The organism is Nonomuraea sp. H19, from assembly GCF_052068215.1.
GTDB lineage: Bacteria > Actinomycetota > Actinomycetes > Streptosporangiales > Streptosporangiaceae > Nonomuraea.
In genome coordinates this window covers 54,093-111,645 of sequence record NZ_JBQHCV010000031.1, presented here as the reverse complement: position 1 = coordinate 111,645, position 57,553 = coordinate 54,093, and the positions used below count along the sequence as shown (strand labels likewise).

Genomic DNA, 57,553 nt, shown 5'->3' with positions numbered 1-57,553 from the left:
ACCCCCAAAACACCGAGCCCCGCACGGAACGAATTCCGTGCGGGGCTCGGCAGAAGAGCGGCAGACTCAGTCCAGGTAGTCCCGCAGCACCTGCGAGCGGGACGGGTGACGCAGCTTGGACATGGTCTTGGACTCGATCTGGCGAATGCGCTCCCGGGTCACCCCGTAAACCTTGCCGATCTCGTCCAGCGTCTTCGGCTGACCGTCGGTGAGCCCGAAGCGCATCGAGACGACGCCCGCCTCTCGCTCCGACAACGTGTCGAGAACGGAGTGCAGCTGCTCCTGCAGCAGCGTGAAGCTGACGGCGTCGGCCGGCACGATGGCCTCGGAGTCCTCGATGAGGTCACCGAACTCGCTGTCACCCTCCTCGCCCAGCGGCGTGTGGAGGGAGATGGGCTCGCGCCCGTATTTCTGGACCTCGACGACCTTCTCGGGCGTCATGTCCAGCTCGCGGGCCAGCTCTTCCGGCGTGGGCTCGCGGCCCAGGTCCTGCAGCATCTGCCGCTGGACACGGGCCAGCTTGTTGATCACTTCGACCATGTGGACCGGGATGCGGATGGTCCGCGCCTGGTCGGCCATGGCACGCGTGATCGCCTGCCGGATCCACCACGTGGCGTAGGTGGAGAACTTGTAGCCCTTGGTGTAGTCGAACTTCTCGACAGCCCTGATCAGGCCCAGGTTGCCTTCCTGGATCAGGTCGAGGAACAGCATGCCGCGGCCGGTGTAGCGCTTGGCCAGCGAGACCACGAGCCGGAGGTTGGCCTCCAGCAGGTGATTCTTCGCCCGGCGGCCGTCCTCGGCGATCCATTCCAGCTCGGCCCTGACGTCGACCGGCAGCCCTTCGGCCTCGGGCGCGCCCAGCTGCTCCTCGGCGAACAGGCCCGCCTCGATGCGCTTGGCCAGCTCGACCTCCTGCTCGGCATTGAGCAGGGGGACCTTGCCGATCTGCTTGAGGTAGTCCTTGACCGGGTCGGCGGTGGCGCCGGCGGCGGCGACCTGCGCGACCGGGGCGTCATCGTCGTCGTCGGACAGGATGAGGACCTCGTCCTCGGTCTTGTCCGCCACCACGACCTCGGAGGGCTTGGGCTCCTCCTCGGAGTCGTCATCGGTGTCGGAGTCACCCTCGGACTCGGAGTCGGCCTCGGCGACGATCACCTCGTCGTCGACGTCGATGTCCTCGAGGTCCTCCAGCACGACGTCGCCGTCGAGCTCGATGTCCTCGTCGTCGTCCGTATCGGCCCGCGGGGCCTCGGGTGCCTTCGGCTTGGTCTCTGCAGGCCCAGCGTTCTTCGGCTCGGCCTTCTTGGCGGCGGCCGGAGCCGCGGCCTTCTTGGCCGCCGGGGCGGCCTTCTTGGCAGGGGCCGCCTTCTTGGCGGCCGGCTCGGCTTCAGCTGCGCCCACGACCGCGGTCACGGTCTCGGGCTGCTGCTCTTTGGCGGCCGCCGCCGTCTTGGTCTTGACGGGGGCGGCAGTGCGGCGCTTTGCTGGACGAGACTTCTTCGGCGCAGCCGAATCCGCGGCGGTCACCACCACGGTCACGCCCTCTTTGCTGAGGTTCCGCAAGAACGCGGCGGCGTGCGACATGGGGATGTCCGCCTCCTCGAAGGCCTGACGGACATCCTCAGACTCGAGGAAACCCTGCGAGCGCCCACGCTCGAGCAGTCGCTGAATGACGGGCTCGTTCAGCTCTTGTGGCTTCGAGCGAGTCGAACTTGCAGGCGACACGAACACCTCTCGAACGAACGCGTGGCGACAATGGACCCAAAAACCCGCTGGGGGGCTGTTGCCTCTCTCGGAGATCGGTGAGGCCGTGCGGACCGCGACGGACCTGCACAGCATTGTGGCACGACCCCGCACTCCATACGGCCACCTCCCGGCGGTTGACCTCCACCCTAGGCCGACCGAGACAGTAGTGCGTACGTAAGCGCGCCACCGATACCCGAAAGCAACCGTTATGACTGTTTCATTCAGTCACTCTTCGTAGCTGGCGGAACGTGAATAGCGAGCGCGGTAACGTCATCATCCTGTTCATATCCAGACAGCATCCGGTCAACCAAGAAGTCCAGCAACATGTGCGGACTGCTCACGACCTCAGGCGGCGCTTCGTTCACGACATTGCAAATCTCGGCGAGTCCGGCATCCAGCCCGCGCTTCCGGTTTTCGACGAGTCCGTCGGAGTAGAGCACGGCGGTATGGCCGGGCGGCACCACGAACCGGAACTGCCTGCGGCTGGTCGGCCAGCCTAGCGGAGTCCCCGGCTGTGCGTCACACAGGATCGCCGTGCCCTGAGGCGAGACCAGCACGGGTGGCGGGTGGCCGGCCAGGGCCAGCGTGCCCTCACCGGTGACGGGCTCGACGACCATGTAGGCCAGGGTCGTGACCTGCTCTTCCTCTTCGGTGGCCTCGAAGACCCGGTCCAGCCCGGTGAGCACGGCCGCGGGCGGCGGGTTGGTCAGCGCCAGCGCCCGCATGGCGTTGCGGATGCGGCCCATGCCCGCCGCGGCCTTGACGCCCTTGCCCATGACGTCGCCGACGACGGCCGCGACCCGCCCGTCCTGCAGCACGAACGCGTCGTACCAGTCGCCGCCGACCTGCACGTGGCGGCTGCCCGAACGGAAGCGCTGGGCCAGCACCAGCCCCTTGACCACGGGCAGGCGGTCGGGCAGCAGGCTGCGCTGCAGCGTCTCGGCGGTGCGGTGCTCACGCTCGAACAGCGTGGCCCGCTCGACCGCCAGCGCGCACTGGCCGGCCAGCGCTTCCAGGAAGACGCCGTCCTCCTGGGAGATCTTCTGCGGCCTGGTGAAGGAGAACCGGAGCGCGCCCAGCGCCCGCCCTGCGGCCAGCAGCGGCAGCCCCACCCAGGCCCGTTCGTCGCTGTTGGCGAGGTAGTTGGCCAGGACCTCCTCGTCGCCGCCCGCGTCGAGCAGCTGCGCCTTCAGGCTCTCCGGCGACTCGGCGAACACGGGCCTGCGGCTGTTGACGGCCATGGTCATCACGCTGGAGCTGGACAGCGGGATCTCCTCGCCGAAGGCGCCGGACGCCTCGGGGATGCCCTCGCCGTTGATCAGCTTGAGCGCCGCGCGATCGGTGTCGAGCAGCGCCACCGCCGAGCGGTCCGCGGCCAGGGCGGTGCGGCCCACGTCGATGATGACCTGCACCACCTGCTCGACCGTCAGAGCCTCGGCCAGTATGGCGGTGGCGCCCTGCAGCCTGGCGGTGCGCAGAGCGGCGGCGCCGAGCTGGTCGGTCAGCCTGCCGCGCATCTCCTCGGCCTCGCGCTGCGGGGTCACGTCGGTGTTGGCGCCGACCCACTCGACCACCCTGCCGTGCCTGATGATCGGCACGGCCCGCACCTCGAAGTGGCGGTAGCCGCTGGCCCGGGTGCGCACCCGGTAGTTCCACTCGAACATGGTCCGCCCGCGCAGCGCCTCCCGCCAGGCCTCCTCGGTCTGCTGGCGCTCATCGGGGTGGACGACCTCCAGCCAGCCGCTGGCCAGGTATTCCTCCAGGCCCTGCCCGGTGATGGCGCGCCACTGCGGGGCGTCCTCGACCACGGCGCCGGTCGGCGAGGTGATCCAGACGAGCTGCGACTGCGCCTCGACGAGCGAACGGTAGCGCTCCTCGCTGCGGCGCAGCGCCTCCTCGGTCTGGCGGCTCTCGGTCACGTCGAGCCCGACCAGCGCGATCGCCCGCAGCTCCCCGGAGTCGTCGTGGATCGGCGAGAACGACAGCGACCAGTGCCTGGTGTCGCCCTCAGGAGACCGCACGCGCACGCGGCTCTCGGTGACCGGCGCGTCGGTCTCCGAGACGGCCTGGACGGCGTGGGTCATCATCTGGCTCAGATCGGGGGCGAGCACCTCGACGGGCTGCCTGCCGATCATGCGGTCCGCGGGCACGCCGACGACGTCGCAGAACACGTCGTTGACCCGCTGGAGGCGGCCATCGCCGTCGAAGAACGCGAAGGCGAACTCGGCCTCCGACAGCATGCCCTGGAAGAGGGCGGAGTCTGAGATGTCCACATCCGACTCCCGGGGACGGGGAACGGAGGTCTCGGCGCTCATGGTCGGCACCTCCGTCGCGTGCCAGGGTCTCCCACGCGGCACATCTCCATAACTGTGTATCGTCGTAGCGCAGCTCCGGGCGACCGGATCCTGCAGTACATCATCGGCGATGGGCATGTGCGGACGGAAGCCCCTGCCGCCGCCCTGTCGCCTCTAAGGTCAACGCATCCTGTCAAAATCGCTCCACGTCGCGCAGCAAGATCAGGTTATAGCGCAGCTATTGAGCCTTCGCCGCGCGCTTGGCCTCCTGCTTGGCGGCACGCACCCGGACCAGGCTTTCGGCGTCGACCACGTCGGCGACCGACCGGTGTGACCCCTCCTCACCGTAGGGTCCCGCTGCCTCACGCCAGCCTGAAGGCTGGGCCCCCAACTGTTTCCCCAGCAATGCCAAAAAAATCTGGGCCTTCTGCTTGCCGTATCCCGGAAGGGCCATGAGTCGTTTCAACACCTCTTTGCCGTCCGCGGCCTCTGCCCAGATCTTTTCGGGCCGCCCGTCGTAGTGCTCGACGAGGTAGGCCGCGAGCTGCTGGACCCTTGCCGCCATAGACTTGGGGTAGCGGTGCACGGCCGGCTTCTCGGCGAGCAGCGCGGCGAACGCCTCAGGATCATACGAGGCGATCTCCTCCGCGGTCAGGTCATGGCCGAGCCGCTGCGAGATGGTGTAAGGCCCCGTGAACGCCCATTCCAGGGGGATCTGCTGGTCGAGCAGCATGCCGACGAGCAGGGCGAGCGGGCTGCGGCCGAGGAGCTCGTCTGCCTCGCTCCGCTGGGCGAGCTGGATGCGCATGGAGACAGCTTCGCATGAATGGGCACCGGGTGAAGTGAACACAGTCGCCGTGGAGGCTTGACACGAGCCGGAGAAAAGGTGAAATGAGAGCGCAAGTCGCCCTGCAGACATTCCTAGGGGTTTGCCCCTCGGTCTCCAGAGGAATCTGACATCTATGCTCGCTCTGGCCACACGGTTCCTGCGGGAGCCGGTCAGTCTCAGGCTGGCCGAAGAGTTCCTGACTGTACCCGTGGACACGATCGACCGCTGCGTGGCCGACGTGTGCGCGTGTGCACAGCATCTGGGCATCTCAGCGACGCCCGAGATCGTGGAACGCATCGCACGCGAGCGCCTGCTCGCGATCGTGAATTCCGCGCCGCCGCCGCGAAATCCCCGCTGAGCCGGGGTCTCCGCGGCGAAATCACCGATAACATCGGGGTTACCAGGCCCAGTTCTCGCACCGTTTGCGCCTGGAATACGAGAGAGTGAGGGTGTGCGCCGACACCGACGAGATCCCCGGGAGAGCACCCCGCCAGACGACGTGTTCAAGGAGATGGTGCAGGCGGCTCGCGAGCTGCTGGCCGTACGCAGCCCTCTCGACGCGGAGCTGATGGTCTCCGACATGATCGGCGCCTGGTGGGGCAGGCGGGTCAGGGGCGGCGACGTGGAGCAGGTGCTCGGGGAGGGGCTGGTCGACTACGCCGCCAAGGCCGGCACCCCGGCATCGCTCACGTTGCTGATCTGCCTGGCCTATCTCGGCACGGCCCGCCAGGGCGCCAAGGCCGAGGGCGCGGCGCTGGCGATGATGGAGTCGGGGGTGGCCAGGCCCGGATGGGCCGACAAGGTCGGCGCCGTCAAGCCCACCGGCTGCTACGTCTCCCGGGACGCCTACGGCGACCAGGACACGGTGATCTGCACCTTCGACTACCGCTGGAACGAGACATCCCAGCCGCGGGAGCGGCACGCGCTGGTCATGGTCGTCGACTACAACATGACCGGCATGGCGCGCGACGCCTGGGTGTCCTCGCAGGTCGACAAGCTGCTGGAGCAGGCCAGGGCCGAGGCGGCGGGCAACCCGATGCTGCTGTTCGAGGAGATCCAGCCCGAGCAGGCCAGAGCGCTGCTGGACTCGGCCATGAAGGCCACCATGGAGCCGAAGACGCCGCCCCCGGTGAGCGACAGCTACAGCGCCTACCACGCCTTCGCCCGTGCCCGCCTCAAGGCGTTGCCGCCGGGCCGCAAGCGTCCCGCCCCGCTGCACATCGAGGCCCCCTACAGCCGCGAGCGGCGGGCCATGCTGGCGGCGGAGTTCCTGGCGTCGGACGCGGCCGAGCACCTGTCGGATCCGTCGGCGGCCTCGCGGTGCGCCGATCACATCATCGACTACGGCTGCGAGCAGGACTTCAACCGGCCGATGCGGGTCAGCCCGACCAAGTGCGAGACGTTCCTGCTCGACTGGCTGCCGCGCAAGGTGATGCTGAGCGTGGCCGAGCAGGAGGCGATGCCGCACGTGCTGTCGGCGTGGGTGCGCTTCGCCGCCCGGCGCACGGGGCTGCCCGAGCAGGGGCTCAAGGCGACGCTGGACGCGGTGTGGGAGGCCACGGGCAAGTTCCCCGAGGCCTACCGGGATCCGACGTCGTTCGGCCTGGACCGGCCGCTGCTGGAGCGGCTGCTGCCGGACGGCGACCTGTCGGCGCTGGCCAGGAGGGTCTTCGCCTTCCCCTACCTGCAGGGCACGCACAACGGCATCGAGCTGGACCGGCTCAACCCGGCCGACGAGGCCGACCGGCGTACGCTGCTCGAGATCGACCACGGCGGCGCGATCGACCAGGAGCACCTGGCCTGGCACGAGGAGATCGCCACCCGGCTGTGGGAGGGCGACCCGCCGCAGCTGTGGGAGGCCGCGCAGCGGCTGCTCGACCTCGGCCACGACCGGCACGACGTGCTGCACGTGCTGATCGAGATCGCCGAGCGGATCGGCGGCGACCCGGACGAGCTGGCCGCGGCCCTGGACGACATCGCCGACATCCCCGACGAGATCTAGCCTCACGCGCGCGCCCCGCCAGAACGCGGCCCACCCTAGAATTTAGTTCTATGTCGATGTACGCCCGCCTGGCCGAGGGCCGCTATCTGGCGTCGGAGCACACGCAGGGTCCCTGGGATCCGGGGACCCAGCACATGGGTCCGGTCACCGCGCTGATCGTCCACGAGCTGGCCAGGACCGCCCCGCGGCCGGGGCTGGAGCTGTCCAGGCTCGCGGTGGACGTGTTCGCGCCGGTGCCGGTGGCCGAGCTGGAGATCGAGACCGACGTGACCCGCGACGGCAAGCGGGTGCAGTGCCTGTCGGCGAGCGTCACCTCCGGCGGCCGCGAATACGCCAGGGCGAGCGCCTGGCGCATCCGCGAGGCCGGCACGCCCGCCACTCCCGTCCCGGGGCCGCCCGCCCCCGTCCCGCGGCGTACGGAGGAGCACGCGAGCTCGTGGCTGGGCTCCGGATTCGGGTACGGCAAGGCGCTCGACTGGCGTTTCGTCACCGGCGGACCCATGGAGATCGGCCCGGCCACGGTGTGGGGCAGGCTGACGATCCCCTTGGTCGAAGGCGAGGAGATGACCCCGCTCGAGCGGGTGGCGGTGTTCGCCGACAGCGGCAACGGCGTCAGCTTCGCCGTCGACTTCGCCACGCACGTGTTCGTGAACGTGGACCTGACGATCTCGCTGTTCCGCGCCCCCGAGGGCGAGTGGGTCTGCATGGACGCCGCCACCGTCATCGGCCCGTCCGGCAGGGGCCTGACCCGCTCCACCCTGTACGACGAGAAGGGCGAGGTCGGCACGGCGACGCAGACGCTGTTCGTCGCGCCGAGATAACCTCTACAGCCATGGTGATCGACCTCAACGCGGACCTGGGTGAGGGCTTCGGCATCTGGCGTCTCGGCGACGACCTGGCGCTGCTCGACATCGTCACGAGCGCCAACGTGGCCTGCGGGTTCCACGCGGGCGACCCCGTGACGATCAGGCGCACGTGCGCCGCGGCCGTCGACCGGGGCGTGGCGATCGGCGCGCAGGTGTCCTACCGCGACCTGGCGCACTTCGGGCGCCGGGAGATGGAGGCCGAGCCGGAGGAGCTGTGCGCCGAGGTCCTCTACCAGCTCGCGGCCGTGGACGGGATCGCCAGGGCGATGGGCGGCCGGGTCTCCTACGTCAAGCCGCACGGCGCGCTCTACAACCGGATCTGCCGCGACGAGGTCCAGGCGGCGGCGGTGATCGACGCGGTGGCCGACTACGACCCCTCGCTGCCGGTGCTCACGCTGCCGGGCTCCGTCGTGCACCGGGTGGCGGCGGCCGAGGGCGTGCCGACGGTGAGCGAGGCGTTCGCGGACCGGGCCTATACGCCCGCCGGGACGCTCCTCTCGCGCCGGGAGCCCGGCGCCGTGATCCATGACGTGGCGGTGGTGACCGCCCGTGCCCGCCAGATGGCCGTCGAAGGCTCTGTGACGGCCGTGGACGGCAGTTCCGTCCCCGTTTCCGCCCGTTCCATCTGCGTCCACGGAGACACGCCTGACGCCGTCCGGCTGGCGCAGGGGGTGCGGGACGCGTTGCTGGCGGCCGGAGTGGTCCTGCAGGCGTTCACGTGATCCGGATGGCCGGGGAGCACGGGCTGCTCGTGGAGACGGGCTCGCTGGCGCTGTCCCACCGGCTGGACGCGGTGCTGCGGGAGGACTGGCCCGCGGGGGTCGAGGAGATCGTGCCGGGGCCCGAGACCGTTCTCGTGGTGGCCCCTGGAGCGGACCGGGCGCGGCTGCGGGCGCGGCTGGCGGAGATCGTCGCCAGGGAGCGGGGCGGGGACGGCGCCCGCGAGCCGGCCGAGGACGCGGTCGTGACGATTCCCGTGGTCTATGACGGCGCGGATCTCGATTCCGTGGCGGCACTGGCGGGGATCCCGGCGGACGAGGTGATCGCCCGGCACACCGGGCGGGAGCTGGTGGTGGGCTGGCTGGGGTTCGCGCCGGGGTTCGCCTATCTCACCGGGCTCGATCCGGTGCTGGAGACCCCCAGGCTGGACACGCCGCGCACGTCGGTGCCCGCAGGATCGGTGGCGATCGCGGGACCGTACTCGGCGGTTTATCCGACGGCCTCGCCGGGCGGGTGGCGGCTGCTCGGGCGCACGTCGGTGCGGGTGTGGGACGTGGCCGCCGACCCGCCGTCACTGTTCCGTCCCGGCATGCGCGTGCGGTTCGAGCCCGCCGGACGGAGTGAGGCCATGGACACGTGATGATCGAGGTGCTCGCGCCCGGCCCGTACGCCACCGTCCAGGACCTGGGGCGGCCGGGCTACGCCCACCTGGGGGTGCCCCGCTCGGGCGCGGCGGACGCCGGGAGCCTGCGGCTGGCCAACCGGCTCGTGGGCAACGCCGAAGGGCTGGCGGGGATCGAGCTGACCTTCGGCCTGGCGCGGCTGCGGTTCCTGAACGCGGCGTGGGCGGCGCTGGCGGGCGCGCCACTGGCGGCGAAGGCCGTCACACCCCCGGAGGCCGGCGCGACTCCGCAGGCGCGGCCCGGGATGGGGATGCCGTTCTGGGTGCCCGCGGGGACGGAGCTGCGGTTCGGCGCGCCCTCCCGAGGGCTGCGCACCTATCTGGCCGTGCGCGGCGGGATCGCGGTCGAGCCGGTGCTCGGCAGCCGGTCCACCGACTCGCTGTCCGGGCTGGGGCCCGAGCCGCTGCGCGCGGGCACGCTGCTGCCCGTCGGCCCGCCCGAGGGCGTCATCTCGGTGGACCTCGCGCCCCTGCCCGAGCCTGGGCCGGCCGTGCTGCGGGTGCTGCCGGGACCGCGCGACGACTGGTTCGTACCGGACGCGCTGGCGACGCTGTGCGCGGGGCCGTACGAGGTGAGCCAGGACAGCAACCGCGTGGGCGTCCGGCTGCGGGGCCGTGAGCTGACGCGGGCCAAGGAGGGCGAGCTCCCGAGCGAGGGCATGGTCGAAGGGGCGATCCAGGTGCCGCCGAGCGGCCAGCCGATCGTCTTCCTGGCCGATCATCCGCCCACCGGGGGCTACCCGGTCATCGCCGTGGTGCGCACCGCCGACCTGCCCGCCGCCGCCCAGCTCCGCCCGGGCGACCAGGTGCGCTTCCTCACCCATCGACGCGCTGGGGCCTGAGCCGGGCCGCGCGTGCGGCCGGATGACGGCTCAGAGTTCGGCCTGGCCGGTGACGCAGGTGACGACCGAGCCGCCCACCCAGACGTTCTCCTCGGCGTCGGTGGAGATGTGGATCCGTCCCGCGCGCCCCATCGCCGTGCCCTGGCTCGCCACGTAGGGGGCCGTGGCCCGGCCTGTGCGCAGCAGCCACTGGGCCAGGGAGGCGTTCAGGCTGCCCGTCACGGGGTCCTCCACGGTGGCGCCTTGGCGGGGGAGGAACGCCCGCACCTCGAAGGCGTACGGCGCCCCGGCCGGGTACGGCCCCGCCACGCCGATCTGGTGCGGCACCGCGCCGGGCCGCAGCGCGAGCACCGACTCCGCGTCCGCGAGCAGCACCGCCACCCAGCCGGGACCGTTGTCCGCCCATTGGGCGTCCACGATGTCGCCGCGCTCGATCCCGAACCCGGCGGCGACCTGCTCCACGAGCGGCTCGTCCACCGGCCCGGACCGCACCAGCGGCGGCGCCTGGAACGCCAGCCCTTCATCGGTCCTGCGCACGCGTACCAGTCCGGCGCCGCACTCCTGGACGATCTCGCCGTCCCGGCGCGGCGCTCCCCCGGCCTCCAGCCAGGCGTGGCACGAGCCGAGCGTCGGGTGCCCGGCGAAGGGCAACTCGGTCTCCGTCGTGAAGATCCGCACCCGGTAGTCGGCCTCCGCCGTGGCCGGCGGCAGCAGGAAGGTGGTCTCGGCCAGGTTCGTCCACGTGGCGAACCGCTGCATCTCCTCCGTGCTCAGCCCTTCGCCGTCGAGCACGACGGCGAGGGCGTTGCCGTGGTACGGCGTGGCGGTGAAGACATCGACTTGGGCAAAGGCGCGCAACATGTATCGGAGTCTCCCAGACAGGTCTTTCCCTGGTGACATACCGCCCCCAGACTGGACGGTGTGGCGGAATTTGATGTTGTGGTCCTGGGTTCCGGACCTGGTGGGCAGAAGGCCGCGATCGCGGCGGCGAAACTCGGCAAGCGCGTCGCGATAGTCGAGAAACGGCACATGATCGGCGGCGTGTGCATCAACACGGGCACGATCCCCTCGAAAACCCTGCGCGAAGCGGTCCTCTACCTCACCGGACTCAACCAGCGAGAGCTGTACGGCGCCAGCTACCGCGTCAAGGAGGAGATCACGGTCGCCGACCTCGGCATGCGCACGCAGCACGTCATCGGCCGGGAGATCCAAGTGATCCGCAGCCAGCTGGCCCGCAACCACGTGACGGTGCTGCACGGCACCGGCCGGTTCCTGGACCCGCACACGATCGGCATCGCCGGCGACGACGAGCACGCGGAGAAGAAGATCACCGCCGAGAAGGTCGTGATCGCCACCGGCACCTCCCCCGCCCGCCCGTCGAGCGTCGAGTTCGACGGCACGACGGTCATCGACTCCGACGCGATCCTGCACCTCGAAAAGGTCCCGGAGACCCTTGTCGTGGTCGGGGCCGGGGTCATCGGCATCGAGTACGCCTCCATGTTCGCCGCGCTCGGCACCAAGGTCACCGTGGTCGAGCGGCGCGAGCGCATGCTGGAGTTCTGCGACCTGGAGATCGTCGAGGCGCTGAAATACCACCTGCGCGACCTGGCCGTGACCTTCAGGTTCGGGGAGAACGTCGCCGCCGTCGAACGCCGCCCCGGTGGCGCGCTGACCCTGCTGGAGAGCGGCAAGAAGATCCCCGCCGACTGCGTCATGTATTCGGCGGGCCGCCAGGGCAAGACCGCCGAGCTACACCTGGAGGCCGCGGGCCTGGCCGCGGACGCGCGCGGCCGGATCGCGGTGGACGACAACTACGCCACGGCCGTCCCCCACATCTACGCCGTCGGGGACGTGATCGGCTTCCCGGCGCTGGCGGCGACGTCGATGGAGCAGGGCCGGCTGGCCGCCCAGCACGCGTGCGGCGAGCCGGTCGAGGAGGTGGCCGACCTGCCGCCCATCGGGATCTACACGATTCCCGAGATCAGCTTCGTCGGGAAGTCGGAGGACGAGCTGACCCGGGACAAGATCCCGTTCGAGGTGGGCATCTCGCGCTACCGCGAGCTGGCCAGGGGACAGATCATCGGGGACTCGTACGGCATGCTCAAGCTGCTCGTCTCCGCCGAGGACCGGCGGCTGCTCGGCGTCCACGTGTTCGGCACGGGCGCGACGGAGCTGGTGCACATCGGGCAGACGGTCATGGGGTGCGGCGGGACCGTCGACTACCTGGTCAACGCGGTGTTCAACTATCCGACGCTGGCGGAGTCGTACAAGGTGGCGGCGCTGGACGCGATGAACAAGATGCGGGTGGTCGCCCGGCTCACCGCAGGCATGTGAGCCAGGTTCGCTTTCCACTACGCTCCTCGATGGTTCATCGACGGGGAGGCGTACGTGCGGAGCAAAACCATGGGGACATGGCTGCCGGGGTTCCTGGTGCTGGCGGCCATCTGGGGCAACAGTTTCTTCTTCATCAAGGTCGCGGTCGGGTCGCTGCATCCGTTACAGGTGTCTTTCGGGCGGATGGCCATCGGGGCCTCCATCCTGCTCCTCGCGCTCGTGATCTCCCGGCGGGCGCTCCCCCGCGACCCCCGCCTCTGGGGACACTTCCTCATCGCGTCCGTGGTGCTCACCACGCTTCCCTTCACCCTCTTCGCGTACGGCGAGCAGTACGTCTCGTCCGTCGTGGCCTCGATCTGGAACGCCACGACGCCGCTCTGCACGCTGGCCTTCACGCTCATGCTGCGTGCCGAGCGGGCGACCTCCGGGCGGGTGGCGGGGCTCGGGCTGGGGTTCGCCGGGGTCATGGTGGTGCTGGGGGTGTGGCAGCCGATGGACGGCGGGCAACTGGGCGGCAGCCTGGCCTGCTTCGGGGCGGCTATGTGTTACGGGGTCGGCGGCGCGTACATGGGGCGGTTCATCACCGGACGCCGTCCCGAGCCGGCCGTGGTGCTGGCCGCCGGGCAACTGGTGACCGGAACCGTCCAGCTCGCCGTGATCACGTTGGTGGCCGGGGTGCCGCTGGTGGACTTCGGGGCGCCCGCCGAGGTGTGGTGGAGCCTGGCGGCGCTCGGGGGGCTGGGGACAGGGCTGGCATATCTGCTGCTGTACTGGGTGCAGGTGCGGGCCGGGGTGACGACCACGTCGACGGTGACGTACCTGCTGCCGGTGTTCGCGGCGGCGTCCGGCGTAGTGGTGCTGGGCGAGACGATCAGCTGGAACCAGCCGGTGGGCGCGCTCGTCATCCTCGCCGCCATCGCCCTCACCCAGGGCACCCTGACCCGCCTCCGCAAACGCACCGCGGTCCCGACCGTGTGAGCCGGACGCCGGTCATCATGCCGGCGGCCGCGCCACGTCAGGCGGGTGTTCAGCCGGCCGGCCGGAGAGGTGGTCAGTCGGTGGTCGGGCGGCGGCTGCGGGCAGGGGGCTTCTTGCGGCCCGCCACCAGCGTGTCACCGGGTACGGGCGCCGGGGCGGGGTCGTCGCCCGGTGGAGTGACCCGTGGCTTCTCGCCGGCCCGCGCGCGCGGCCGCGGATGCGGCGCCGTGTCCTCCGTCGCCGATACCTCCGGAGCGGGCTCGCCCTCCTGAGCCGCGGGCGTGTCGGGCGCGCGTAGCGAGGCGATGACCCGGTCCGCCTCGGTGTCGGCGGCGAACTCGCTCGCCGCCTCCGATTCCCTGCGCCGGATCACCACCATGTGGTCCACCGACACCCGGCCGGCGCCGACGACGGCGAGCAGGAGGGAGGCGGCTCCGAGGAGGATCAGCTCGTTCAGGCTGATGGGGTTGAGCGGCGGCGCCACCAGGAACACCGCCAGAGCCTCGGCGAACAGGATCAGCCCGGTCGTGGAGACCGCCAGCCCGGCGATCAGCAGCGCGCCGCCGATGAGCTCGGCGAGCATGGTGACCGTGGCCCAGGCGCCGGGTGCGGGCGCGCCCTGCTCGAGAAACTTCGCCCCGGTGATCTTCAGGCCGTCTTCCAGCTTGGCCCAGCCATTGGCGAAGAAGATACCGCCCACGCCGACGCGGGCGACTAAAGCAGCAAGATCACGGAGGGCCTGTTTCACGGTAGTTGTCTGCCCTGATAGGGACATGGCACACCTCAATCACGGCTGAGCAGCATGGCCACCGCGACGGCGGTCAGGCTGAGCAGGACGACGCTCACGACCACTGTCGTGTGCAGGGCGTTGACGAAGGCCCACCGGGCGGCGTCGAGCAGCGCGCCGCCCGCGCTGCCGCCGACCTCGTGGGCGACGTGCGCGGCGGCGGCGAGGGACTGCCTGGCCTTGTCCATGCCGCCCGCGGACACGCCCGGCACGGCGGGCAGCCCGGGGGCGTAGACGATCGTGGTGATCGTCCCGAGCACGGCCACGCCGAGGCCCGCGCCGAGTTCGTACGCGGTCTCCTCGATGGCCGCGGCCCCGCCCGCCTGGGTCTCCGACGCCGAGCTCATGATCGTGTCGGAGGCGGCGAGCAGCGCCACCTGCACCCCGAACCCGATGCCGATGAAGGAGATCGCCAGCATCACGGGGTGGCCCTCGACGCCCCAGCCCAGGGTGGGAGTGAGGGCCAGCGCGACGAGCCCGAGCCCGCCGCTCATCGTGGCCCGCATGCCGATCCTGGGCAGGATGTGGGCCGCGGCGAGCCCGCCGATGATGGCCGAGAGCACCAGTGGCAGCATCCGGATCGCGGCCCGCAAAGGGGCGTCGCCGAGCACGAGCTGCAGGTATTGGGCGAGCATGAGCTGCAGCCCCACCAGCGCGAACACGCCGAGCAGCACCCCCGCCACGCCGGTGGTGAACTCGCGCCGCCGGAACAGCCCGACCTCGAGCAGCGGCACGCGCAGCCGCGTCTGCCGCCGTACGAACACGACCAGCAGGCCCAGCCCGGCCAGGAACACCAGAACGGAGGCCCACAGCGGCATGAGGCTGCCCGCGCCCGCCTCCTTGAGCCCGAACGCCAGCGCCAGGATCCCGAGCACCGACAGCACCGCGCTGGTGGCGTCCCATGGCCGCTCCTTGCGCACGGGCGACTCGGGCAGCAGCCGGACGGCGGCGGGCAGCAACACGATCAGGATCGGCACGTTGATCAGGAAGACGGCGCCCCACCAGACGCCGACGAGCACGCCGCCGATGAGCGGCCCCACGGCCGCGCCGGCCGCCGCGACCGCGCTCCAGACGCCCAGCGCGATGGCCCGCTCGCGCCGGTCGGTGAACACCTGGCGGATGAGCGACAGCGTGGCCGGCATGATCATCGCGCCGCCGACGCCGAGCAGCGCCCTGGCCAGGATGAGCGTCAGGGGCGTCGGGGCGAACGCCGCCGCCGCCGAGGCCACGCCGAACAGCACGAAGCCACACAGGACCAGTCGTTTGCGGCCGTATCTGTCGCCGAGCGTGCCGAACATGATCAGCAGCGGAGCGACGACCAGCGAGTAGATGTCGATGATCCACAGCAGCTGCACCGCGGACGGCTCCAGCGCGGCAGTGAGCGCGGGCACCGCGATGTGCAGGACGGTGGCGTCGACCGTGATCAGCAGCAAACTCAGGCAGAGCAGCACGAGGATGGACCAGCGGTGGTCCCTGCGCCCGCGGTCGGCAGTCCGTACGAGGGGTGCGGCCTGTGTGACGGTCATGGCCCTCCTTGCAGGCCGATCCGTTGACAGGGCCCGCACGTGCTGATGGTCGGCCGCTTGCGAGCCGCGGCTCGACGCTCGCTCCTTTCGAGCTCTGGCGCCCCCGGCTCACGCGCTCCGGCTTGCGTGGCAGCTTAGGGTATGCGATGCGCTCGTGATAGCGGTATCGCCCGATCCGGGACCGCCCGTACCTCTCTAGAGAGATACAGCCATATGTCGGTACCTATCCAACATTGACGCATCAGCCGATCATGGATCACGTGGGGACCGACAAAAGTGACAGAAAAGACAACTATCCCGATAGGTCCTCACGTGAGTGGTGTGCCGAGGCCCTGACCAGGCTGAACGCCGGCCGTCCCGAGTCGGCGCTGGACGCCGCGCGCCGGGCGGCCGACCTGGATCCGGGCGCGGAATGGGCGTACCGGCTCATCAGTCTCGCCCACGAGCGGCTGGGCCGCGACGCCGACGCGGTGCCCGCGGCGGAGCGGGCGGTGGCGCTGGCGCGCGGTTCCTGGCAGGCCCGGCTGCGCCTGGCCGCGATCCTGCGCCGGATGCCGGGCCGCTGGCAGGAGGCGGTCGAGCAGGCCACGCTGGCCAGGAAGTTCGCCCCTGAGGAGGCCGATCCCGAGGTCATGCTCGGCGATCTGGCCCTGCTGCGCGGCGACCACGCCGACGCCGCGCGGTCCTACCGGGCCGCGCTGGCCGCCGACCCCGGCCACCCGCAGGCCCGGGTGAACCTGGCGCTGGCGCTGCTGCGCTGGGACCGGCCCCGCCCGCACCACGATCCGGCCTGGCCGGTGGATCCCCGTGAGACGGGCCGGGCCAGGCGGGCGCTGGAAGTGTGGTCGCGGCAGTCCCGGCTGCTGGTCGCGGTGGCCACGGCCGCCATCGGGGCGGCCGCGCTCTTCTTCGACCGGGGCGCCCAGGCGCAGCTCGGCGGCTTCGCGGTGCTCGTCCTGCTGGTGCCGCTCGCGGTCAGGCAGGCGCGGCGGGTCGGCGTCTGGCCGTACGTGCCCGCCATGCTCGGCAGGGACCCCTGGCTGGGCGCGGCCGTCGTGTCCGCCGGAATGTCGGTGCTCGCGTTCGCCGCGTGGCTGCTGCTCCCGGCGATGCCGGCGCTGCCGTCGGCGTTCGATCCGGTGTGGGCGGGGCTGGCGGGCATCGGCGTGCTGGGATGGCCTGCGCTGGCGGGCGTGCGCGCGCTGGCGGAGGCCTGGCGCGGCCGGCCGCTGCCGGCGCTGGAGCAACTGGCCCGGGACGAGCGCACCGCGAGGAGGAACGCCGGCGTCACGCTCTGGATCGTGCTCGGCAGGACCTGGTCGGTGCTGCTGCCCCTGGTGGTCGGGGCGCTCGCGGTGGAGCCCAAGGCCGCCGTGGTGGCGATGGCGGTGCCGTACCCGATGGTGCGCGGCTATCTGCGCACCCGGCAGCGCGCCGACAAGTGGCTGCTGACCGCGACAGGGCTGCTCGTGCTGACCGCCGCCGGGTGCGCGGCGGGCGGGGCGCTCGGCTCGGCGTGGGCCTGGCGGATCGGGCTCGGCGCGCTGGGCGCCGCGGTGATCGTGTTCGTGGCGCGGGCGCTGCGGGCCTGGTGGCGGGGCGGTCCAGGGCCGTGGCGGACCTCGCTGATCATGTGCGACCTGCCCATGGGCGCCGCGCCGTCCGTCGCGCTGGCTCCGGAGGTACGTCAGACCTTCTCCTACGCCCGCAGCATCGTCCTGTCCTACGGCGACTCCCTCGGCCCCAGGGTCGTGGGCGCGGCCGCGTCCGTCACGTCCTCGGGCGAGCTGCGGCTGATCGCGGAGACCGAGGCGTGGGAGGCGATCGAGGCGGATCCGCGGGTGGCGGTGTTCGCCGCCGACCCGCTGCAGCGCCGCTTCTGGGTCGAGGTACGGGGCATCGCCCAGGCCGACTCGGACGTCCTGCGCGTCACACCCAAACAGGTGCTCCTCGGCGAATTCCCTGGGCGGCACCAGCGCCGCTGACTAGAGTTTTGTTCTATGGAACTCCTCCGCACGCCCGACGATCGGTTCGCGGACCTGCCCGGATTCCCCTTCGAGCCACGGTACGCCGACGTGGCCGACGGGCTGCGCATGGCGTACGTGGAGGCGGGGCCGGCCGGCGGCGAGCCGGTCGTGCTGCTGCACGGCGAGCCGAGCTGGTCGTTCCTCTACCGGCACGTCATGACCGAGCTGGCCGCGGCCGGGCTGCGCGCGATCGCCGTCGATTTCGTCGGGTTCGGCCGTTCGGACAAGCCCGCCGAGATCGCCGACCACACCTACACCGGCCACGTCGAGTGGACCCGCGCCCTGCTCTTCGACGCTCTCGGCCTCAGCGGCGTCACCATCGTCGGCCAGGACTGGGGCGGGCTGATCGGGCTGCGGATCGCCGCCGAGCACCCCGAGCGGATCGCCAGGATCGTGGCGGCCAACACGGGCTTGCCCACGGGTGACATTCCCATGCCCGAGGTCTGGCATCGGTTCAAGGAAGCGGTGCTCAAGGCTCCGGTGCTGGACATCGCCAGGCTCGTCCAGGCGGGCTGCAAGAGTGAGCTGCCGCCGGAGGTCCGGGCGGCGTACGACGCGCCGTTCCCGGACGAGTCATACAAAGCGGGGCCGCGCGCCATGCCGGGCCTCGTCCCGATCACTCCGGACGATCCCGCCGCGCCCGCCAACCGCGCTGCCTGGCAAATCCTCACGACGCTCGACCGGCCTTTCCTGGTGGCGTTCTCCGACGGCGATCCGATCACCAGCGACATGGCGCCCATTCTGGTCAAATCGATCTCGGGGGCGTCCGGCTTGGTGCACCCTGTGATCAAGGGCGCCGGGCACTTCCTCCAAGAGGACGCGGGCGGGGAGCTCGGCCGTCAGATAGCCGGTTTCGTGACCTCCACCTAGCGTGTCAGGACCGCCCAATAGTCGGCCCGGTGCGGTATAACCGGGGGCGGACCGGGGAGGCGTGATGCGTGAGTCCGGCAGGGCCCAGGCCGCGGGGCGGGCCGCAGCGCGGGATCTGTTCGAGCAGGTGCGAGAGCGTTATTTCCAGATTCCGCCGGCCGTGCGCCGGGTGCTCTACGTGGTCGCGCTGGTCGCCGCCATGGGAGTGGGCGCGGCGCTGGGCTGGGACCTGCTGAACACCTTCCCCCTCGTGCTCCTGGCGCTCGCCTTCATCGCGCTGACCATGCGCTTCCCCCGCGCCGCCGCCACCTCGCTGGTGGTCGCGGGCTGGGTGGTCGTGGCGCTGTGGCTGTTCTCCGCGCTCTATCCGCCCGGCGCCATGGCGGTGCATCTCATGGTCGGGCTGGCCGTCCTCGTCGCCGCCACCGCGCACCTCATCCGCTGGGTCACGCCGTGGGTGACCACGCTGGCGGCGCTCGTCCCCGCGGGCATGCTCGCCGCCGCGCTGTCCCCGCTGTCCCCCACCGTCTCGGTCTGGGTGGGATACGCCGCCGCGCTGGCCGTGCTCGTCCACCGCTTCCTGCTGGCGCGCCGGGCCAAGGCGGCGAGCGCCGCGGTCGAGGAGCAGGTCCGGGTCAGGGGGCGCGAGGGCAGGCCGGAGTCGCCGCACGACAAGAGCGCCGCGCCGCCGCAGATCTCCGTCGAGGAGGCACTCAGCGAGCTGGAGAGCATGGTCGGCCTGGCGCCGGTCAAGGAGCAGGTGCGCTCGATCGCCGCCTCCATCGAGGCGTCCCGGCTGCGGGCCGAGGCGGGCTACACCGCCGACCGTCCCACCAGGCACTTCGTGTTCGTCGGCCCACCCGGCACCGGCAAGACCAGCGTGGCCCGCGCCCTCGCCAAGATCTTCTACGCGTTCGGCCTGCTGGAGACCCCCTACGTGGTCGAGGCCCAGCGGGCCGACCTGGTGGGCGAGTTCCTGGGCGCGACCGCGATCAAGACCAACGAGCTGGTCGACCGGGCGCTGGGCGGGGTGCTGTTCATCGACGAGGCGTACGGGCTGGTCAACTCCTCCGACGGACAGCCCGACAGGTTCGGCGCGGAGGCCGTGCAGACCCTGCTCAAGCGGGCCGAGGACGACCGCGACCGAGTGATCATCATCCTGGCCGGCTACGAGCAGGAGATGAGCGGGTTCCTGTCCAGCAACCCCGGCCTGGCCAGCCGGTTCGCCACGCGGGTGCGCTTCCCCGGCTACTCCCCCGCCGAGCTGGTCGAGGTCACCGAGCTGCTGCAGCGGCGCAGGGGCGACACGATGGACCAGGAGACCCGCCGGGTGCTGCTCGGCCTCTACGAGGACGTGCACCGGCGCGGCCTGGTCGACGAGCTGGGCAACGCCAGGTTCGCGCGCAGCCTGGTCGAGGCCGCCGCGCAGGCCCGCGACGTACGCGTGGTGGGCGCCGGCGGCACGCCGACCACACAGCATCTGGTCACCACCACGACGCCCGACGTGACCAAGGCGTTCGCTGAGCTGACCGCGCGCTTCCGCGGCTACGTCGCCACGCCCACGCTGGAGGAGGCGCTGGCCGACCTCGACAGGATGGCGGGCCTGGCGCCGGTCAAGCGGCAGGTGCACGCGATCGCCGCCCAGTTGCAGGTCGCGCGGATGCGGCAGGAGCGCGGGCTGCCGACACCGCAGCAGATGCGGCACTTCGTGTTCGCCGGCCCGCCCGGCACCGGCAAGACCACGGTGGCCCGGGTCCTGGGCCGGATCTTCGCCGCGCTCGGCCTGCTGGCCCGGCCCGACGTGGTCGAGGCGCACCGGGCCGACCTGGTCGGCCAGCACCTCGGCGCGACCGCGATCAAGACCAACGAGCTCGTCGACCGGGCGCTGGGCGGGGTGCTGTTCATCGACGAGGCCTACAGCCTGGTCAACCCCGGCTACCAGGGCGGCGACGCGTTCGGCGCGGAGGCCGTGCAGACCCTGCTCAAGCGGGCCGAGGACGACCGCGACCGCCTCGTCGTCGTGCTGGCCGGCTACGAGCGCGAGATGGACGCGTTCCTGGCCACCAATCCAGGGCTGGCCAGCCGGTTCAACCAGCGCGTGGCCTTCCCCAGCTACTCGCCGCGCGAGCTGACCGAGATCGCGGTGCTGCTCGCGGACAAGTCCGGCGACTCCTTCGACGAGGACGCGCTGCGCAACCTCGACGAGGTCTTCGCCTGGGTGTGCGAGGAGCGGCTGATCGACGGGCTCGGCAACGGCCGCTTCGCCAGGTCCTTGTTCGAGCGCGCGGCCATGCGCCGCGACGTGCGGCTGGCCGCCCACGCCTCGCGCGGTGGCTCGGCCAGCTCGGCCGACCTGACCACGATCACGAGCGAGGACGTCCGCACCGCCGTGGACGAACTTTCCGGACGCTGACTTCGCCGGTCGCGTGTGCCGCGATGCTCGCATGCTGTAGCGATGTGACTACGATGGGCAACTGTCCACTGTAGTCGCGGGGTTTGCGCCTGCGTGCCGTGCGCGTCGGAGGGGGAGCGATGGCGGGGTTCCTGGCCCGCAGGCTGCTCGGCTACGCCGTGCTCGTCGCGGTGGCCGCCAGCCTCGCCTACCTGCTGGCGGCCACCGCACTCGACCCGCGCTCCAACTACGCCGACCGCACGCCGAAGCCGCCGCCCGCCGTGGTCGACGCCCAGCTCACCGCGCTCAATCTCAACGACAGGACGCCGCTGGTGCAGCGCTACGCCACCTGGGCGGGCGGCGTGCTGCGCGGCGACTTCGGCAAGTCCGTCACGGGCGCGCCGGTCAACGACGATCTCAAGCGCCGCATGGGCGTCACCTTCCGGCTGGTCGTGCTGGGGTTGGTGTTCGGCAGCCTGCTCGGGGTGCTCGTCGGCGCCCTGGCCGCGGTCAGACAGTACGGGTGGTTCGACCGGCTCTCGACCGGCGTGTCGTTCCTGGTCCTCGCCGTGCCCGTGGTCGTGCTGGCCAACATGCTGATCCTGCTGGCGGCCTGGGCCAACGAGCACGTCTTCGGCCGCCAGGTGCTGCTGGTCAGCGGCGAATACAGCGACGGGCTCGACGCCGGGTTCTGGGGTCAGGTCGTCGACCGGTTGCAGCACCTGATCCTGCCGACGATCTCGCTGTCGATCGGGCTCATCGCGGTCTTCAGCCGCTATCAGCGCAACATGATGCTCGACGTGCTCGGCGCCGACTTCCTGCGCACCGCCATGGCCAAGGGCCTGAGCAGGCGCCAGGCGCTCATCAGGCACGCGCTGCGGACCGCGCTGATCCCGGTGGTGACCTATTTCGCGTTCATGTTCGGCGCGCTGCTGACCGGGGCGACGTTCACAGAGAAGATCTTCGGCTGGCACGGGCTCGGTGAGCAACTGATCAACTCGATCTTCACCAACGACGTCAACACCGTCGCCGCCGTCTCCTTCCTGGCGGCCATCGCGGTGCTGTGCGCCTCGCTCGCCGCCGACCTGCTGCACGCCGCGCTCGACCCGAGGGTGCGGGTGTGATGACGCTTTCCGAGGAGGAGCGGGCCGAGGAACTGTCCGACGGGCTCATGATCAGGAGTCCGTCGCGGGTAAGGGTGGTCGCCGGGCGCTTCTTCGCCTCCAGGCAGGGGCGGATCGGCTTCACCGTGCTGGCGCTGATGTTCCTGCTGGCGTTCGTCGGCCCGCTGTTCAGCAGATGGACCTACACCGACAAGGATTTCACGGCGTTCCTGCAGCCGCCGTCTGCCGACCATTGGTTCGGAACGCTCCAAACGGGCGCCGACGTCTACGCGGTGACGCTGCGCGGCATGCAGAAGTCGCTGGTCGTGGGCCTGCTCGCGGCCCTGGTGTCCACGGCGCTGGCGGCCGTGGTCGGCGCGTTCGCCGGCTATTTCCTGGGGTGGACCGATCGGGTGCTGAGCTGGGTGACCGACCTGCTGCTCGTGCTGCCCGCGTTCCTGATCCTCGCGATCATGTCGCCGCTGTTCGGCCCGGGCCAGTGGCCGTTGTTCGTGGTCATGCTCGCGCTGTTCCTGTGGATGGTGACCTCGAAGATCGTCAGGGGGATGGCGCTCTCGCTGAAGGAGCGGGAGTTCATCCAGGCCGCCCGCTACATGGGGGTGCCCCCGGCGCGGATCGTCTTCCGCCACGTGCTCCCCAACCTGTCGTCGCTGCTGATCGTGGATGCCACGCTCAACGTCAGCGCCGCGATACTCACCGAGACCTCGCTGTCGTACTTCGGGTTCGGCATCCAGCCGCCCGACGTGTCGTTCGGGACGCTCATCGCCGACGGCTCGAAGACGGCGACGTACGCACCGTGGACGTTCTGGTTCGTGGCCGGGCTGCTGGTGGTGACGGTGCTCGCGGTCAACCTCATCGGCGACGCGCTGCGTGACGCGTTCGACCCGGCGGCCAGGCGATGAGCCCGGTCCTGGAGGTCAGCGACCTCAATGTGGCGTTCGGCGAGGTGCCCGCCGTACGCGGGGTCAGCTACTCCGTACGCCCCGGCGAGGTTCTCGGCATCGTCGGCGAGTCCGGCTCCGGCAAGTCGGTCACCTCGGCCGCGGTCATGGGGCTGCTGCCGCCCGGGGCGCGCGTCACCGGGTCCGTGAAGCTGCACGGCAGGGAGCTGATCGGGGCCCGCGAGCGGGAGCTGACGGCCTTCCGCGGCAAGACCATGTCGATGGTGTTCCAGGACCCGCTGTCGGCCCTCACGCCCGTCTACCGGGTGGGCGACCAGATCGCCGAGGCCGTACGCGTCCACCAGCGGGTCAGCAAGGAAACGGCCCTGGTCAAGGCCATCGAGCTGCTGGAGCTCGTGGGCATCCCGCATCCCGCCGAGCGGGCGCTGGCCTTCCCGCACGAGTTCTCCGGTGGCATGCGGCAGCGCGTGGTGATCGCGATGGCCATCGCCAACGACCCCGACGTGATCATCTGCGACGAGCCGACGACGGCGCTCGACGTCACCATCCAGGCCCAGGTGCTGGAGGTGCTGAAGCGGGCGCAGGAGAAGACCGGCGCCGCGATCATCATGATCACGCATGATCTCGGGGTGGTGGCCGGGTTCGCCGACCGGGTGCTGGTCATGTACGCGGGCCGCCCGGTCGAGGTGGGCGACGTGGACGACATCTACTACCGGCCGCGGATGCCCTACACCGTGGGCCTGCTGGCCTCCATCCCGCGCGTGGACCGGGGCGGGCGGCAGCCGCTGGTGCCGATCGAGGGCAACCCGCCCTCGCCCGCGGCGCTGCCGCCCGGGTGCCCGTTCGCGCCGCGCTGCCCGATGCGGATCGACGCCTGCGACGAAGGCGAGCCGCCGCTGTTCAAGGTGGAGACGGGGCACCGGGCGGCGTGCATCCGCTGGGAAGAGGTGCGCCCCTACGCGCCCGGCAAGGCCGCGGCCACGAGCCCGCCCGTGCGCGCCAAGCGCACGGTGCTGGAGGTCCGCGGCCTGGTCAAGGACTATCCGCTGCTGAAGGGGGCGCTGTTCAAGCGCCGGGTCGGCACGGTGCACGCGGTGGCCGGGGTGAGCTTCGACATCCGGCACGGCGAGACGCTCGGGCTGGTCGGCGAGTCGGGCAGCGGCAAGACCACGACGCTGACGCAGATCCTGGAGCTGGCCGAGCCGCAGGAGGGCCGCATCGTCGTGCTCGGGCACGACACGGCCCGGCTCGGCAGGGCGGAGCGCACGAAGATCAGGCGCGACATGCAGGTCGTCTTCCAGGACCCGATGGCCTCGCTCGACCCCCGCATGACCGTGCACGACATCCTGGCCGAACCGCTGCGCACGCACGGGCGGCGGCAGCCCGGGCGGCGCGTCGCCGAGCTGCTGGCCCTGGTCGGGCTCGACGCCTCGCACGCCGCCCGCTACCCGCAGGACTTCTCCGGCGGCCAGCGGCAGCGCATCGGCATCGCCCGGGCGCTCGCGCTGGAGCCCGGGCTGCTGGTGCTGGACGAGCCCGTCTCGGCGCTCGACGTGTCGATCCAGGCCGGCGTGATCAACCTGCTCGACTCACTGAAGGCCAGGCTCGGGCTGTCCTACCTGTTCGTGGCGCACGACCTGGCCGTGGTGCGCTACATCGCCGACCGGGTGGCCGTGATGTACCTCGGCAGGATCGCCGAGATCGGCCAGGTGGACGCCGTCTACGACACGCCGATGCACCCGTACACGCAGGCTCTGCTGTCGGCGATCCCGCTGCCCGACCCGGTGCGCGAGCGCTCGCGGCGGCGGATTCTGCTCGAAGGTGACCTGCCCAGCCCGGCGCACCCGCCGACGGGCTGCCGTTTCCGCACCAGATGCCCCAAGTTCCGCGCCGAGCTCACCGACGCCGAGCGCAGGCTCTGCGTGGACGTCGAGCCCGAGGTGCGGCCACTCGGCGCGGACCAGGGCGCGGCCTGCCACTACGCCGAACGGCGCGAAGTCGTCTGACCAGGAGGAATCTCTCGATGAAAGCAGCACGTCTTGTCGTGGCCGGGGCCGTGGCCGTCTCGCTGTCCCTCGCGGGATGCGGCGGCTCGGGAGGCGGCTCAGGGCTGGACAGCGCCGGGGACGAGCGGATGATCAAGCCCTTCGACATCAACCCGCAGCCGCGTGACAAGGTCAAGGACGGCGGGACGCTGCGCTGGGGCATCAACGAGTTCCCCTCGCAGTGGAACAGGAACCATGTGGACGGCAACCTGGCGATGGCCGCCGTGGTCAGCAACGCGCTGCTGCCGGCGCCGTTCGTGTCCAACGAGAAGGCCGAGATCGCGCCCAACAAGGACTACGTGCTCGACGCGAAGGTCACCGCGCAGCGGCCCAAGCAGGAGGTCACGTACACGCTGAACCCGAAGGCCCGCTGGTCCGACGGCAAGCCGATCACGTGGGCCGACTACCAGGCGCAGTGGCAGGCGCTGAACGGGCGGAACTCCGGCTACCACATCGCCTCGTCCACCGGCTATCAGGACATCGAGAGGGTCGCGCGGGGGCAGGACGACCACGAGGTGGTGATCACGTTCGCGCGGCCGTTCGGCGACTGGCAGTCGCTGTTCGGGCCGCTGCTGCCCGCCGCCACGAACCGGACGCCGGAGGCGTTCAACACCTCCTGGCTCAACCGCGTCCCCGTGACGGCAGGGCCGTTCAAGTTCGGCGGGTTCGACCAGACGGCCAAGACGATCACGCTTGTCCGGGACGACACCTGGTGGGGCGATCGGGCGAAGCTCGACAAGATCATTTATCGGGCGTCCGAGCAGGACTCGCTGATCGGCGCGTTCAGCAATGGCGAGCTCGACATCATCGACGTCGGCCCGTCCGCCCCGGACTACGCGCGGGCGAAGGGCACGCCGGGGGCCCACGTACGGCAGGCCGCGGGGCCCGATTTCCGGCACTTCACCTTCAACGGGTCGAGCGAGCTGCTGAGGGACAGCAATGTGCGGCAGGCGATCCAGCTCGGCATCAACCGCCAGGCCATCGCGCAGTCGGACCTGCAGGGGCTCGACTGGCCGATCGCGCTGCTGAACAACCACTTCTTCATGAACACGCAGGAGGGTTACCAGGACAACGCGGGGAGCCTGGGGGCGTACAACCCCGATCGGGCGCGGCAACTGCTGGACGCGGCCGGGTGGCGGCTGAACGGGACGGTCAGGCAGAAGAACGGCAAGACGCTCGACCTGCGGTTCGTGGTGCCGTCCGGGGTCCAGGTCAGCAAGGCCGAGGGGGAGCTGGCGCAGAGCATGCTCGCGCAGATCGGGGTGAAGCTGACGATCAGGGCGGTGCCGAGCGACGACTTCTTCACGAATTACGTGATCCCGGGGAACTTCGACATCACGCCGTTCTCGTACATCGGCACGCCATTCCCGATCTCCAGCAGCTACTCGATCTACGCGAACTCGCCTGATGGGAAGACCTGGAACGCGAACTTCGGGCGTACCGGGTCGGCGGCCATCGACCAGGCCATGAGCCGGGCCATGCAGAGCCTCGACCCGGTGCGGGCGCGTGCGGCGACGAACGCGGCCGACGAGCTGATCTGGCAGGAGGTGAACGTGCTGCCGCTCTACCAGCGGCCGCAGAATGTGGCGGTCAAGGAGACGCTGGCCAACGTGGGAGCGCGCGGCTTCTACGACCTCCGGTACGAGGACATCGGCTTCATGCGCTGACCAGCCACCCACAACGCAACCGACCGGCGGCGCCGCTCGCCCGGCGACGTCTTGCCCCGCGACGCCGCTCGCCCGGCGGCGCCGACGGCGGCAGGACCGCCCAGCGGCGCGCCACCAGCCGGACGGCCGACCGTGGCAACAGCGCCGCGGAGACGTCGGCGAGAGGCCGGACCGGTGACATCAGGACAAGGCCGGAGCGGTTGCGCACGGTGGCGTCGCCGCCGGGCCTGGACGGTGCCCGCACGGTGGCGTCGCCGCCGGGCCTGGACGGTGCCCGCACGGTGGCGTCGCCGCCGGGCCTGGACGGTGGCGTCGCGTCGCCGCGGGGCCGGAAGTGCCGGTGGCGTCGGCGCGGGGCCGGACCGGAGGCGCGGGGCCGGGAGTGTCGGTGGCGTGGTGTAGAAGTAGGCGCGTGACTATCAAGCTGACCTGGTCTCAGATCCTCGCCTGGCGCCTGCGCAGGCAGTTCGTGAGCGCGCCCGAGGCCCCCGACGCCGTCGCGGTGGCCCGCAGGTTGTGCGGCGTGCAGACCCAGGTCGCCTCGTCGGCGCAGCTGGCGGTGGCGGTCAGGAGCGCCAAGCCCGACCCCGACGAGATCGACCGGGCCTTGTGGACCGACCGCACGCTGGTCAAGACCTGGATCATGCGCGGCACCCTCCACCTCCTCCCCGCCGACGAGCTGGCCGACTACTGCGCCGCCCTGAGCACGTTGCGGTTCTGGGAGAAGGGCTCGTGGCAACGCGGCCACGGCGTCACCGCGGCCGAGACCGAAGCGATCATCGAGGCGGTCCCGCAGGCGCTCGGCGCCCGGCCGCTGACCCGGGAAGAGCTGGTCGACGCGGTGGTGACGGTGACCGGTGACGCGCACCTGAGAGAGGCGCTCACGTCCGGCTGGGGCGCGCTGCTCAAGCCGCTGAGCCGCCTGGGCGAGCTCTGCTACGGCCCACCCCGAGAGGGACGGGTGACCTTCACCGCCCCGCGCGCCTGGCTCCCCGGCTGGCCGTCCGAGCTGCCGCCCTTCGAGGAAGCGGGGGTGCGGGTGGCGCGGGCCTTCCTGGGCGCGCACGGGCCCGCGACGCCGGAAATGCTCGACACCTGGCTGTTCGGGGGCGTGGCCAGGAAGGCGGTGCTGAAGGGCTGGTTCCGGGACCTGGCGCCCGAGCTGACCGAGGTCGAGACCGACGACGGCCACACCCTGCTGGCGCTGACCGAGCACCTGGACGATCTCACGAGCACCCGGCCGTCGGCGGAGGTTCATTTACTGCCGGGCTTCGACCAATACATCCTGGCCGCCCCGCGCACGCTCGCCGCGCTCATCCCGCCGCCGCTCAAGCCCAAGGTCAGCCGCCAGGCAGGGTGGATCTCCCCCGTGGTCGTCCACGAGGGCCGGGTGGCGGGCGTCTGGGAGGCCAAGAACGGCGAGATCACCCTCGACCTCGCCACCCCGGTGCCCCAGGCGGCGCTGGACGAGGCCGTCGCACGGGTGCGGGCGCTGCTGCCTTGATCGTGACTCCCGTTCGGGTAGCACGGCAGGGCAGGCTAGCCCTGCCGACAGCCAGGGGCCCGTCCCAGCTGTCGCAGGGGCCCGTCCCGGCGCGGGAGCCCGTCCCGGCGTGGGAGCCCGTCCCGGCGTGGGAGCCCGTCCCGGCGCGGGAGCCTGTCCCGGCGTGGGCGAGCCGGGACAGCGGGCGTCCATGGTGCGGGTTCAGGCCGAGGAGCCGGCCATGACGCGGTCGACGATGCCCTTGGTGCCCTCCTCGCGGGCGCAGTGGGCGCAGCAGTACCAGTGCTCGCCCGCCTGGACCCCATGCCCGATGACCTTGGTGCCGCAGTGCTCGCACACGGGCGCCATGGCCTCGATCGCACACTGGAAGCAGTCGAAGGTGTGCACCGCTCCCTGCGCGTGTACCTCGAACGCCATGTCGTAGTCGTTGCCGCAAGTTTCGCAGACAGCCATGGTGATCCCCTTTTGCAATCGGCATTCGCCCGGTGGGATACCCGGTTCTGTGGTCCCCTTTCCCCAAAAGCCCACCATATTCAGGCCCGTCAGGACCGGCGCAGCGCGAACCGGGCCACCAGCGGCAGCCCCAGGAGCCCGAGCGCGGCCAGCGCGGCGGGCAGGCCGAGCCACCCGCTCAGCCCGGCCACGAACAGCGGGCTGATCACGAATCCCGTGTACGAGATCGTGGACACTCCCCACACCAGTGTCCCGCTCGGATCGTCGGCGGCCGAGCGGCTGAGCAGGGCGGGCACCAGCGGCCCGAGCGCCAGCCCGGTCACCGCGAACCCCGCCATGGACACGAGCACGGTCCCGCCCAGCCCGGCCAGGGCGATGCCCGCGCCGCCGCCCACCCCCGCCACCAGGTACAACGCTCGGAGCGGCGTCCGGGGCAAGGCCTGCACGACGAGCCGCCCGACCGTGAGCGCCGCCATGTAGACCGCCGGCGCGGCGCTCGACACCAGTGGCGTGGCGCCGCGATGCTCCTCCAGCAGCAGCACCGACCACTGCTCGACCGAGTTCTCGATGATGAGCGCGCACGCGGCCAGCGCCCCCAGCACGGCGGCGAGGCCCCAGAGCCCGCGTTTGCCGGTGTCGGCGGCGGAGTCGGGCAGCCCGCGCCCCACGCGCAGCGCCGGCAGCGACAGGGAAGCGGCGATCATGATCAGCGCGATCAGCGCGAGCACCGTTCCGACGCCGAGCCCGAGCGAGCGTGCCAGCCCGGTGGCCGGGGCCGCAGCGATCACCCCGACCGGGAAGGCGGCGTGGACAGGCTGGAACAGCCTGCGGCCGGTCTCCCGTTCGACCCGCCCGGTGGTGAGGTTCAGCGCGATGTCGAGCGCGCCGCTGGTGGCGCCCACCAGCGCCAGCGCCACCGCGAGGTGCCAGGGCGCGGCGGCCAGGCCGATGTCGGCGACGCTGAGCGCGAACAGGACCGTGGTCACCATCAACGCGGCCCGCTCGCGCCCCCGCGCCAGCCGCCCGGTCAGCGCCATCGCGGGCAGCGCGCCCACGGGTACGGCGCTCAGCGCCAGCCCCAGATCGGCCGCCGACATGCCCAGCTCCAGCTTGATGGCGGGTAACAGGGCCGACCAGGACCCCCAGAACACGGCCCAGGCCGCGCAGACCGCGATCAGCGGCATCCAGAACCCCTTGCAATTACGGTTAAGCCCCAGTAAAGATCGACGATGTCCTTAATATCCCCTCCCGAAGGGAAAACTGTGCTTACGCGAACGGTCATCGCGGCCGCCCTGGTCGCCGCCGGGATTGCCGCCATCCCCTCGTCCGCGTACGCCGCCACGGCGGCCTACACCCCCGAGCGCATCTGCGGCCCCGGCTTCCACCGGGTCAAGGATGGGCACCGGCCGATGAAGACGCGAGACGGCGCCGTCTTCGGGCACGTCTACCTGATGTACAGCAAGCGCAGTGGCAAGAACTGCGTGGCCGCGATCAAGACCGCGTACAAGGGCACCCGCTCGGTCACGGGGGCGTACCTGGAGGTTCGCGGCGGCGGCCGATCGGAGGACGTGCAGAAATACCGCTACTACGCCGAGACCGGCCATCTCGACGGGAGCTGGAAGTGCGTGCGCTACGCCGGCTGGACCCGCGACCCCCACAACCGCGTCGAAGCCTGGGGCGGCCGCCAGTCCTGGGGTAACTGCAAGGGCTGAGGGCAGCCCGCCGGCCGCGAGGCCGAGAGGCGATCCGAAGTTTTCCGCGAAAGCTGTCACAGCCGGGCGGCCTGCCCCGTCCTGGCTGTGCAAGCACGCCAAAACTGAGGAGGCTGGCTCTCATGACCCGGCGGATCAACGTCGCGAAGCACGTTCCCGACATCTACCACCACTTCCTGGCGGTGGAGAAGATCCTGCACGACGGCGAGCTGCCGGCCGCCACCATCGAGTTGGTCAAGCTGCGCGCCAGCCAGATCAACGGCTGCGGCTACTGCGTGGACATGCACAGCCGTGACATGAGGAAGGCGGGCGAGAGCGACGAGCGCCTGTGGATGGTGGCGGCCTGGCGCGAGGCCACCGTCTACACCCCGGCCGAGCGGGCCGCGCTGGCGCTGGCGGAGGAGGCGACCCGGCTGCCGGACCGCGAGGCCGTGCCGGACGCCGTGTGGCAGGAGGCGAGCAAGCACTACAGCGACAAGCAGCTCGCGCTGCTCGTCGCCGCGATCGCGATGATCAACGCGTGGAACCGGATCGGCGTCACCGCCCGGCTGACCCCTGGCACCTGAACCAACGCGGTCCTGGCTCTCGCCGGGACGGCGGTCACGACGCTGTCCTTGACCGCCCTCCCGGCCTCCGCGCGGAGCAGGCCGGGTGAGCCGGCCAGGTTCAGGCGGTAATTAGTAGAAATACGTTGAGTGAGCGGCACACCCGGACTAGGTTGACGCGCATGGCGGGTGGCGAGCACCCGTCAAGCCGTCGCCCAGCCGAGCGGCGCGCAGTCGCAGGAGAAGGACGCGCTTCGGAAAGGGGAACCATGAAACGCGTCAGGGTCACGAAGGCGACGGCCAAACGGCGTTCCCGGCCGTTCATGGAGTTGGACCTGCGTTCACCGGCGGGCCGCACGCTTCCCTACTGACATGATCCTTACGTCAACTTTACGGGGGTATCTGTAAACAACATCGATAACAGAAACATCACGGGGGGCTTACGATGAAGAGGCTTGTGGTGGTGCCGCCACACATTGCCAGGCACAAGGTCCGCGACATCCGCTCAGCGGACCGCCGCAAGCCACCCGCCGACCCCAAGGTGATCGACCTGCGGGCCTACACCGGCAGAAACGTGATCCGCTTTCCCAGCGGGCCCGCCCCCGCGGCGTGACCCGCCGGCCCGCACACCGTCAGCCGTACAACGTTTTGGCGTAGGTCTCGCCGTAGTAGTTTTCGAGCTCTGCGACGCTCTCCTCGACCTTCTGGGTCTCCTTGACCAGCCGCGCATGCGAGGGCAGCAGGTCATCGCCCCACGTGTCCGGCTTCCACAGTCCGGAGCGCAGGAACGCCTTGGCGCAGTGGAAGAAGATCTGCTCGATCTCCACGACGAGTGCGAGGTGCGGGCGGTGGCCCTTGACGATCAGCTGGTCGAAGAACGGGGCCTCGCGGACGAGCCGGGCGCGGCCGTTGATACGCAGGGTCTCGTTGCGACCGGGGATCAAGAAGATAAGCCCCACATGCGGATTTTTCAGGATATTGAAGAATCCGTCCGCCCTGCGGTTCCCCGGGCGATCCGGGATGGCGATCGTGGTGTCGTCGATGACGTGGACGAATCCGGCGGGGTCGCCCTTGGGCGAGACGTCGCAGTTGCCTTCGTCGTCGGAGGTGGCGATCAGGCAGAACGGCGAGGCCGCCAGCCACTCCCGATCACGCTCGTGCAGGCTCGCCCGCTCTTTGGTCGCCGCTCTCGGCATGACCTCGCCGAGCAGCTCACGTAGCTCGTCCTCGGACCCGATCTCCGTCCAGCCCACTTGATCTCCCTTCGGGGTTTCTCCGATTTTGCCAGGAAAGCGGATCAAACATCCGATGGAGTGTCCGGAGGGCGAGACTCACCAGGTCGTGACGCAGGCCGCGGGGCGGTCACCAGCGGCGGGCGTGCGCCATCGCCCCCAGGTACGTATCGCGCTCCACCGCGAACCTGACCGGGTCCATGGCCTGCCGCTCGGCCCGCAGGTGCAGCATGGTCAGCTCGGTCGCCGCCTGCTGGTAGTCGCTCATGGCCTGGCCGAGCCCGGCGCGCCTGGCCCACTTGCGGGCCTCCTTGCGCCCGGACAGCGTGCTGAGCATCCCGACGTCGGCCGCGGTGACCAGCCCGGTCTCCTGGTAGCCGGGCAGGTAGATGCGCATCTTGCTCACCAGCTGGCGCCGCTCGACGACGGTCACGACGATGAGCAGGACGAGCGCCGCCATGATCACCAGGTAGGCGACGCCCAGCCAGGCCAGCGACTTCGTGGTGGCGGCGCCGTTCCACAGGCCGTGCAGGAAGACCGCGCCCAGATAGCCGATCGGGATCGCGGCGAACCTGCCGGCCGTGCGGCGCGTGAGGGCGTACGCGACGCCGAGGCCGATCATGGACGTGTAGACCGGGTGCCCGAGCGGGTCGATCAGGCCGCGCAGCACGAACAGCTGGATCGCGGCGCCTGGGCCGTCCTCGCCGAACGCGAGCAGGTAGTAGCCGACGTTCTCCACGGCGGCGAAGCCCAGTCCGGCCATGGAGGCGTACACGATGCCGTCGGTCAGGCCGTCGATCTCGCGTCTCCTGCGCAGGAGCAGCAGCAGCGCCGCGCCCTTGAGCGCCTCCTCGATCACCGGCGCCAGCAGGACGGCGCCCACGTCCTTGACGACGGCGGCGCCGTACCCGGCCCGGACGAACAACTGCTGGCCCAGGACCGTCAGGGCCACGCCCAGCACGATCGCCACGCCCGCGCCCCACGCGAACGCGAACGCCAGGTGCAGCTTCGGCTCCGGCTCCAGCCTGTCGAGCGAGAGCACCGCGGCGAGCAGCACCGGCAGCGGCGCCACGGCCAGCAGCGCGGACAGCCCGAAGCCGGCCGGACCGCCCGACCACAGCATGATGCCCAGCACGATCAGCGCGAGAACGCCCGAGACGACCAGGCCGATCAGCAGCGCCTTGCTGGGACGCTGGGCGACGGAGCTCGGCGACGGAGCTGTCATGGTGGTGCCTCTCTTTCCGCTCGTCCGCCCACTATGCGCGGTACTCATCGACAGGCGCTTGACGGCCGCTTGATTCCCGCCACCGCCGGTGACCTACCGTGTACGAATACACCCCTCCGCCGGCAAATGAACACCCTCAGCCCGGGTACGGAACCCGGATGATCGCAAAACTGTACGAGCGATGGCTGCTCGAGATGTGGAACGGAGACTTCGAGCTGGCCCGCGACCTGGTCACCCCCGGCTTCGTCGGCCACTGGCCCGGCATGGACGTGCACGGGCCCGACGAACTGATGGAGGCGCTCCGGCAGGGACACGAACCGTTCGCCGACGTCACGGTCACGCTCGACGTGGGCCCGATCGTGGACGGCGACCGGCTGGCCGCCCGGTGGACGTTCGCCGGCGCCTACCGGGGCGGTCTGCCGGGCGCGAGCGCGGCCGCGGGGACGAAGGTGGCCTTCAGCGGGCACGACATCCTGCGCACAGAGGATGGCAAGTTCGCCGAATACTGGGTGATCTCGGATGCCCAAGCCTTCAACCGGCAGCTCGGGATAGGGTGATATCACTGCAAATCCGGACGAGGGGACGGAAGGTGTCGCAGGACCACGGGGTGAGCGTCGAGCCGGGGGCGGGCACGCCGCCCGGCTCACTGACCGACGAGGAGCTCTCGCGGCTGCTCGCCCAGCAGCGCTTCGGCGCGCTGGCGACGAACGAGAGCAGCGGCCGCCCGCACCTGTCCACCGTCCGCTACACCTGGGACCCGGGGCAGCGCGTGGTGCGGATCTCGACCATGGCGGGCCGGATCAAGGTACAGCGGCTGCACCAGGATCCGCGCTGCGCGCTCTACGTGACCAGCGACGACTTCCAGTCCTACGCCGTGGCCGAGGGCGCGGCGGAGCTGTCTCCGGTGAGCGCCGAGCCCGGCGACGAGGTGGGCAGGGAGTTGCTCGCCATGCAGAGCATCGCCGTCGACGAGGTCGCGTTCCTCCGGCAGCTGGTGGCCGACCAGCGGCTGGTGATCAGGATCCGGGTGTCTCAGCTGTACGGTACGGCGCTGGCCGTCCCTTCCGCATAGCGCGGCGCCTGTTGTAGGCCACCGACGCGATCACGACGAGGACGAGAGCCACGTCGATGGCCGCCGACCAGCGCATGGCGGCCACATGGTCCCCGCCGTGCACGACCGCGAAGAACACCGCACCGATCAGGGCCACCCCGCCCGCGCCCGCGAACTGCTGCGCCGTGCTCAGGACGCCGGCGCCGATGCCGGCCTGATGCGGCGCGACCTCCACCAGCGCCGCCCCGATGAGCTGCGGCAGAACCAGCCCGTTGCCCGTGCCGACGAGCATGAGCGCAACCACGAGGTATGTCACCCCCTGGCCCGCCGAGACCATCACCAGGACCAGTCCCAGCGCCGTGACCGTGCCGCCGATCATGACGACGATCAGCCCATACCGCTTGACCAGCCGCGTCCCAAGCAGCGAGGTGACCGAGAACAGCACACCCATCGGCGCGAACGCCAGCCCGGCCTGCAGCGCGGTGAGCCCGAGCCCGCCCTGCAGCAGCAGCGTCAGCGTGAACATGAACGAGGCGAAATACGCCATGAACGCCACGATCGACCCGACCCCTGCCAGGTAGGAGTAGACCTTGAGCAGCGCCAGGTCGAGCACCGGCTGCCCGCCGCGCGCCCCCAGCACCCGCTGCCAGCGCCAGGTCAGCGCGAACACCGGGACGCTCACCGCCAGGCACACCCAGGTCCAGACGGGCCAGCCCAGGCTGTTGCCCAGCCCCAGCGGCACGAGCACCAGCGCCAGCCCGGTGGCCAGCCCCGCCGCACCCGGCACGTCGAGCCGGGACCGGAGGCCCGGCTCCACCTCGGGCAGCAGCCAGGCGGCCAGCGGCACGACGACCAGCCCCACGGGCAGGTTGATGAGGAAGATGATCCGCCAGCCCAGGCCGAACACGTCAGCCGTCAGCAGCAGCCCGCCCAGCACCTGCCCGGCGATCGAGCCGAGGCCGCCGGCGGCGCCGTACCAGCCGAGGGCGCGTCCGCGCTGCTCCGGCGGGTAGACCGCGGAGATCGTGGCCAGCACCTGCGGCACCATCATCGCGCCCGTCAGGCCCTGCAGCAGGCGGGCGGCCACGAGCTGGGCCGGGTTCGCCGCGATTCCGCACAGCAGCGAAGCGATCGTGAACACGGCCACGCCCCAGATGAACAGGCGCCGGTAGCCGTAGCGGTCGCCGAGGCGACCTCCGGTGATCATCCCGGCCGCGTACGTGAAGGCGTAGCCGCCCACGATCAGCTCCAGGGCGGCAGGGCCTGCGTGCAGGTCGGCCTCGATCGAGGGAGCGGCCACGTTCACGACGAAGAAGTCGAACTGGGCCATGAACCATGCCGACAAGAGGACGGCCAGCGTACCGCCAGATTTCACGGTACTCAGGCTAGATCTTCACGGGCGGCGGCTCTCCACCGGCACCACCGGCCTCGCGTGTCGATTGCTCATCCATCCGGCACCCGCGGTCTACTCTGATCTCAACTCGCAGTCACGCATCCAGGTCATCGTCGAGTCGTAGGCCTCTCCCCACCCGAGGAGACCCATGTTCAGACGACTCGCCCTCATCCTCGCCATCGCGCTCACGGCGCTGACCACACCGTCCACCCCGGCCACCGCCGCGACGGTCCTCAACGTCGCCCACCGGGGCGCCTCCGCGTACGCCCCCGAGAACACGATCACCGCCTTCGAGCTGGCCGAAACGCAGCGGGCCGACATGTTCGAGCTCGACGTCCAGGAGACCAAGGATCACGAGCTCGTCCTGATGCACGACACGACGCTCTCCCGCACCACCGACGTCGAGCGCGTCTTCCCCGGCCTGTCCCCGTGGCGCGTCGGCGACCTCACGCTCGCGCAGATCCGCAAGCTGGACGCCGGCTCGTGGTTCGGCGGCAGGTACGACGGCGAGCCGGTGCCCACGCTGGGCGAGGCGCTGCGCAAGATGAGCGGATCGGGGATGGGCCTGCTGCTGGAGGTCAAGCAGCCCGGCCTCTACCCGGGCATCGAGCGCCGCATCGCCGAGGAGCTGCGCCGCCATCCCGGCTGGCTCGCGCCGGGACGGCTGGTGGTGCAGTCGTTCGACTGGGGGTCGATGCGGACCTTCCACGGGCTGCTGCCGGACGTGCCGATCGGGCTGCTCGGCACGCCGTCCACCGCCGACCTGCCCGAGCTGGCGACCTTCGCCGACCAGATCAACCCGCCGTACACCACGCTCACGGCCGCGTACGTACGCCGCGTGCGCGGCCTCGGCATGCAGGTCCTCACCTGGACGGTCGACAGCCCGGCCGCCATGCGGCGCATGCTGGCCTACCGCGTGGACGGCATCATCACCAACAAACCCGACGTCCTGCACGACCTAATCGACGCCTGAGAGCGCCTGAGGCGAACACGACCAGCCATCCCAGCACGGCCTGGCTGAAGGGCTGCTCGCCGTCCACCGCTCTGTGCAGCGCGGCGAGCAGCTCGCCCGGGGGCGAGTCCTTCACCAGGAACCCGTCCCCGGTACGGCGCCGCCGTACCGGGGAGGGCTCTTGCGAATTCGCCTTTCGTCAGCTGCAGCCGCTGGTGGAGCCGCAGCCCTCGCAGACGTAGCAGCTACCGGCGGGACGCATCTTGGTGCCGCAGGTCATGCAGAGCGGCGCGTCGGCAGTGAAGCGCCGGTGGCTCTCCAGCGTCAGCTCCTCGGCCGCCGGCACCGCCAGTTCCTTCGGCCTCTCCTCGATGGGCGCCGACTGCGCCAGCGCCTCGCGGTCCACCGCCTCCTGCAGCGCCGCCGGGTCCTCACCGCGCTGCTGCGCGGCCCGCTCCGCCGCCGAGAAGATGCCCAGGGCCGCCCGCTCCTCGTAAGGCAAGTGGTCGAGGGCGAGACGGCGGAAGATGTAGTCCATCACCGACGTCGCCATCCGGATGTCCGGGTCGTCCGTCATCCCGGCGGGCTCGAAGCGCATGTTGACGAACTTGCTCATGTACGTCTCCAGCGGCACGCCGTACTGGAGCCCTATCGAGATCGCGACGGAGAAGGCGTCCATGACGCCCGCCAGCGTCGAGCCCTGCTTGGACATCTTGAGGAAGACCTCACCGAGCCCGTCGTCAGGGTAGGACGAGGCGGTCATGTAGCCCTTGGCGCCGCCCACCGTGAAGCGGGTGGTCATGCTCGGCCGCTGGTTGGGCATGCGCCGCCGGGTCGGCCGGTTGACCTCGATGACCTTGACCTCGGGCTCCTTCGGCTCCTCCTTCTTGGAGCCGTTGCCGGCCGACAGCGGCTGGCCGACCTTGCAGTTGTCGCGGTAGACGGCCAGGGCCTTGAGCCCCAGCTTCCAGCCCTCCAGGTAGACCTGCTCGATGTCGTCGATCGTGGCCGACTCGGGCAGGTTGACCGTCTTGGAGATGGCGCCGGACAGGAACGGCTGAGTGGCCGCCATCATCCGCACGTGCCCCATCGGCGCGATCGCCCGCTCGCCCATCGCGCAGTCGAACACCTCGTAGTGCTCCTTGCGCAGACCGGGGGCGTCGACGACGTGGCTGTGCTCGGCGATGTACTCGACGATGGCCTCGATCGACTCCTGCTGGTAGCCGAGCTGCTTGAGCGCCCGCGGGATCGTCTGGTTGACGATCTGCATGGACCCGCCGCCGACGAGCTTCTTGAACTTGACCAGCGCCAGGTCCGGCTCGATGCCGGTGGTGTCGCAGTCCATCATCAGCCCGATGGTGCCGGTGGGGGCCAGCAGGCTCGCCTGGGCGTTGCGGTAGCCGTTCTTCTCGCCGAGCTTGAGGCACTCCGACCACTGACGCGACGCCTCGGAGTGGATCTTGGCGTCCATGGAGCCGATGGTGCGCAGGTCGTCGTTCGCCGCCGCGTGCTTGCGCATGACGCGCTTGTGCGGCTCGGCGTTCCTGGCATAACCGTCGTACGGCCCCACCACGCCGGCCAGTTCAGCGCTGCGGCGGTAGGACACGCCGGTCATCAGCGACGTGATCGCGCCCGCCACCGCCCGGCCGCCGTCGGAGTCGTAGGCGTGGCCGGTCGCCATGAGCAGCGCGCCCAGGTTGGCGTAGCCGATGCCGAGCTGCCGGTAGGCCCGCGTGGTCTCGCCGATCTTCTCGGTCGGGAAGTCGGCGAACGAGATCGAGATGTCCATCGCGGTGATGATCAGCTCGGTCAGCTTGACGAAGCCGGCGACATCGAAGGAGTTGTCGTCATTCAGGAACTTCAGCAGGTTGATGCTGGCCAGGTTGCAGGAGGAGTTGTCCAGGTGGACGTATTCGCTGCACGGGTTGCTGGCCGTGATCCGCCCGGTCTCGGGGGTGGTGTGCCAGTCGTTGATCGTGTCGTCGTACTGCACGCCGGGGTCGGCGCACTCCCAGGCTGCCTTGGCCATCTTGCGGAACAGGTCCTTGGCGTCGACCGTCTCGATCACCTCGCCGGTGAGGCGGGCACGCAGGCCGAACCTGTCGCCCTTCTCGACCGCGCGCATGAACTCGTCGGAGACGCGCACCGAGTTGTTGGCGTTCTGGTATTGGACGGAGACGATGTCCTTGCCGCCCAGGTCCATGTCGAACCCGGCGTCCCGCAGCGCGCGGATCTTGTCCTCCTCGCGCGCCTTGGTCTCGATGAACTCCTCGATATCGGGGTGGTCGACGTCCAGCACGACCATCTTGGCCGCCCGGCGGGTCGCGCCGCCCGACTTGATCGTCCCCGCTGAGGCGTCCGCGCCGCGCATGAACGACACGGGGCCGCTGGCCGTGCCGCCGCTGCTGAGCAGCTCCTTCGAGGAGCGGATCCGGGACAGGTTCACACCCGAGCCCGAGCCGCCCTTGAAGATCACGCCCTCTTCTTTGTACCACTCCAGGATCGACTCCATCTGGTCGTCCACGGAGAGGATGAAACACGCCGACACCTGCTGCGGCGACTGGGTGCCCACGTTGAACCAGACCGGCGAGTTGAACGCGAACACCTGGTGCGCCAGCGCGTGCTTGAGCTCATGGTCGAAGATCTCGGCGTCCTCGTCGCCGGCGAAGTAGCCGTGCTCGATGCCGGTCCTGGTGTAGACGCCGACGACCCGGTCGATCAGCTGCTTCAGGCTCCACTCGCGCTGAGGCGTGCCCACGGCGCCGCGGAAGTATTTGGTCGTCACGATGTTGGCCGCGTTGACCGACCAGAAGTCGGGGAACTCGACGCCCCGCTGCTCGAAGTTGATCGAGCCGTCGCGCCAGTTGGTCATGACGACGTCGCGGCGCTCCCACTGGATCTCGTCATATGGGTGCACTCCGGGCTTGGTGAAGATCCGCTTCATCTTCAGCCCCTTGCGTGGACGCTTGCCTCCGCGTGCCACTGAACCGCTGGCCGTCTCCGTCATGACTCCCCCTTCTCCGCCTTCAACTGAGAGATCTCGGCCTCGAAGTCCGCCAGGCTCTCGAAACCGCGATATACCGATGCGAATCGCAGGTAGGCCACCTCGTCGAGCTCCCGCAGCGGGCCGAGGATCGCCAGGCCGACCTCGTTGGAGGGAAGCTCGGCCGCGCCCTTGGCCCTGATCGCTTCCTCCACCCGTTGCCCGAGCTGCGCCAGCGAGTCCTCGCTGACCGGCCTGCCCTGACACGCCCGCCGCACACCGGCGACGACCTTGTCCCGCGAGAACGGCTCCGTCACTCCGCTGCGCTTGCTCACCATGAGCAGTACGGTCTCCTGCGTGGTGAACCTGCGCCCGCACTCGGGACAGGTGCGGCGGCGCCTGATGGCCGCGCCGTCGTCCGTCGAACGACTGTCGATGACCCTGGTGTCAGGGTGGCGACAGAACGGACAGTGCACGCTTCGCCTCCTAGACCTGCGGCCACCACACGGGTGAATGCCGTCGTCACGGGACGCTCGCGCACACTCTGCGGCTGGCCACGGAGCGGTCACGAAAACACAAGGTGTGGTGAACTACATCGGTGTAACTACTAGATGTTGTGGTCCAACCGTAGAAGCGCGCGACCATGAACGCAAGTTGAGCGCCCCCACCGGACCCCCGTGGGAGTGAAGCCGCTGATCAGCCCCTAGCCATCTGGAGCCCCCCGGCGTGTCGTCCCCGTCACGGGAGCCGGAGCGACGTCGCGGCGCTGGTCGGCGTCACATGGATTGATCGCGGTCACGTCCGTGAACAAACCTCACAACGGTACCGGACCGCTGACGCCCGCCCCTCTGGCACCCGCCCCCGGCGCCTGTCAGATCCGCCTGGCGATCATCGCACTGCGGCGGCCGTGTCGCGCGGGACGTAGACCCGGGTGCCGGGGTGGATGATGGAGTCCGGCAGGCCGTTCAGGCGCTTGATCTCATCCACGACGGTCCCCGGATCGTCACCGCCGGAAAGCGCGTCGGCGATCGCCCAGAGCGTGTCCCCCTCGCGAACCTCCACCCATGGCAATCCCGCCGTGCTGGGCACCACGACCTGCACGGCCGCATGGCTCACGGCGCGCGTGCCGAGCCAGAATCCGCCCAGCGACAACAACGCCATCCCCACCACCAGCACGACCCGCCCCCGGCGAGTCAGCCGCAGCGGCGGCGCGGGACGGCGTCCCCGCCGTGCCGCCACCCGCCGGTCGAGCCGAGCCGCCATCCGCCGACCGGGCCGAGCTGCCGTCCGCCGGTCGCGCCGCCTCACGAGGCGACGGCTCCACAGCCCACCCGTCCCCTTGGCACTCCTGGACGACCGCCCCCGCCCCTTGCCGGCCCTCTGCTCACGCCCGCCGCCGGCCTTCTGCCCTCGCCCCGTGATATCCCTCTGCTCTCGCCGCACGTCGGCTCCCGATATCCGCCGCACGTCGGCTCCCGGTTTCCGCCGCGCGGTGCCTCCCGTACGGACAGCGCCGGGGCCGTCCGCGCTGCGTCCGCGACCCTCACCCTCCTCCGTCGGCGCCCTCCGGCCGGCCCGCCGCGCCTCGCCCCGGGTTTCCGCGATCGGCCGGGGACCGGGCCCGCGTACGGCGACCGTCTCGGCATCGTCCGGGCGCACCCCTCCACGCCCCGGCGGCGCGGCGGCATCCACGTCGGCGTCCGGGCGCGGCGGGGGCACCAGGCGCAGCCGGGGCCGCCCCTGACCCCGTCCCGAACCGCCTCCGGACGAAGAGCCCCCGCGCTTTCCCGCGCCACCTGAACGGGACCCCAACCTCTTACCGGAATTTCCCTGGGAGGCGGTCTCCGTACGCGTATTCTCTGTGCGTCGGTCCTTACTCTGCGTGGCGTCGGCGACAAGTGTCAGCCGTTTGGCGTCTTCGCTGGTCGTGTCGGGGATCGGGGTCGTTCGCATGGATGACCTCCTGCCGTGTGGCCTGAGGAAAAGGCCAATAAAGATCAGCAAATCGAACACGGTGTCGATCGAACTCCCGTACGATGTTGTACACCACACTGGCGACAAATTCGAGGAAGACTCGAACAATTGTTTGAAGATGATCTTCAACAGCGATAACGTCGCTGTGTGCGACATCAAGACCACAGAACGGGAGGTCCGCCGGTGCGGCGGGCCGCCCGGCGAGGAGGAGAAGCAGCATGACCGACCGGGATGACGCAAACGGGGTCAGCGACCTCGCGGTGCGCCGACGCGACTCCCTGGGTCTGACGCCCAGGCAGCGCAAGATCCTCGCGGTGATCCGCGACTCGGTGCAACAGCGCGGCTATCCGCCCTCCATGCGGGAGATCGGCGAAGCGGTGCAGCTGACCAGCACCTCCAGCGTGTCTCATCAGCTGACGGCATTGCAGCGCAAGGGCTACCTCAGGCGCGACCCGCACCGGCCGCGCGCCCTCGAGGTGCGACTGCCGGGGGAGCCGGTGCTGTGGGTGAACCCGGAGGCGACGGACGAGGAGCCCACGGTCAACCGGCCCACGGCCGCCTACGTCCCGCTCGTCGGCCGCATCGCCGCCGGTGGCCCGATTCTGGCAGAGGAGAGCGTCGAGGACGTCTTCGCCCTGCCCAAGCAGCTCGTCGGCGAGGGCACGCTGTTCCTCCTGCAGGTCACCGGTGACTCCATGATCGAGGCGGCCATCGCCGACGGCGACTGGGTGGTCGTCCGCCAGCAGCCGGTGGCGGAGAGCGGCGACATCGTGGCCGCCATGATCGAGGGCGAGGCCACCGTCAAGACCTTCAAGCGCAAGGACGGCCATGTCTGGCTCGTCCCCCACAACGCCAACTACGAGCCCATCCCGGGTGACGAGGCCAGCGTTCTGGGCAAGGTCGTAGCCGTCCTGCGCCGGTTGTAGCCGACCGGTGGCTCAGGCGCGCGTCAAACCGCCGCGCCGCGATCCGGCGCGCGCCCAAATACGCACCGTGAGGCACGGCACCACACCGCCGCCCTCGCCTGCCGTCAGGCTCACCCCTCAACACACGAGTCCCCCTGCCACGCACGACCCGCCCCTCAAGGCGTGAGCGCGCCCTGATCGCGCTCGGCGTGTGGAGGCCCGTCCGGCATGTCCACACATGAAGGACGAAGCCACGTTAGGTCTTCAGGACCTCATTCGAGGACGAAGCTGGCGCTGCTCCGGAAGGCGCTCGTCCCGTCGTTCTGCTCGACCCACACCTGCCCGGCCCGATGCCGCAGGAAATACCCCGGGAAGTTCGCCGACTCCAGCGAGACTGTGCCCGACCCCGCCAGCCCGCTCCGCCGATGGAAGCTGGCGTCGGCGTTGAACAGGCTGGTCCCGTCCCGCTGCGCCACCCACGCCTCGAAGTTGCGATGCCGCAGGAAGTATCCGGGGAAGTTGGTCGACTCCAGCGAGACCGTACCGGACCCGGACAGCCCCGTGACGAGCCGGAACTGCGAGTCGGCCAGCGGCGAGACGTTCCCCTCCACCCGGACGCGGTAGTCCCAGTGCCGCACCGCCTGCCCCGCCAGGTCGTACGACATCAGCCGCACCGGCGTCACCCCGTCGGGCACCGGGATGCCGAAGTCCGGGGTGCCGTCCGCCCGCCAGTACACCTTCTGCACCCGGGTACGCCGGTTCGGATCGTTGAGCGGATCGCCGGTGATGTCCCGGTAGTTGCGGTCGTGGTAGACGAGGATGTCGCTCTGGCCGTCCTCCGAGACGGTGAAGGAGTTGTGGCCGGGACCGTACTGGCTGGTCGCGGCGCTGGAGGCGAAGACCGGGTTCGGGCTCTTCGTCCAGGAGGACGCCTGCAGCGGGTCCGCCGAGGCGGAGGCGGTCAGCAGGCCGAGGCAGTAGTTGGCGTCGGTGGCGCTGGCGGAGTAGGTGAGGAAGAGCCGCCCGTTGCGTTGCAGCACCGACGGCCCCTCGGCCACCTTGTAGCCGCGCGTCTCCCAGGCCAGCGTCGGCACGGTGAGCCGGGTCGTGGGGCCGGTGATCGTCCAGGGGTTGGCGCCCATGCGGGCGATGTACAGGTTGGAGTTGGTCGCGATGCCCGGCTCCTGCTGCGCCCACAGCAGGTAGCGCGCGCCGCCCGCGACGAAGGTCGTGGCGTCGAGGGAGAAGGTGTCCCACGGGGTGGTGATGCGGCCACGCTCGGTCCACGTGCCGGTCAGCGGGTTGGCGCTGGAGCTCTCCAGTACGTACATGCGGATCCGCCAGACGTCGTCGGCCCGGCCGGCGGCGAAGTAGACGTACCACTTGCCGTTGATGAAATGGATCTCCGGCGCCCAGATGTGCGCGCCCATCTCGCCGGTGGCGTGTTTGCGCCAGATGACCGTCTCCGGCGCGCTCGCCAGGCCCTGGATGGTGGTGGCCCGGCGCAGCACAATGCGGTCGTACTGCGGGACGGTCGCGGTGAAGTAGTAGTAGCCGTCGCTGTGGCGGAAGATGTGCGGGTCGGCGCGCTGCGCGGCCAGCGGGTTGGTGTACTGCACGGCGGGAGAGGCGTGGGCGGCGCCCGGCGACAGCAGGTTGGCGATCACGATGAGCAGCGTAGCCACCAGGATGGCCACCGGTTTCCTCAAGGGCATCGGCTCGTCCTTTCGTCGAGATCAGGCGAGGGGCGAGGTGACCGTGTACGAGGCGTCGGAGGCGAACACCGATCCGGATTCCCGCAGGTCCAGCCGCAGCTCGTAGTTGTAGTGGCGCAGGTAGCGACCTGGCAGGTTGTAGGACTCGAACGAGATCGTGCCCCCGCCCGCCAGCCCGGCCCGGCCGCAGAACGTGGCGTCGCCCTTGAAGATCGCCGAGCCGTCGTCACGTTGCAGGGTCAGCCGCAGGTTGTAGTGCCGCAGGTAGTAGCCGGGATAGTTGACCGCCTGGAAGGAGTGGCAACCGGAGTGGGCCAGCCCCGCCGAGACGGCTAACGAGGCGTCCTGCCGGTCGGCGAGCGGGCTGGAGGAGCTGAGCGGGTCCACGTAGGCCAGGTGGTCGCGGTGGCGTACGTACCGGTCGGGGAAGTTGGCCGAGCGCAGCGAACGGTTGCCGGTCGGTACGGCCGTGCTGTCGCCGACGTCCTCGCGCAGCACGGTGAAGTGCCGGGCGATGCCGGACAGTCCCGGCAGCTCGGCCCTGGCGCCGAACGAGTTCAGGTTCGAGCTGTCGGCGTAGTAGTAGCGCCCGCCGGTGTAGTTGTCGAAGTAGATCCGCCAGCGGCCGTCGGGCAGCCGCGTCAGCGCCGGGCCCTCCAGCCCGGAGCCCCAGCCGGCCCAGTTGCCGGTGCCGGTGAACTGCCACGGGCCGTTGAGCGAGGTGGCGGTGGCGTGCTCGATGTACTTGGTCGTCTCGTTCTTGAGGAAGTTGTGGTAGGTGGAGCCGACCTTGACGACGAAGCTGTCGATGTAGTTGGCCGGGATGCCCAGCGGCGTCGGTGCGCTCCAGGCCGACAGGGCGCTGTTGGTGGCGGTGATCCGGTACGGCCGGAACTGCCCCGCCGTGCCCGTCGTGGACGCCGAGTAGATGACGTGGACACTGCCGTCGGAGTCCCTGAACCACTCCGGCGCCCAGGTGCTGCCGGCCGCGCCGTTCAGGCCGACGGTGACGTTGCGGAGGAACGTCCAGGTCACGTAGTCGGCACTGCGGGCGAAGCCGATCGTGTCGCCGGTCCAGTCGGTGGTGTAGACGAGGTAGTAGTAACCGTCGGTGTGCCGCAGCACGCTGGGGTCGCGGATCAGGCCGGACGGGGGCGTGTAGGCGTTGGCCCGTACGAGGATGAAGTTGGTGGCGTTCGCCGAGTCGTAGACGTACATGTTGGACTGGCTGCTGTTGGTGAACGCCGTCATCAGGTAGTGCGGCGCGGGACCGGCGGCGCGGGCCGTGGCCGGCGCGTACATGACGGCCGCGACGGTGACGAGCAGCGCGACGGCCAGGGTCCGTAAGTTGCCGCGACGTGTACGCATCGGGCGGCCCTCCGCGATGTTAGCGTTAACACAGCATCACGCCGGGATTGGCGTGGTGATGGTGTTTCGGGCGTATTCGTACCTCGGGGTCGGCCCGCCGTCAATCCCCCGCCCAGTCAGCGGGCGGCGTACACCTCGTGCGCGGCGATGATCGCCTGGTCGGCGAAGGCCAGCACGTCGCGCCGCCGTTCGAACGGCGAGCCGTAGAGCGAGCGCCGGGGCGTGCCGAAATGCTCGCCCAGCCCCGCGACGAGGCTCCCGAGCGACGGCTGGGCGGAATCGTCCTCGCGCAGGCGCAGTGCCTCGTTCACGACGCGGTGCCAGCGCTCGGGGAACACCTCCAGCGCGTGCCGGGCCGCGCCCGTCTTCGAAGTGAGCTCGCCGGTCACCAGCGTGTAGTGCAGCCGGGAGACGCCCGTGACGATCCACACGGTCGCGTACCCGCCGAGCGAGGCCAGCCCCCACGGGGAGATCGGGCGGGCGGCCCGGGTCACCAGGCGTCGCCAGTAGCGGTCCAGATTGTCGTCCGTCCAGGCCGCGAGTGCGGCTGGATCGCTCCAGATGTCGAACTCGCCCGGCTTGGGACCGCGACAGGTCACGCCGTGGCGGGCCAGGGTGTGCCAGGTGATCGGGCCGACGCCGCCCCGGGGGTTGAGCTTGCCGGCGTGCGCGCACGGGCGTACGCCGAGGTCGGAGGGGCCGCGGCGGAGATCATCCCAGGTGAGGTAGACGCCTTCGAACGGGTGGGCGCCGAGGTCGGCGTGGATGCGTTCGAGCAATTCGATCGGCGGGGCGGCGGCCGTCACCGCGACGAAGTCCACGTCGCTCGTGTCGGGCCGGTAGTCGTCGAGAGCCGCCGACCCCTCCAAGTAGAGCCCTTCGATCAGCCCGGGCGCCGCCGCGTCGGCCACTGACAGGTACGTCTCGACAATCGCGTCGATCTTCGCGTGGGGCGTCATCACTGTTCAGCCTGCCACAACCGACCTCGCCGCCTCATCACATTCCGAAATCCTAGAATGTCGGAGTGAATTACGCATACAGCCCCGATGACCTCAAGGTGCGAAATGATGGATATAAGTGGGCAAAAGCCAGGCCAGGGGTGATTCCCGCCTGGATTGCCGACATGGATCTGCCCACCGCGCCTGAGGTGATCGAGGCGCTGCGCCGGCGGGCCCACGGCGATCTCGGCTATCCGGCCTGGCTCGATCAGCCCAATGCCGGCCCGCTGGCGGAGGCGTTCGCCGAGCGCATGGCGAGCAGATACGGCTGGCCGGCGGACCCCGCGCTCGTACGCTCGTTCAACGATCTCAACCAGGCCCTCCAGGTGCTGCTCCAGGTCTGGACCAAGCCCGGCGACGGCGTGGCCGTGCACACCCCCGCATATCACCCGTTCCTGACGACGCTGCAGATCATGGAGCGTCCCCTCTACCCCATCCAGGCCGCGCCCGATGGCGGCTCGTGGCGCTTCGAGGTGCCCGACCTGACGGGCTGCCGGGTGCTGCTGCTGGTCAACCCGCACAACCCGACAGGGCGGGTGTTCACCCGCGCGGAGCTGACCGAACTGGCCGAGCACGCCGAACGCCACGACCTGCTCGTCATCGCCGACGAGATCCACGCCGACCTGACCTACGAGCCGCACCAGCACATCCCGTTCGCCACGATCCTCCCCGAACGCACCGTCACCCTCACGTCCGCGACGAAGGCGTTCAACCTGGGCGGCATCCGCTGCTCGGTCGCCCACCTCGGCCACCAGGGTGTCCGCAAGGCGCTGGAGGCGCAGCCGCCCTTCGTGTACGGGTCCGCGAACCTGTTCGGCGTCGAGGCGACGGTGGCGGCGTGGCGGCACGGGGACGCCTGGCTCGAGGAGACCCGCGCCCTCCTCGACCGCAACCGGAACACGATCGCGGCGCGACTGCCGGCGACACTCGGGTACCGGACTCCCGAGGCGACCTATCTGGCCTGGCTGCATGTGGGGCGGGCGGGGATGGCGGAGGTCATCGAGCGGGAAGCCAAGGTGCTGCTGACGGACGGCGCCGGCTTCGGCCCCGGCGGCGCCGACTACGTCCGCCTGAACTTCGCCACCACCGAGCCCATCCTCGCCGAGATCCTGAACCGCCTGTCCCACATCCGCTGACCACCTCCCGACCGCGACCCACCTCCCGACCGCGACCCCGCCTCCACCGGCCCGCCTCCGGACCGGCACAGCACGGCGACCGGCAGGGCTGCCCACCCCGGCACGATGCAGCGGGACGGGCCCTGCCGACCGGCACGGCCCGTCCCCGGGCACGGCCACGCCGGCACCCGGACGGGCGGCGGCATAGCAACCGGCGCACGCGGCACCACAGCCGGTCGCATCACGGGCAGCGGCACCGCACGCCGGTCGCACCACAGCCGGTGGCGCCGCGCTCGGTCGCGCCGCACTCTGGGCGCCGCCGCAGTCGGTCGCGCAGCACTCGGCCGCGGGCGCACCCGGTCACGCCGCAGTCCAGGCGTCGCGGCCGGGGGCGCGGCACTCGACGGCGCGCCGCAGTCCGGGCGCCCTGTCGCGCGCGCCGCAGCCGGAGGCGCCGTAGCCGGGGCGCCACAATCCGGGGCGCCACAATGCGAGGCGCCGCCGCAGGTGTGGCGCGGGCAGGCGACGGGTCAGGGCAAGGGGGGCAGGTCGGGTGGGGTGGCGGCGGGGTGCTCTTCGAGGGCGGCGAGCGCGAGCTCGATCGCCTTCTCCAGCTGCGGATCCCGCCCCGCCGCCCGGTCCTGAGGCGTCATCACCACCTCGATGTCCGGCTCCACCCCGTAGTTCTCCACCCCCCACCCCGGCCCTTCGAGCCAGAACGAGTACCGCGGCTGCGTCACCCGGGTCCCGTCCACCAGCGAGTACCGCGAGTCGATCCCGATCACCCCGCCCCACGTCCGCGTCCCCACCAGCGGCCCGATCCCCCGGTTCTTGATCCCGGCGCTCACGATGTCCCCGTCCGAGGCCGCGAACTCGTCGGTCACGGTCACGATCGGCCCCCGCGGCGAGTCCTCCGGATACCGCACCGGCTCGTACCCCCGCGCTCGCGCCCACCCCGTGACCTTGCGCGACAGCTTCTCCAGCACCAGCTCCGACAGGTGCCCGCCGCCGTTCTCTCGCACGTCCACGACGAGCCCGTCGAAGGCCATCTCGGTACGCAGGTCGCGGTGGAACTGCGCCCACCCCGACGCCACCATGTCCGGCACGTGCAAATAACCCAGCCGGCCCGAGGACGCCTCCCTGACGTACGCCCGGCGGCCCTCCACCCAGTCGTGGTAGCGCAGCTGCGTCTCGTCCGCGATCGGGGTGACCACGACGCGGCGCGGGTCGCCGCCGGACGCGGGCCGTACGGTCAGCTCGATGGGCCGGTCCGCGGTCCCGGCCAGGAGGGCGAGCGGCCCGCGTACCGGATCCACCGGGCGCCCGCCGACGGCGATGATCGCGTCGCCGGGCCGGACGGCGACGCCGGGGGCGAGCAGGGGCGAGCGGGCGGCGTGGTCGGAGGTCTCGCCGGGCAGGATGCGCTCCACGCGCCACACCCCGTCGCCGTCCCTGGCCAGGTCGGCGCCGAGCAGTCCCTGGCGGCGGCGGGGGTCGGAGCCGCCGTTGGGGGCGGCGGCGTAGGCGTGGGAGGTGCCCAGCTCGCCCTGCGCCTCCCAGAGCAGGTCGATCAGCTCGGAGTGGGCGCCGATGCGTTCGACCAGCGGCGCGTACCGGTCGAGCACGCCCTGCCAGTCGACGCCGTTCATGTCCTCGCGCCAGAAATGGTCGCGCATGAGCCGCCCGGCCTCCTGGAAGCCCTGGCGCCACTCGGCGACCGGGTCGACCTGGAGGGTGATCCGGTCGAGGTCGATGGTGACGACCTCGTCGCCTTCCGTGGCGGCGCGGGTCTGCAGGCCGTTCTTGCCGTTGGTGACGAGCCTGGTGCCGTCGCCGCTGACCTCGAACGAGCGCACCTCCCTGCCGAGCTCGCTCTTGGCGCGCTTCTTGAGGTCGTAGCGTTCCAGGACGATCTCGTGCGGCTGCTCGGTGCCGTCGCCGAGCTGCCCGGTTAGCGGGTGGTGCAGCCAGAGCAGGGCGTCCTTGGCGGTGCGCAGGTTGCCGTAGCGCCCGGCAGGCACGGGCACGGGCACCACGCGCGAGGCGAGCCCGTCCGGGTCGACCTCGGTACGCGGCGGCGAGTCATCCTTCTTGTCGTCCTTGCCGGGCCTGTCGTCCTCGCCGTTGAAGCCCCGCCCCTGCAGCGAGGGGTCGAACGGCGAGGGCGTGGTGGCCTGCAGCGGCACGATGTAGGGCTTGCACCCATAGGGGAACGACAGGTCGAAGACATGCGCGTCGTACACCGGATCGAAGGTCCGCACCGACAGGAACGCCAGATGCCTGCCGTCCTTGGTGAACACCGGGTCGTGGTCGGCGAACCGCACCGGTGTCACGTCGATCACCGAGGTGCCGTCGACGCGTCCCATCTTGATCTGCGACAGCGGGGCGTGATGCGGGTGCGCCCAGGCCAGCCATCCGGAGTCGGGCGAGAAGGTCAGGTCGCTGACGTCCCCGTGCGGGGTCCTGTCGAGCTCGCGGATGGCTCCCGTGTCGAGGTCGACGACCAGCAGCCGCCCGTCGTGCGTGGCGACGGCCGCGTGCTTGCCGTCGGGGGCGGCGGCCAGTTCCAGCACCCGGCCGAGCTGTCCGGCGGCCAGCGTGCGCACCTCTCCGCCGGGCGTGCCGATCTCCAGCCCGTCCTCTCCGCCGGCGTCCGACACCCACACGGCCCGCCCGTCGGAGTCGAGGACGCGCGGCAGCCGTACGCGGACGCCGGGCTGCACGCGTAGCGCGCCCGCGGGCCCGTCGCGGTGGGGCACCCAGTGCGCGGTCCCGCGAATCTCGACGGCGCTGGCCCGCCCGGTGGCGTCGGGCGAGTACGCGCCCACCCGCATCGGCGCCGGCCGCTTGGCCCGTCCGGGCCGCGGCCCGCCCAGGCGCACGTCCAGCCGGTACGGCTCCGCGTCCAGGCTCTCCAGCAGCCAGAGGTCCCCGGCGTGGCTGTAGATCACCCGCTCGCCGTCACTGGTGGCGTGCCGGGCGTAGAACTCCTCGTGCGAGGTGTGCTTACGCAGGCCGGACCCGTCAGGCAGGGCGGAGTAGAGATTGCCGGCGCCGTCGATGTCGGCCAGGAAGACGATCCTGTCCCCCACCCAGCCGACCGACCAGTATTGTGCCGTGCTGTCGGCGAACAACCTGGTGAACTCCCCGCCGCCGTCGGCGTCCACCCAGATCTTGCCTGCCGTGCCGCCCCGGTAGCGCTTCCACTGCGACGGCTCGCGCCACATCGCCGACACGGTGGCGACGCGGGACCCGCTGACGGCGACGTCGCTCACCCATCCGTACGGCAGGCGCGTGGCCGGACTCCCGTCGAGCGGCACCGCGTAGGCCCAGTTCCGGACGCGATGACTCTGTCCCGCCGAGCTGATCGCCAGCACCTGCCCGTCGTCGGTCCAGCCGCACACCTCGGTCGTGGCGCTACCCCAGTGGGTCAGCCGCTCGCCCTCGGGACCGTCGATCTCGGCCGCGAACACCTCGGGAGCGCCCTCCCTGCCGCCGGTCCACGCGATGCGGGCGCCGTCGGGCGAGAACCGCGGATGCGACACCGGGACGCGGTCGGCGGTGAAGCGCCAGGCCCTTCCGCCTGACAGGGGGGCCAGCCAGACATCGTCATCGGCGACGAAGGTCACCAGGTCACCGTGCAGATGCGGATATCTCAGGTATGCGCCGTTGGTCACAGGTGAACACTAATGCGCGACCCCAAGTCCAGCCCATGAATTCTGCTCATGAAAGAACCGTCGCGGTCACTGAACGGTCAAGCCCGGCTCGGCCGGTGATGATCTCCGGCACCCACCGCTAACTCCAACAAAGCCGGGTAGCCGGGGACGCATGGTACAAATCGGCTACACCTTGATGTCCGAACAGACCCCCGCGCGCGAGCTCGTCGACTACGCCGCGGCGGCCGAGCGGACCGGCTTCGACTACGCCGTCATCTCCGACCACTATTTCCCGTGGATCGAGGAGATGGGTCACTCCCCCTACTGCTGGTCGGTGCTCGGCGCCGCGGCCCAGGTCACCGAGCAGCTCCCCCTCATGACGTACGTGACCTGCCCCATCATGCGCTACCACCCCGCCGTCGTGGCGCAGAAGGCCGCCACGATGGGTGTGCTGAGCCAGGGCAGGTTCACGCTCGGGCTCGGCGCGGGCGAGAACCTCAACGAGCACGTCATCGGCGAGGGCTGGCCACCCGTGGACACCAGGCACCCGATGTTCGCCGAGGCCATCCAGATCATCAAAGAGCTGTTCAGCGGCGACTACGTCACCCACCACGGCGAGTTCTACGACGTGGACTCCGCCAAGCTGTACGACCTGCCGGACGAGCCCGTGCCGATCGGCGTCGCCGCCTCGGGCGGCCGGTCGGCGGAGATCGCCGCCGACCTCGGCGACGTGCTGGTCGTCAACGAGCCCATGCCGGACGTCGTCCAGCAGTTCAACACCGCGGGAGGTCAGGGCAGGCCGGTCTACGGCCAGCTCCCCATCGCCTACGACACCGATCCCGAGGCCGCCAAGCAGCGCGCGCACAAGCTGTGGCGCTGGGCCGCCGCCGGCGGCTGGAAGGTCATGGCCGAGCTGCCCGGGCCGGTGAACTTCGCCGCCGCGGCCGGCACCGTACGCCCCGAGGACGTGGCCCAGAGTGTCCCGTGCGGCAACGACGTGGACGCCGTCGTCGAAGGCGTCAGGAAGTTCGCCGACAGCGGCTACACGCACGTGGCGCTCGTGCAGATCGGGCACGACCAGCAGCAGCCCTTCTTCGACTGGGCGGAGAAGGAGCTGCTGCCGGCGTTGCGGAGCCTTTAAGGAACGATGTTGACGAGCTTGGGGGCCCGGACGATCACCTTGCGGGGCATGCCCGTCAGGTAGGCGGCGACCTTGTCGGAGGCCAGGGCCAGGGCCCTCAGCTCCTCCTCGGTGATGCCGGGCGGGACCTCCAGGCGGTCGCGCACCTTGCCCGCCACCTGCACCACGCAGGTGACCGACTCCTGCACCAGCAGCGCCGGGTCGGCGGAAGGCCAGCCGCCGAAGGCGACCGGGCCGGTGCGGCCCAGCCGCTCCCAGCCCTCCTCCGCGGTGTACGGGGCCACCAGCGACAGCATGATCGCCAGCGTCTCCGCGGCCTCGCGGACCGCCGGGTCCGCGGCGCCGCAGCCCGAGTCGATGGCCTTGCGCGCGGCCGAGGTCAGCTCCATCATCCTGGCCACCGCCACGTTGAAGCGGTAGGACTCCACCAGCTTGGTGACCTCGTCGATCGTGTGGTGGGTCACCCTGCGCAGCTCGACGTCGCCGCCCTCGAACGGGACGCCGGGCTCGCTGGTCACCTCCGACATCACGCGCAGCGCGCGGGCCAGGAACTTCTGCGACGCGGCCGGCGAGACGTCCGCCCAGTCGATGTCGTCCTCGGGCGGCCCGGCGAACACCATGGTCAGGCGTACGGCGTCCACGCCGAAGTCGTCGATCTGCTGGCCCAGGTCCACGCCGTTGCCCAGGGACTTCGACATGGCCTTGCCGGCGTTGATCACCTGGCCCTGGTTGAGCATGCGCAGGAACGGCTCGGTGAAGTCCACCATGCCCATGTCGTGCAGGACCTTGGTGAAGAAGCGGGAGTAGAGCAGGTGCAGCACCGCGTGCTCGATGCCGCCGACGTATTGGTCGATCGGGCCCCACTTGCGCATCTGCTCGGGGTCGAACGGGCCGTCGGTGTAGCCCGGTGAGCAGTAACGCAGGAAATACCAGGACGAGTCGACGAAGGTGTCCATCGTGTCGGTGTCGCGCTGGGCGCGGCCGCCGCACTTGGGGCACTCGACGTTGACCCACTCGGTGGCGCTGGCCAGCGGGGAGACGCCCTTGGGCGCCAGCGCCTCGCCGCGCAGGTCGGGCAGCGTGACGGGCAGCTGCTCGTCGGGGACGGGCACCTCGCCGCAGTCGGGGCAGTGGATGATCGGGATCGGCGTGCCCCAGTAGCGCTGCCTTGACAGCAGCCAGTCGCGCAGGCGGAAGTTGATCGTGCCGGAGCCCCTGCCCTGCTTCTCCAGGATCTCGATGATCTTGGCGATGGCCTCGGCCTTGGACAGGCCGTCCAGCGGGCCGGAGTTGACCAGCGTGCCCTCGCCGGGCGTGGCCTGGCCGGTCTCCCCGGGGTCGGCCAGGCCGGTGTGCACGACGACCTTCACCGGCAGCTCGAACCTCAGCGCGAAGTCCAGGTCGCGCTGGTCGTGGGCGGGCACCGCCATGATGGCGCCGTGGCCGTAGTCGGACAGCACGTAGTCGGCCGCCCAGACCGGGATGCGCTCGCCGTTGACCGGGTTGATCGCGTAGCGGCCCAGGAAGACGCCGGTCTTCTCCTTGTCGGTGGCCAGCCGCTCGATGTCGCTCAGCCGGGCGGTCTCGGCGCGGTAGGCCTCGAACGCGGGCCGCTGCTCGTCGGTGACGATCTCGTCGGCCAGCGCGGCGTCCGCGGCGACCACGAAGAACGTGGCCCCGAACAGCGTGTCCGGCCGCGTGGTGAAGACGTGGACCGGCTCCTCGCGGCCCTCGATCTGGAACAGCACGTCGGCGCCCTCGGAGCGGCCGATCCAGTTGCGCTGCATGGTCAGCAGCCGCTCCGGCCAGCCGGTCAGCTTCTCCATGTCGTCCAGCAGCCGCTGCGCGTAGTCAGTGATCTTGAAGTACCACTGCGTCAGCTCGCGGCGGATGACGTCGGCGCCGCAGCGCTCGCACTTGCCGGCCACGACCTGCTCGTTGGCCAGCACGGTCTGGTCGTTGGGGCACCAGTTGACCAGGCCGCCCTTGCGGTAGGCCAGGCCGCGCTCGAAGAAGCGGTTGAACAGCCACTGGTTCCAGCGGTAGTAGTCAGGGTCGCTGGTGTGCAGGCGGCGCGACCAGTCGAAGGAGATGGCGTAGCGCTTGAAGGAGTGCGCCTGCGTCTCGATGTTGGCGTAGGTCCACTCGGCCGGATGGGCGTTGCGCTTGATCGCGGCGTTCTCCGCGGGCAGGCCGAAGGAGTCCCAGCCGATCGGATGCAGGACGTTGTAGCCCTTCTGCATCCAGTAGCGCGCGACGACGTCGCCGATGGCGAACACCTCGCCGTGGCCCATGTGCAGGTCGCCCGACGGGTAGGGGAACATGTCGAGCATGTAGCGCCGCTCTCGGGGGTCGTCGGCGGCCTCGCTCGCCCTATAGGGCTCCTGCTCCTCCCAGCGCGGCAGCCACTTGGCCTGCAGCGCCTGCGGGTCGTACTCACTCACGGCTAATGTCCTTCTGCTTGACTCGGACCCATAAGAAAACCCCTCGTGCACACAACGAGGGGTAGCCGCGACGGCGAGATCTCAGGGCCGTCGCGGCCCGCTAAGAAGCAGGGTCGCGGAACGCATGTGTCAAGCCTAGCGCACGTCTTCGTATGAATGCAGGCGCTCGATCGAGGTGCGCGGGCACAATGGACCCTTCAGGTCCAGCGAGACCTGATGGTGATGTATCCGTTGTGACCCATTCGTCCCACAAGAATACCCTTGCCACCGTGGTGTACCGAGCTGAGCCCGATCGACCGGAGGACGGCCTGCCCTTGCAGGATCCGCCTACCGATCCTCACGGCTTCGCTCGTTTCGCTGCGGAACCACTGGCATCTCCTGGAAAATCCCATGAGATCATGCCTGGTACGTCAAATCCGGATATAACGGTTGATCCGGACACATCTTCGGGAGGGCCGGCGGCAATGGCAACGGATAATTCCGGACCACACCTGCCCTCATCCTGGCCAGACGCGCCACGCCGCGACGCGCCACGGTCCGGCTCCTCAGCGGCTGAGGCCCCCTGGCCGGGCGCGGCCCCTTCCGGCGGGCCCGGCGCACCCGGGCCCGAAGGATCGTGGTCCGAGTCCGGCGCGGGCGAGGTCCCCACAGCCTGGCCGGAGACCCCGCGCCCACGCCAGGACCCGTCCTGGCCGGAGCCGTCACGTCCGGACGCCGCGTGGCCCGAGCCGCCGGGCAAGGACGCCCCCTGGCCCGAGCCGCCGCGCCAGTCGCGGGCCGAAGCCCGGCACGAAGCCCCGCGTCAGGACGCCACGGGTCCTTCGTGGCCCGAGCCGCCGCGCCAGGACGCGAGCTGGCCGGAGCCGGCCCGTGCGGAGTCACCGCACCAGGACGTGCCGACGTCGTGGCCCAACGCGTCCGCCCAGAGCGTGCCCACCTCCTGGCCGGAGTCGTCCCCGTCGGGCGGTCCCGGCTCGTGGGCTGACGCGCCCGCGCAAGCCGGCCCGGCCGCATGGGCGGCCGACGCACCTCCCCAGGGCGGTCGCGGCCAGGCCGCGCGGCCGGACACGCGGCCACAGGGCGGGAACGGGCCGTCATGGCCGGACACGCCTCCGCAGGGCGGCAACGGACCGTCATGGCCGGACGCGTCCTCGCAAAACGCCGCCGGGAGCTCCGCCCGTACCGAGCGGGCTCCCGTGCCGGACCCGGTGCCCGCGTGGGCTCAGCCGCCCACGCCCTCTCCCGACGCCTGGTCGAACCTCTCCTCCCCCGCGCCCTGGCCGCAGGGCGAGCGCGGCGCGGCCGACGTGCACGAGCGCCCGGCGAGATACGACCAGGCCGCCCCGGCCGGGTCCCCGCCGCACGACGTGCCGTCGGCGCCGCATCCGCCGCCGCAGAGCCACCCGGCCGAAGAGCGTACGGTCACCTACTCCCAGCACTCCGAGAACCTGCTCAACGATCGCGCGGTCCCCTCCTCCCCCATGGATTCCACCCACATCGGCACGCCTCCCGACGAAGACCTGCCCCAGGGCCCCCGCCCCGGCTCGAACCTGAGCCGCGACCCCTCCGACCCCGACCGCCCGTTCGTGACGGCGGGCCAGGTCAGCGGCTCGCGCACGCCGCCGCCGGAGCGCCAGCAGGAGCTCTGGAACACCGTCTTCGGCGACAACTACGAGTCCATGGGCGACCAGGATTCCCTGGAGGACGAGGAGCCGGGCAAGCCGGTCTGGATCTACGCGCTCGGCGGATCCGTGGCGATCGCGCTGGTCGCCGCGCTACTGTGGGCCTTCCTCGCGGGTCCGCTCGCCGGGGAGGAGCCCGCGAGCTCCAACCTCGCCGCGGGCAAGCCGACGACCTCGCAGAAGCCGAGCACCACCAGGTCCTCGACCACGATCGGCGCGCTGCCCCGGTACTCCGGCAAGGCCTCCCCCGTCGTGGGCAGGGTGCCGGACGCCGCGGCCGGGATCTCCCTCCCGCGTCTGGGCGGCGACTGGCAGCTCGACCAGCGCGCCACGGTCAAGGCCACGTACGGCTTCGACACCCGCCAGTACGTCCAGGTCGCGCCGGAGCGGTTCGCCCAGCTCCTGTCGGGGCCGCTGTCGCCGAAGCTGGCCTCGTACTACGAGCAGGACAACCTGGAGCCGGTGATCAAGCAGGTGGTCCTCACCGCTCGCAAGCGCTTCTTCCCCGCGGACAACAAGGTACGCAAGATCGCCCAGCAGCCGATCAAGGTGGGCGACGCCACGGGCCGGCTGATCGCGTACTCGCTCACGTCGGGCACCGAGAAGGCCACGATCGTCACCATGGCGGTCAACACCGGCGGCAGCCTCCCTGCCATCGTCTACATGTCGATCCCGGCCGACGAGAAGCAGCTCCTGCCCGACATCCGCACGGTGATGAACCAGCTCAGGCTGACCACCCAGTCCTGAACCCGCGGTCCCCCGCTGGAAGACCGCGAAAGGTGCGGCACCAAAGGGGTGGCGCCGCACCGATCATGCGGGGACCGAGGGCTAGAAGGCGCACTCCATGTGCTTGATGCCGTTGATGAACGCGG

At 70.7% G+C, this 57,553-nt stretch carries 47 protein-coding genes (1 of these 47 running past the window's edge); 27 read left to right on the top strand and 20 right to left on the bottom strand.

The window, feature by feature from the left end; all coding sequences use genetic code 11:
- Nucleotides 1-66: 66 nt before the first annotated feature.
- From ACTMTI_RS46705 to ACTMTI_RS46695, 3 genes are all read right to left on the bottom strand, one after another.
- The gene (locus tag ACTMTI_RS46705; protein WP_441127308.1) at nt 67-1,725 is read right to left on the bottom strand and encodes an RNA polymerase sigma factor; all 1,659 of its coding nucleotides are present in this window, start codon (nt 1,723-1,725) and stop codon (nt 67-69) included.
- Between the two features lie 242 nt (nt 1,726-1,967).
- Nucleotides 1,968-4,061, bottom strand: a complete 2,094-nt coding sequence (locus ACTMTI_RS46700; protein WP_441127307.1) for a SpoIIE family protein phosphatase — start codon at nt 4,059-4,061, stop codon at nt 1,968-1,970.
- Between the two features lie 217 nt (nt 4,062-4,278).
- Nucleotides 4,279-4,848: an HhH-GPD-type base excision DNA repair protein gene (locus ACTMTI_RS46695; protein ID WP_441127306.1), complete on the bottom strand. Its 570-nt coding sequence runs from the start codon at nt 4,846-4,848 to the stop codon at nt 4,279-4,281.
- A gap of 154 nt (nt 4,849-5,002) precedes the next feature.
- On the opposite strand from ACTMTI_RS46695, the gene ACTMTI_RS46690 reads away from it, so the two are divergent.
- The 6 genes from ACTMTI_RS46690 (at nt 5,003) to ACTMTI_RS46665 (ending at nt 9,981) form a co-directional block, all read left to right on the top strand.
- Nucleotides 5,003-5,227, top strand: coding sequence for a hypothetical protein (locus ACTMTI_RS46690; protein WP_441127305.1), 225 nt, complete (start codon nt 5,003-5,005; stop codon nt 5,225-5,227).
- Between the two features lie 153 nt (nt 5,228-5,380).
- Nucleotides 5,381-6,871 (top strand): hypothetical protein, encoded by a 1,491-nt coding sequence (locus ACTMTI_RS46685; protein ID WP_441127314.1) that lies wholly within the window; start codon nt 5,381-5,383, stop codon nt 6,869-6,871.
- Nucleotides 6,872-6,921: 50 nt separating this feature from the next.
- Complete coding sequence (locus ACTMTI_RS46680) at nt 6,922-7,692, top strand: thioesterase family protein (RefSeq protein WP_441127304.1); 771 nt, start codon at nt 6,922-6,924, stop codon at nt 7,690-7,692.
- Nucleotides 7,693-7,703: 11 nt separating this feature from the next.
- Nucleotides 7,704-8,459 (top strand): LamB/YcsF family protein, encoded by a 756-nt coding sequence (locus ACTMTI_RS46675; protein WP_441127303.1) that lies wholly within the window; start codon nt 7,704-7,706, stop codon nt 8,457-8,459.
- 5 nt (nt 8,460-8,464) lie between these two features.
- Complete coding sequence (locus tag ACTMTI_RS46670; protein WP_441127313.1) at nt 8,465-9,097, top strand: 5-oxoprolinase subunit B family protein; 633 nt, start codon at nt 8,465-8,467, stop codon at nt 9,095-9,097.
- Complete coding sequence (locus ACTMTI_RS46665) at nt 9,097-9,981, top strand: biotin-dependent carboxyltransferase family protein (protein WP_441127302.1); 885 nt, start codon at nt 9,097-9,099, stop codon at nt 9,979-9,981. The genes ACTMTI_RS46670 and ACTMTI_RS46665 overlap by 1 nt, the downstream gene beginning before the upstream one ends.
- A gap of 30 nt (nt 9,982-10,011) precedes the next feature.
- Here ACTMTI_RS46665 and ACTMTI_RS46660 read toward each other — a convergent pair whose 3' ends face one another.
- Nucleotides 10,012-10,842, bottom strand: a complete 831-nt coding sequence (locus tag ACTMTI_RS46660) for a PhzF family phenazine biosynthesis protein (RefSeq protein WP_441127301.1) — start codon at nt 10,840-10,842, stop codon at nt 10,012-10,014.
- 60 nt (nt 10,843-10,902) lie between these two features.
- Between ACTMTI_RS46660 and sthA the strand changes: the two genes are divergently transcribed.
- Both sthA and ACTMTI_RS46650 read left to right on the top strand, forming a co-directional pair.
- Nucleotides 10,903-12,315 (top strand): Si-specific NAD(P)(+) transhydrogenase, encoded by a 1,413-nt coding sequence (gene sthA, locus ACTMTI_RS46655; protein ID WP_441127300.1) that lies wholly within the window; start codon nt 10,903-10,905, stop codon nt 12,313-12,315.
- A 69-nt stretch (nt 12,316-12,384) separates the two neighbouring features.
- Nucleotides 12,385-13,293 carry a DMT family transporter gene (locus ACTMTI_RS46650; RefSeq protein WP_441127299.1) on the top strand — a complete coding sequence of 303 codons (909 nt, stop codon included), beginning with the start codon at nt 12,385-12,387 and terminating at the stop codon, nt 13,291-13,293.
- 73 nt (nt 13,294-13,366) lie between these two features.
- Here the strand turns inward: ACTMTI_RS46650 and ACTMTI_RS46645 are convergent, their stop codons facing one another.
- Together ACTMTI_RS46645 and ACTMTI_RS46640 are read right to left on the bottom strand one after the other, a co-directional pair.
- Entirely contained in the window at nt 13,367-14,041 is a 675-nt protein-coding gene (locus ACTMTI_RS46645) for a DoxX family protein (protein ID WP_441127298.1), read from the bottom strand.
- A gap of 35 nt (nt 14,042-14,076) precedes the next feature.
- Entirely contained in the window at nt 14,077-15,606 is a 1,530-nt protein-coding gene (locus ACTMTI_RS46640) for an MFS transporter (protein ID WP_441127297.1), read from the bottom strand.
- A gap of 260 nt (nt 15,607-15,866) precedes the next feature.
- Between ACTMTI_RS46640 and ACTMTI_RS46635 the strand changes: the two genes are divergently transcribed.
- From ACTMTI_RS46635 to ACTMTI_RS46600, 8 genes are all read left to right on the top strand, one after another.
- A complete protein-coding gene (locus ACTMTI_RS46635) occupies nt 15,867-17,591 on the top strand; it encodes a tetratricopeptide repeat protein (protein ID WP_441127296.1) in 1,725 nt (574 codons plus the stop codon).
- Between the two features lie 15 nt (nt 17,592-17,606).
- Nucleotides 17,607-18,503 (top strand): haloalkane dehalogenase, encoded by an 897-nt coding sequence (locus tag ACTMTI_RS46630; protein WP_441127295.1) that lies wholly within the window; start codon nt 17,607-17,609, stop codon nt 18,501-18,503.
- 64 nt (nt 18,504-18,567) lie between these two features.
- The gene (locus tag ACTMTI_RS46625) at nt 18,568-20,916 is read left to right on the top strand and encodes an AAA family ATPase (protein ID WP_441127294.1); all 2,349 of its coding nucleotides are present in this window, start codon (nt 18,568-18,570) and stop codon (nt 20,914-20,916) included.
- 119 nt (nt 20,917-21,035) lie between these two features.
- Nucleotides 21,036-22,019 carry an ABC transporter permease gene (locus tag ACTMTI_RS46620; protein ID WP_441127293.1) on the top strand — a complete coding sequence of 328 codons (984 nt, stop codon included), beginning with the start codon at nt 21,036-21,038 and terminating at the stop codon, nt 22,017-22,019.
- The gene (locus ACTMTI_RS46615) at nt 22,019-22,921 is read left to right on the top strand and encodes an ABC transporter permease (protein WP_441127292.1); all 903 of its coding nucleotides are present in this window, start codon (nt 22,019-22,021) and stop codon (nt 22,919-22,921) included. The genes ACTMTI_RS46620 and ACTMTI_RS46615 overlap by 1 nt, the downstream gene beginning before the upstream one ends.
- Nucleotides 22,918-24,927 carry a dipeptide ABC transporter ATP-binding protein gene (locus tag ACTMTI_RS46610; RefSeq protein ID WP_441127291.1) on the top strand — a complete coding sequence of 670 codons (2,010 nt, stop codon included), beginning with the start codon at nt 22,918-22,920 and terminating at the stop codon, nt 24,925-24,927. Before ACTMTI_RS46615 ends, ACTMTI_RS46610 begins: the two co-directional genes overlap by 4 nt.
- A gap of 17 nt (nt 24,928-24,944) precedes the next feature.
- Nucleotides 24,945-26,633 carry an ABC transporter family substrate-binding protein gene (locus tag ACTMTI_RS46605; protein ID WP_441127290.1) on the top strand — a complete coding sequence of 563 codons (1,689 nt, stop codon included), beginning with the start codon at nt 24,945-24,947 and terminating at the stop codon, nt 26,631-26,633.
- 412 nt (nt 26,634-27,045) lie between these two features.
- Complete coding sequence (locus tag ACTMTI_RS46600; RefSeq protein WP_441127289.1) at nt 27,046-28,137, top strand: winged helix DNA-binding domain-containing protein; 1,092 nt, start codon at nt 27,046-27,048, stop codon at nt 28,135-28,137.
- A gap of 201 nt (nt 28,138-28,338) precedes the next feature.
- Here ACTMTI_RS46600 and ACTMTI_RS46595 read toward each other — a convergent pair whose 3' ends face one another.
- On the bottom strand, nt 28,339-28,590 hold the full coding sequence (locus ACTMTI_RS46595) for a hypothetical protein (RefSeq protein WP_441127288.1): 252 nt from the start codon (nt 28,588-28,590) through the stop codon (nt 28,339-28,341).
- Nucleotides 28,591-28,679: 89 nt separating this feature from the next.
- Nucleotides 28,680-29,774 carry an MFS transporter gene (locus ACTMTI_RS46590; protein WP_441127287.1) on the bottom strand — a complete coding sequence of 365 codons (1,095 nt, stop codon included), beginning with the start codon at nt 29,772-29,774 and terminating at the stop codon, nt 28,680-28,682.
- 78 nt (nt 29,775-29,852) lie between these two features.
- Between ACTMTI_RS46590 and ACTMTI_RS46585 the strand changes: the two genes are divergently transcribed.
- The 3 genes from ACTMTI_RS46585 to ACTMTI_RS46575 all read left to right on the top strand — a co-directional run bounded on the left by ACTMTI_RS46585 (nt 29,853) and on the right by ACTMTI_RS46575 (nt 31,460).
- Complete coding sequence (locus ACTMTI_RS46585; protein WP_441127286.1) at nt 29,853-30,302, top strand: hypothetical protein; 450 nt, start codon at nt 29,853-29,855, stop codon at nt 30,300-30,302.
- Between the two features lie 122 nt (nt 30,303-30,424).
- Nucleotides 30,425-30,868 (top strand): carboxymuconolactone decarboxylase family protein, encoded by a 444-nt coding sequence (locus ACTMTI_RS46580; protein ID WP_441127285.1) that lies wholly within the window; start codon nt 30,425-30,427, stop codon nt 30,866-30,868.
- Between the two features lie 424 nt (nt 30,869-31,292).
- Nucleotides 31,293-31,460, top strand: coding sequence for a hypothetical protein (locus ACTMTI_RS46575; RefSeq protein WP_441127284.1), 168 nt, complete (start codon nt 31,293-31,295; stop codon nt 31,458-31,460).
- A 19-nt stretch (nt 31,461-31,479) separates the two neighbouring features.
- Here the strand turns inward: ACTMTI_RS46575 and ACTMTI_RS46570 are convergent, their stop codons facing one another.
- Entirely contained in the window at nt 31,480-32,100 is a 621-nt protein-coding gene (locus ACTMTI_RS46570; protein WP_441127283.1) for a pyridoxamine 5'-phosphate oxidase family protein, read from the bottom strand.
- Nucleotides 32,101-32,209: 109 nt separating this feature from the next.
- Nucleotides 32,210-33,304 (bottom strand): PrsW family intramembrane metalloprotease, encoded by a 1,095-nt coding sequence (locus ACTMTI_RS46565; protein ID WP_441127282.1) that lies wholly within the window; start codon nt 33,302-33,304, stop codon nt 32,210-32,212.
- Between the two features lie 158 nt (nt 33,305-33,462).
- Here ACTMTI_RS46565 and ACTMTI_RS46560 point away from each other — a divergent pair, with 158 nt between their 5' ends.
- Together ACTMTI_RS46560 and ACTMTI_RS46555 are read left to right on the top strand one after the other, a co-directional pair.
- Complete coding sequence (locus ACTMTI_RS46560; protein ID WP_441127281.1) at nt 33,463-33,861, top strand: ester cyclase; 399 nt, start codon at nt 33,463-33,465, stop codon at nt 33,859-33,861.
- Nucleotides 33,862-33,893: 32 nt separating this feature from the next.
- Nucleotides 33,894-34,376 carry a pyridoxamine 5'-phosphate oxidase family protein gene (locus ACTMTI_RS46555; RefSeq protein WP_441127280.1) on the top strand — a complete coding sequence of 161 codons (483 nt, stop codon included), beginning with the start codon at nt 33,894-33,896 and terminating at the stop codon, nt 34,374-34,376.
- On the opposite strand, the gene ACTMTI_RS46550 is transcribed toward ACTMTI_RS46555, so the two are convergent.
- Entirely contained in the window at nt 34,321-35,730 is a 1,410-nt protein-coding gene (locus ACTMTI_RS46550; RefSeq protein ID WP_441127279.1) for an MFS transporter, read from the bottom strand. The two genes, ACTMTI_RS46555 and ACTMTI_RS46550, sit on opposite strands and share 56 nt — an antisense overlap.
- A 166-nt stretch (nt 35,731-35,896) precedes the next feature.
- Between ACTMTI_RS46550 and ACTMTI_RS46545 the strand changes: the two genes are divergently transcribed.
- A complete protein-coding gene (locus ACTMTI_RS46545) occupies nt 35,897-36,721 on the top strand; it encodes a glycerophosphodiester phosphodiesterase (RefSeq protein ID WP_441127278.1) in 825 nt (274 codons plus the stop codon).
- Between the two features lie 178 nt (nt 36,722-36,899).
- Here the strand turns inward: ACTMTI_RS46545 and ACTMTI_RS46540 are convergent, their stop codons facing one another.
- The 3 genes from ACTMTI_RS46540 to ACTMTI_RS46530 form a co-directional block, all read right to left on the bottom strand.
- Entirely contained in the window at nt 36,900-39,707 is a 2,808-nt protein-coding gene (locus ACTMTI_RS46540; RefSeq protein WP_441127277.1) for a vitamin B12-dependent ribonucleotide reductase, read from the bottom strand.
- Nucleotides 39,704-40,159, bottom strand: a complete 456-nt coding sequence (gene nrdR / locus ACTMTI_RS46535; RefSeq protein WP_103955744.1) for a transcriptional regulator NrdR — start codon at nt 40,157-40,159, stop codon at nt 39,704-39,706. The genes ACTMTI_RS46540 and nrdR overlap by 4 nt, the downstream gene beginning before the upstream one ends.
- A gap of 412 nt (nt 40,160-40,571) precedes the next feature.
- Complete coding sequence (locus tag ACTMTI_RS46530) at nt 40,572-40,946, bottom strand: LysM peptidoglycan-binding domain-containing protein (protein WP_441127276.1); 375 nt, start codon at nt 40,944-40,946, stop codon at nt 40,572-40,574.
- 688 nt (nt 40,947-41,634) lie between these two features.
- Between ACTMTI_RS46530 and ACTMTI_RS46525 the strand changes: the two genes are divergently transcribed.
- Nucleotides 41,635-41,892 (top strand): hypothetical protein, encoded by a 258-nt coding sequence (locus ACTMTI_RS46525; protein ID WP_441127275.1) that lies wholly within the window; start codon nt 41,635-41,637, stop codon nt 41,890-41,892.
- Nucleotides 41,876-42,583 carry a transcriptional repressor LexA gene (gene lexA / locus ACTMTI_RS46520; RefSeq protein WP_441127274.1) on the top strand — a complete coding sequence of 236 codons (708 nt, stop codon included), beginning with the start codon at nt 41,876-41,878 and terminating at the stop codon, nt 42,581-42,583. Before ACTMTI_RS46525 ends, lexA begins: the two co-directional genes overlap by 17 nt.
- A 251-nt stretch (nt 42,584-42,834) precedes the next feature.
- On the opposite strand, the gene ACTMTI_RS46515 is transcribed toward lexA, so the two are convergent.
- The 3 genes from ACTMTI_RS46515 to ACTMTI_RS46505 form a co-directional block, all read right to left on the bottom strand.
- A complete protein-coding gene (locus ACTMTI_RS46515; protein ID WP_441127273.1) occupies nt 42,835-44,277 on the bottom strand; it encodes a family 43 glycosylhydrolase in 1,443 nt (480 codons plus the stop codon).
- Between the two features lie 21 nt (nt 44,278-44,298).
- Entirely contained in the window at nt 44,299-45,645 is a 1,347-nt protein-coding gene (locus ACTMTI_RS46510; protein ID WP_441127272.1) for a glycoside hydrolase family 43 protein, read from the bottom strand.
- 116 nt (nt 45,646-45,761) lie between these two features.
- Nucleotides 45,762-46,604: an aminoglycoside adenylyltransferase domain-containing protein gene (locus tag ACTMTI_RS46505; RefSeq protein ID WP_441127271.1), complete on the bottom strand. Its 843-nt coding sequence runs from the start codon at nt 46,602-46,604 to the stop codon at nt 45,762-45,764.
- A 164-nt stretch (nt 46,605-46,768) separates the two neighbouring features.
- On the opposite strand from ACTMTI_RS46505, the gene ACTMTI_RS46500 reads away from it, so the two are divergent.
- Complete coding sequence (locus tag ACTMTI_RS46500) at nt 46,769-47,779, top strand: MalY/PatB family protein (RefSeq protein WP_441127270.1); 1,011 nt, start codon at nt 46,769-46,771, stop codon at nt 47,777-47,779.
- Between the two features lie 509 nt (nt 47,780-48,288).
- On the opposite strand, the gene ACTMTI_RS46495 is transcribed toward ACTMTI_RS46500, so the two are convergent.
- Complete coding sequence (locus ACTMTI_RS46495; protein ID WP_441127269.1) at nt 48,289-51,435, bottom strand: S41 family peptidase; 3,147 nt, start codon at nt 51,433-51,435, stop codon at nt 48,289-48,291.
- Nucleotides 51,436-51,586: 151 nt separating this feature from the next.
- On the opposite strand from ACTMTI_RS46495, the gene ACTMTI_RS46490 reads away from it, so the two are divergent.
- Nucleotides 51,587-52,555: a TIGR03557 family F420-dependent LLM class oxidoreductase gene (locus ACTMTI_RS46490; RefSeq protein WP_441127268.1), complete on the top strand. Its 969-nt coding sequence runs from the start codon at nt 51,587-51,589 to the stop codon at nt 52,553-52,555.
- Here ACTMTI_RS46490 and leuS read toward each other — a convergent pair.
- Nucleotides 52,552-54,999 carry a leucine--tRNA ligase gene (gene leuS, locus ACTMTI_RS46485; RefSeq protein ID WP_441127267.1) on the bottom strand — a complete coding sequence of 816 codons (2,448 nt, stop codon included), beginning with the start codon at nt 54,997-54,999 and terminating at the stop codon, nt 52,552-52,554. The genes ACTMTI_RS46490 and leuS overlap by 4 nt on opposite strands.
- A gap of 893 nt (nt 55,000-55,892) precedes the next feature.
- Between leuS and ACTMTI_RS46480 the strand changes: the two genes are divergently transcribed.
- Nucleotides 55,893-57,428, top strand: coding sequence for a hypothetical protein (locus ACTMTI_RS46480; RefSeq protein WP_441127266.1), 1,536 nt, complete (start codon nt 55,893-55,895; stop codon nt 57,426-57,428).
- Between the two features lie 81 nt (nt 57,429-57,509).
- Here ACTMTI_RS46480 and ACTMTI_RS46475 read toward each other — a convergent pair whose 3' ends face one another.
- Nucleotides 57,510-57,553, bottom strand: partial view of a cytochrome P450 gene (locus tag ACTMTI_RS46475; protein WP_441127265.1) — the final stretch only. Its footprint extends 1,198 nt past the window's final position; the window shows 44 of its 1,242 coding nt (coding positions 1,199-1,242); the start codon falls outside the window, past its right edge — the gene reads right to left on this strand; it ends in the stop codon at nt 57,510-57,512.

Bases quoted from the DNA above. Each gene is read 5' to 3' on its own strand.
- ACTMTI_RS46565 (WP_441127282.1), bottom strand. From the start codon at position 33,304: ATGACAGCTCCGTCGCCGAGCTCCGTCGCCCAGCGTCCCAGCAAGGCG.
- ACTMTI_RS46610 (WP_441127291.1), top strand. From the start codon at position 22,918: ATGAGCCCGGTCCTGGAGGTCAGCGACCTCAATGTGGCGTTCGGCGAG.
- ACTMTI_RS46630 (WP_441127295.1), top strand. From the start codon at position 17,607: ATGGAACTCCTCCGCACGCCCGACGATCGGTTCGCGGACCTGCCCGGA.
- ACTMTI_RS46675 (WP_441127303.1), top strand. From the start codon at position 7,704: ATGGTGATCGACCTCAACGCGGACCTGGGTGAGGGCTTCGGCATCTGG.
- ACTMTI_RS46595 (WP_441127288.1), bottom strand. From the start codon at position 28,590: ATGGCTGTCTGCGAAACTTGCGGCAACGACTACGACATGGCGTTCGAG.
- ACTMTI_RS46615 (WP_441127292.1), top strand. From the start codon at position 22,019: ATGACGCTTTCCGAGGAGGAGCGGGCCGAGGAACTGTCCGACGGGCTC.
- ACTMTI_RS46525 (WP_441127275.1), top strand. From the start codon at position 41,635: ATGGATGACCTCCTGCCGTGTGGCCTGAGGAAAAGGCCAATAAAGATC.
- ACTMTI_RS46660 (WP_441127301.1), bottom strand. From the start codon at position 10,842: ATGTTGCGCGCCTTTGCCCAAGTCGATGTCTTCACCGCCACGCCGTAC.
- ACTMTI_RS46545 (WP_441127278.1), top strand. From the start codon at position 35,897: ATGTTCAGACGACTCGCCCTCATCCTCGCCATCGCGCTCACGGCGCTG.
- ACTMTI_RS46695 (WP_441127306.1), bottom strand. From the start codon at position 4,848: ATGCGCATCCAGCTCGCCCAGCGGAGCGAGGCAGACGAGCTCCTCGGC.
- ACTMTI_RS46670 (WP_441127313.1), top strand. From the start codon at position 8,465: ATGGCCGGGGAGCACGGGCTGCTCGTGGAGACGGGCTCGCTGGCGCTG.
- ACTMTI_RS46685 (WP_441127314.1), top strand. From the start codon at position 5,381: ATGGTGCAGGCGGCTCGCGAGCTGCTGGCCGTACGCAGCCCTCTCGAC.
- ACTMTI_RS46560 (WP_441127281.1), top strand. From the start codon at position 33,463: ATGATCGCAAAACTGTACGAGCGATGGCTGCTCGAGATGTGGAACGGA.
- lexA (WP_441127274.1), top strand. From the start codon at position 41,876: ATGACCGACCGGGATGACGCAAACGGGGTCAGCGACCTCGCGGTGCGC.
- ACTMTI_RS46680 (WP_441127304.1), top strand. From the start codon at position 6,922: ATGTCGATGTACGCCCGCCTGGCCGAGGGCCGCTATCTGGCGTCGGAG.
- ACTMTI_RS46605 (WP_441127290.1), top strand. From the start codon at position 24,945: ATGAAAGCAGCACGTCTTGTCGTGGCCGGGGCCGTGGCCGTCTCGCTG.
- ACTMTI_RS46505 (WP_441127271.1), bottom strand. From the start codon at position 46,604: ATGACGCCCCACGCGAAGATCGACGCGATTGTCGAGACGTACCTGTCA.
- ACTMTI_RS46700 (WP_441127307.1), bottom strand. From the start codon at position 4,061: ATGAGCGCCGAGACCTCCGTTCCCCGTCCCCGGGAGTCGGATGTGGAC.
- ACTMTI_RS46530 (WP_441127276.1), bottom strand. From the start codon at position 40,946: ATGGCGGCTCGGCTCGACCGGCGGGTGGCGGCACGGCGGGGACGCCGT.
- ACTMTI_RS46575 (WP_441127284.1), top strand. From the start codon at position 31,293: ATGAAGAGGCTTGTGGTGGTGCCGCCACACATTGCCAGGCACAAGGTC.
- ACTMTI_RS46620 (WP_441127293.1), top strand. From the start codon at position 21,036: ATGGCGGGGTTCCTGGCCCGCAGGCTGCTCGGCTACGCCGTGCTCGTC.
- ACTMTI_RS46490 (WP_441127268.1), top strand. From the start codon at position 51,587: ATGGTACAAATCGGCTACACCTTGATGTCCGAACAGACCCCCGCGCGC.
- ACTMTI_RS46640 (WP_441127297.1), bottom strand. From the start codon at position 15,606: ATGACCGTCACACAGGCCGCACCCCTCGTACGGACTGCCGACCGCGGG.
- ACTMTI_RS46500 (WP_441127270.1), top strand. From the start codon at position 46,769: ATGGATCTGCCCACCGCGCCTGAGGTGATCGAGGCGCTGCGCCGGCGG.
- ACTMTI_RS46625 (WP_441127294.1), top strand. From the start codon at position 18,568: ATGCGTGAGTCCGGCAGGGCCCAGGCCGCGGGGCGGGCCGCAGCGCGG.
- ACTMTI_RS46510 (WP_441127272.1), bottom strand. From the start codon at position 45,645: ATGCGTACACGTCGCGGCAACTTACGGACCCTGGCCGTCGCGCTGCTC.
- ACTMTI_RS46580 (WP_441127285.1), top strand. From the start codon at position 30,425: ATGACCCGGCGGATCAACGTCGCGAAGCACGTTCCCGACATCTACCAC.
- ACTMTI_RS46590 (WP_441127287.1), bottom strand. From the start codon at position 29,774: ATGCCGCTGATCGCGGTCTGCGCGGCCTGGGCCGTGTTCTGGGGGTCC.
- ACTMTI_RS46690 (WP_441127305.1), top strand. From the start codon at position 5,003: ATGCTCGCTCTGGCCACACGGTTCCTGCGGGAGCCGGTCAGTCTCAGG.
- ACTMTI_RS46515 (WP_441127273.1), bottom strand. From the start codon at position 44,277: ATGCCCTTGAGGAAACCGGTGGCCATCCTGGTGGCTACGCTGCTCATC.
- ACTMTI_RS46665 (WP_441127302.1), top strand. From the start codon at position 9,097: ATGATCGAGGTGCTCGCGCCCGGCCCGTACGCCACCGTCCAGGACCTG.
- ACTMTI_RS46650 (WP_441127299.1), top strand. From the start codon at position 12,385: ATGGGGACATGGCTGCCGGGGTTCCTGGTGCTGGCGGCCATCTGGGGC.
- ACTMTI_RS46540 (WP_441127277.1), bottom strand. From the start codon at position 39,707: ATGACGGAGACGGCCAGCGGTTCAGTGGCACGCGGAGGCAAGCGTCCA.